Origin of the sequence: Pedobacter petrophilus, assembly GCF_009674725.1 — a bacterium.
Classification (GTDB): domain Bacteria; phylum Bacteroidota; class Bacteroidia; order Sphingobacteriales; family Sphingobacteriaceae; genus Pedobacter; species Pedobacter petrophilus.
In genome coordinates this window covers 1-53,455 of sequence record NZ_WKKH01000033.1, presented here as the reverse complement: position 1 = coordinate 53,455, position 53,455 = coordinate 1, and the positions used below count along the sequence as shown (strand labels likewise).

43 protein-coding genes are annotated in these 53,455 nt (G+C 40.3%); 16 read left to right on the top strand and 27 right to left on the bottom strand.

The features are described from left to right. Positions 1 to 170: 170 nt before the first annotated feature. Positions 171 to 803, top strand: coding sequence for a class I SAM-dependent methyltransferase (locus tag GJU39_RS17515; protein ID WP_154282297.1), 633 nt, complete (start codon positions 171 to 173; stop codon positions 801 to 803). 261 nt (positions 804 to 1,064) lie between these two features. Here the strand turns inward: GJU39_RS17515 and GJU39_RS23640 are convergent, their stop codons facing one another. The 3 genes from GJU39_RS23640 to GJU39_RS17505 all read right to left on the bottom strand — a co-directional run bounded on the left by GJU39_RS23640 (position 1,065) and on the right by GJU39_RS17505 (position 2,662). After that, positions 1,065 to 1,331, bottom strand: a complete 267-nt coding sequence (locus GJU39_RS23640) for a nuclear transport factor 2 family protein (RefSeq protein WP_342448223.1) — start codon at positions 1,329 to 1,331, stop codon at positions 1,065 to 1,067. Between the two features lie 6 nt (positions 1,332 to 1,337). Continuing rightward, positions 1,338 to 1,505: a nuclear transport factor 2 family protein gene (locus GJU39_RS23635; RefSeq protein WP_209437678.1), complete on the bottom strand. Its 168-nt coding sequence runs from the start codon at positions 1,503 to 1,505 to the stop codon at positions 1,338 to 1,340. Between the two features lie 101 nt (positions 1,506 to 1,606). Further along, positions 1,607 to 2,662 (bottom strand): NADP-dependent oxidoreductase, encoded by a 1,056-nt coding sequence (locus tag GJU39_RS17505; RefSeq protein WP_209437677.1) that lies wholly within the window; start codon positions 2,660 to 2,662, stop codon positions 1,607 to 1,609. 132 nt (positions 2,663 to 2,794) lie between these two features. On the opposite strand from GJU39_RS17505, the gene GJU39_RS17500 reads away from it, so the two are divergent. Beyond that, a complete protein-coding gene (locus GJU39_RS17500) occupies positions 2,795 to 3,151 on the top strand; it encodes a winged helix-turn-helix transcriptional regulator (RefSeq protein WP_154282296.1) in 357 nt (118 codons plus the stop codon). 1,181 nt (positions 3,152 to 4,332) lie between these two features. Further along, on the top strand, positions 4,333 to 5,436 hold the full coding sequence (locus tag GJU39_RS17495) for a lipase family protein (RefSeq protein ID WP_167515715.1): 1,104 nt from the start codon (positions 4,333 to 4,335) through the stop codon (positions 5,434 to 5,436). 559 nt (positions 5,437 to 5,995) lie between these two features. Here the strand turns inward: GJU39_RS17495 and GJU39_RS17490 are convergent. The 4 genes from GJU39_RS17490 to GJU39_RS17475 all read right to left on the bottom strand — a co-directional run bounded on the left by GJU39_RS17490 (position 5,996) and on the right by GJU39_RS17475 (position 8,990). Next, complete coding sequence (locus GJU39_RS17490; RefSeq protein ID WP_154282294.1) at positions 5,996 to 6,388, bottom strand: hypothetical protein; 393 nt, start codon at positions 6,386 to 6,388, stop codon at positions 5,996 to 5,998. Between the two features lie 878 nt (positions 6,389 to 7,266). Then, positions 7,267 to 7,704, bottom strand: coding sequence for a BLUF domain-containing protein (locus GJU39_RS17485; RefSeq protein ID WP_154282293.1), 438 nt, complete (start codon positions 7,702 to 7,704; stop codon positions 7,267 to 7,269). A gap of 412 nt (positions 7,705 to 8,116) precedes the next feature. Continuing rightward, on the bottom strand, positions 8,117 to 8,830 hold the full coding sequence (locus tag GJU39_RS17480) for a type 1 glutamine amidotransferase domain-containing protein (RefSeq protein ID WP_154282292.1): 714 nt from the start codon (positions 8,828 to 8,830) through the stop codon (positions 8,117 to 8,119). Between the two features lie 7 nt (positions 8,831 to 8,837). Further along, complete coding sequence (locus GJU39_RS17475) at positions 8,838 to 8,990, bottom strand: hypothetical protein (RefSeq protein WP_154282291.1); 153 nt, start codon at positions 8,988 to 8,990, stop codon at positions 8,838 to 8,840. Positions 8,991 to 9,535: 545 nt separating this feature from the next. Here GJU39_RS17475 and GJU39_RS17470 point away from each other — a divergent pair. The 9 genes from GJU39_RS17470 to GJU39_RS17430 all read left to right on the top strand — a co-directional run bounded on the left by GJU39_RS17470 (position 9,536) and on the right by GJU39_RS17430 (position 18,401). Then, on the top strand, positions 9,536 to 9,688 hold the full coding sequence (locus GJU39_RS17470) for a hypothetical protein (protein WP_154282290.1): 153 nt from the start codon (positions 9,536 to 9,538) through the stop codon (positions 9,686 to 9,688). A 24-nt stretch (positions 9,689 to 9,712) separates the two neighbouring features. Then, positions 9,713 to 9,892: a hypothetical protein gene (locus GJU39_RS17465; RefSeq protein WP_154282289.1), complete on the top strand. Its 180-nt coding sequence runs from the start codon at positions 9,713 to 9,715 to the stop codon at positions 9,890 to 9,892. A 123-nt stretch (positions 9,893 to 10,015) separates the two neighbouring features. Continuing rightward, positions 10,016 to 10,192 (top strand): class I lanthipeptide, encoded by a 177-nt coding sequence (locus tag GJU39_RS17460; RefSeq protein WP_154282288.1) that lies wholly within the window; start codon positions 10,016 to 10,018, stop codon positions 10,190 to 10,192. Between the two features lie 124 nt (positions 10,193 to 10,316). Continuing rightward, a complete protein-coding gene (locus GJU39_RS17455) occupies positions 10,317 to 10,484 on the top strand; it encodes a class I lanthipeptide (protein ID WP_154282287.1) in 168 nt (55 codons plus the stop codon). Between the two features lie 51 nt (positions 10,485 to 10,535). Beyond that, positions 10,536 to 12,953: a TonB-dependent receptor domain-containing protein gene (locus tag GJU39_RS17450; protein ID WP_154282286.1), complete on the top strand. Its 2,418-nt coding sequence runs from the start codon at positions 10,536 to 10,538 to the stop codon at positions 12,951 to 12,953. A gap of 2 nt (positions 12,954 to 12,955) precedes the next feature. Further along, positions 12,956 to 14,164 carry a lanthionine synthetase LanC family protein gene (locus tag GJU39_RS17445; RefSeq protein WP_154282285.1) on the top strand — a complete coding sequence of 403 codons (1,209 nt, stop codon included), beginning with the start codon at positions 12,956 to 12,958 and terminating at the stop codon, positions 14,162 to 14,164. A 1-nt stretch (position 14,165) separates the two neighbouring features. Further along, complete coding sequence (locus GJU39_RS17440) at positions 14,166 to 14,534, top strand: LytR/AlgR family response regulator transcription factor (RefSeq protein WP_154282284.1); 369 nt, start codon at positions 14,166 to 14,168, stop codon at positions 14,532 to 14,534. Positions 14,535 to 14,544: 10 nt separating this feature from the next. Further along, positions 14,545 to 17,706: a lantibiotic dehydratase gene (locus tag GJU39_RS17435; protein WP_154282283.1), complete on the top strand. Its 3,162-nt coding sequence runs from the start codon at positions 14,545 to 14,547 to the stop codon at positions 17,704 to 17,706. A 2-nt stretch (positions 17,707 to 17,708) separates the two neighbouring features. Then, positions 17,709 to 18,401 (top strand): hypothetical protein, encoded by a 693-nt coding sequence (locus GJU39_RS17430; RefSeq protein ID WP_154282282.1) that lies wholly within the window; start codon positions 17,709 to 17,711, stop codon positions 18,399 to 18,401. On the opposite strand, the gene GJU39_RS17425 is transcribed toward GJU39_RS17430, so the two are convergent. Together GJU39_RS17425 and GJU39_RS17420 are read right to left on the bottom strand one after the other, a co-directional pair. Then, on the bottom strand, positions 18,398 to 19,108 hold the full coding sequence (locus GJU39_RS17425; RefSeq protein ID WP_154282281.1) for a LytR/AlgR family response regulator transcription factor: 711 nt from the start codon (positions 19,106 to 19,108) through the stop codon (positions 18,398 to 18,400). The two genes, GJU39_RS17430 and GJU39_RS17425, sit on opposite strands and share 4 nt — an antisense overlap. Before the next feature lie 31 nt (positions 19,109 to 19,139). Further along, positions 19,140 to 20,255, bottom strand: a complete 1,116-nt coding sequence (locus tag GJU39_RS17420; protein ID WP_167515713.1) for a sensor histidine kinase — start codon at positions 20,253 to 20,255, stop codon at positions 19,140 to 19,142. 114 nt (positions 20,256 to 20,369) lie between these two features. Here GJU39_RS17420 and GJU39_RS17415 point away from each other — a divergent pair, with 114 nt between their 5' ends. Both GJU39_RS17415 and GJU39_RS17410 read left to right on the top strand, forming a co-directional pair. Next, positions 20,370 to 22,574 (top strand): peptidase domain-containing ABC transporter, encoded by a 2,205-nt coding sequence (locus GJU39_RS17415; RefSeq protein ID WP_154282279.1) that lies wholly within the window; start codon positions 20,370 to 20,372, stop codon positions 22,572 to 22,574. Positions 22,575 to 22,585: 11 nt separating this feature from the next. Beyond that, a complete protein-coding gene (locus GJU39_RS17410; RefSeq protein ID WP_154282278.1) occupies positions 22,586 to 23,566 on the top strand; it encodes a hypothetical protein in 981 nt (326 codons plus the stop codon). A gap of 165 nt (positions 23,567 to 23,731) precedes the next feature. Here GJU39_RS17410 and GJU39_RS17405 read toward each other — a convergent pair whose 3' ends face one another. Continuing rightward, positions 23,732 to 25,495: a flavin monoamine oxidase family protein gene (locus tag GJU39_RS17405; protein ID WP_154282277.1), complete on the bottom strand. Its 1,764-nt coding sequence runs from the start codon at positions 25,493 to 25,495 to the stop codon at positions 23,732 to 23,734. A gap of 13 nt (positions 25,496 to 25,508) precedes the next feature. Continuing rightward, positions 25,509 to 26,696 carry an FAD-dependent oxidoreductase gene (locus GJU39_RS17400; protein ID WP_154282276.1) on the bottom strand — a complete coding sequence of 396 codons (1,188 nt, stop codon included), beginning with the start codon at positions 26,694 to 26,696 and terminating at the stop codon, positions 25,509 to 25,511. 774 nt (positions 26,697 to 27,470) lie between these two features. Here GJU39_RS17400 and GJU39_RS17395 point away from each other — a divergent pair. Further along, positions 27,471 to 28,082, top strand: a complete 612-nt coding sequence (locus tag GJU39_RS17395; protein WP_154282275.1) for a GIN domain-containing protein — start codon at positions 27,471 to 27,473, stop codon at positions 28,080 to 28,082. A gap of 96 nt (positions 28,083 to 28,178) precedes the next feature. Here the strand turns inward: GJU39_RS17395 and GJU39_RS17390 are convergent, their stop codons facing one another. From GJU39_RS17390 to GJU39_RS17365, 6 genes are all read right to left on the bottom strand, one after another. Continuing rightward, positions 28,179 to 28,781, bottom strand: coding sequence for a cupin domain-containing protein (locus GJU39_RS17390; RefSeq protein WP_154282274.1), 603 nt, complete (start codon positions 28,779 to 28,781; stop codon positions 28,179 to 28,181). A gap of 4 nt (positions 28,782 to 28,785) precedes the next feature. Further along, positions 28,786 to 29,211: a hypothetical protein gene (locus GJU39_RS17385; protein ID WP_154282273.1), complete on the bottom strand. Its 426-nt coding sequence runs from the start codon at positions 29,209 to 29,211 to the stop codon at positions 28,786 to 28,788. Between the two features lie 690 nt (positions 29,212 to 29,901). Further along, positions 29,902 to 31,122, bottom strand: coding sequence for an AGE family epimerase/isomerase (locus GJU39_RS17380; protein ID WP_154282272.1), 1,221 nt, complete (start codon positions 31,120 to 31,122; stop codon positions 29,902 to 29,904). A 15-nt stretch (positions 31,123 to 31,137) separates the two neighbouring features. Beyond that, on the bottom strand, positions 31,138 to 32,301 hold the full coding sequence (locus GJU39_RS17375) for a glycoside hydrolase family 130 protein (RefSeq protein ID WP_154282271.1): 1,164 nt from the start codon (positions 32,299 to 32,301) through the stop codon (positions 31,138 to 31,140). Positions 32,302 to 32,323: 22 nt separating this feature from the next. Continuing rightward, the gene (locus tag GJU39_RS17370) at positions 32,324 to 34,150 is read right to left on the bottom strand and encodes a sodium:solute symporter family protein (protein ID WP_154282270.1); all 1,827 of its coding nucleotides are present in this window, start codon (positions 34,148 to 34,150) and stop codon (positions 32,324 to 32,326) included. Positions 34,151 to 34,173: 23 nt separating this feature from the next. Beyond that, entirely contained in the window at positions 34,174 to 35,286 is a 1,113-nt protein-coding gene (locus GJU39_RS17365; RefSeq protein WP_154282269.1) for a glycoside hydrolase family 26 protein, read from the bottom strand. Positions 35,287 to 35,503: 217 nt separating this feature from the next. On the opposite strand from GJU39_RS17365, the gene GJU39_RS17360 reads away from it, so the two are divergent. After that, positions 35,504 to 36,379 carry an AraC family transcriptional regulator gene (locus GJU39_RS17360; protein WP_154282268.1) on the top strand — a complete coding sequence of 292 codons (876 nt, stop codon included), beginning with the start codon at positions 35,504 to 35,506 and terminating at the stop codon, positions 36,377 to 36,379. On the opposite strand, the gene GJU39_RS17355 is transcribed toward GJU39_RS17360, so the two are convergent. The 10 genes from GJU39_RS17355 to GJU39_RS17315 form a co-directional block, all read right to left on the bottom strand. Beyond that, positions 36,372 to 37,610, bottom strand: coding sequence for a glycoside hydrolase family 27 protein (locus GJU39_RS17355; protein WP_154282267.1), 1,239 nt, complete (start codon positions 37,608 to 37,610; stop codon positions 36,372 to 36,374). The genes GJU39_RS17360 and GJU39_RS17355 overlap by 8 nt on opposite strands. Before the next feature lie 12 nt (positions 37,611 to 37,622). Beyond that, the gene (locus tag GJU39_RS17350; protein WP_154282266.1) at positions 37,623 to 38,600 is read right to left on the bottom strand and encodes a glycoside hydrolase family 5 protein; all 978 of its coding nucleotides are present in this window, start codon (positions 38,598 to 38,600) and stop codon (positions 37,623 to 37,625) included. A gap of 103 nt (positions 38,601 to 38,703) precedes the next feature. Further along, positions 38,704 to 39,384 (bottom strand): glycoside hydrolase 5 family protein, encoded by a 681-nt coding sequence (locus tag GJU39_RS23960; RefSeq protein ID WP_342448222.1) that lies wholly within the window; start codon positions 39,382 to 39,384, stop codon positions 38,704 to 38,706. 183 nt (positions 39,385 to 39,567) lie between these two features. Next, positions 39,568 to 39,990, bottom strand: coding sequence for a glycoside hydrolase 5 family protein (locus GJU39_RS23955; protein WP_245227987.1), 423 nt, complete (start codon positions 39,988 to 39,990; stop codon positions 39,568 to 39,570). A gap of 96 nt (positions 39,991 to 40,086) precedes the next feature. Beyond that, positions 40,087 to 41,226 (bottom strand): IPT/TIG domain-containing protein, encoded by a 1,140-nt coding sequence (locus tag GJU39_RS17340; RefSeq protein ID WP_167515712.1) that lies wholly within the window; start codon positions 41,224 to 41,226, stop codon positions 40,087 to 40,089. 7 nt (positions 41,227 to 41,233) lie between these two features. After that, positions 41,234 to 42,886 (bottom strand): RagB/SusD family nutrient uptake outer membrane protein, encoded by a 1,653-nt coding sequence (locus tag GJU39_RS17335; protein WP_154282264.1) that lies wholly within the window; start codon positions 42,884 to 42,886, stop codon positions 41,234 to 41,236. A gap of 11 nt (positions 42,887 to 42,897) precedes the next feature. After that, positions 42,898 to 46,056 carry a SusC/RagA family TonB-linked outer membrane protein gene (locus GJU39_RS17330; protein WP_154282263.1) on the bottom strand — a complete coding sequence of 1,053 codons (3,159 nt, stop codon included), beginning with the start codon at positions 46,054 to 46,056 and terminating at the stop codon, positions 42,898 to 42,900. Between the two features lie 464 nt (positions 46,057 to 46,520). Continuing rightward, the gene (galA, locus tag GJU39_RS17325) at positions 46,521 to 49,361 is read right to left on the bottom strand and encodes a beta-galactosidase GalA (protein ID WP_154282262.1); all 2,841 of its coding nucleotides are present in this window, start codon (positions 49,359 to 49,361) and stop codon (positions 46,521 to 46,523) included. Between the two features lie 25 nt (positions 49,362 to 49,386). Continuing rightward, positions 49,387 to 51,039, bottom strand: coding sequence for an alpha-L-arabinofuranosidase (locus GJU39_RS17320; RefSeq protein WP_154282261.1), 1,653 nt, complete (start codon positions 51,037 to 51,039; stop codon positions 49,387 to 49,389). Positions 51,040 to 51,041: 2 nt separating this feature from the next. Beyond that, a complete protein-coding gene (locus GJU39_RS17315) occupies positions 51,042 to 53,378 on the bottom strand; it encodes a TIM-barrel domain-containing protein (protein ID WP_245227985.1) in 2,337 nt (778 codons plus the stop codon). Positions 53,379 to 53,455 lie beyond the last annotated feature (77 nt).

Genomic DNA, 53,455 nt, shown 5'->3' with positions numbered 1-53,455 from the left:
TTCTGCTTTTTTCAAGCAACAACTCTGGGGGTCAATTTAAAATTGGCGAAAGGGGGTCAAATTTATTGGTATATGCAGATATCAGCTAAATTTTCCATTTCCTGATTATAAAATTAACGTAGATTTACGTATTGCAACTTAATTGCATAGATATACTTAGCATCATTATTATGACAGAATTTTGGGAGGCAAGTTTTAAAGATAAACAAGAGATGTGGGGATGGGAACCCGCTGATTCCGCCGTATTAACCTTAGAATTATTTAACAAGCAGAAATCAAAAAAAGTTCTGATTCCGGGATTTGGCTATGGGAGAAATGCCAAAATTTTTATAGACAATGGATTCCAGGTAACTGGCATCGAGATATCTGAAAGTGCAATTAATTTAGCAAAAAGGCAATTTGCTGAAAGTATAAAAATATATTCTGGTTCGGTTTACTCCATGCCATTTGACAGTGAATTATATGATGGAATATTTTGTTATGCTCTACTTCACTTATTAAGCGCTCAGGAACGGGTAAAATTTATTAACGATTGTTATAATCAGCTTAGACCCAATGGATACATGGTTTTTGTGTCTATTTCTAAACTAGATTTTAGATTCGGACAAGGCAAAGAATTAAGTACGGATACATTTGAAACTTGGCCTGGACTTAATTTGTTTTTTTACGATGAAGATTCTATTAAATTAGAATTTGGCAATTATGATTTAATAAATGCTGAAATTTTAAATGAACCACTTAAGGATTTAGGTGATAAGCCCGCTCAAAGATTTTGGTATATAACATGCCATAAAAAACATTAATCAGTTTAACATTTCTCAGCTGTTTAATGCCCGGCAAAAGGAGGATATACTGTCTCAAAAAACGAATGTTTAGCAAAATAATTATGATCAAAAACCCATTATCAAAAACAGCAAAACCGCTTAGATTAATGAAATGGGTTTTTGATAATGCTACAAAGAGAAAGAGATTGATCAGGCTGGTTTAAAGAAAGTTTGATATTATACAATACACATTTCAGAGCTAACATAAATTATTAACTAAGGAGGGAATATTAGTATTGTTCATCGACTAAGCTCAGTTTTTTCTTGCCAGTCGAAATCTCCTATTCGCCTGGCGATGAGCCATCGGTTGTTCTCCAGGATGTAATCATCATGGTAAATAGCCCCAATGGTGGTCTTCATTTTTTTCCCGTCCTCGGTAGAGATCAAAGTAACCAAACAATAACACGTTCCGGTAGCGTTGTCACCATCAAGGTTTACTACCTGCTGCCCGTTAAAATGGTAAACGGTTTCAAAGGCTTTAAGAAAATTGCCAAAGGCTTTCGCTATTTCCTTTCACCCTTGCAGTTTTAAGATGGCTATGCCTCCGGCAAAAGTATCTGACACCGCATTTTCAGAAAACAACTGTACCTGGGCATAGAAATCTTTTTTATCCCCCAAAATAGAAACGCTGTCAACAAGCTCTTTGAGGGATAATCTATCTTCTAACGCTTTAATATTCATAATTGTGTTATTGCATCGATTTAAAGTAACGTTGTAAATCATTTAATAATCAGAAACTGTGTCTCTTACACTATCATCATTTTATGCTTACGGAATGCTCATTAGGCTACAGTGAGGACAATTTTACCCTGGATGTTTCCTTGAGCAGCACGTTCATGTGCTTTGCCGGCGTCCGCAAGGGGAAACGTACTGTCGATAGCTACGCGAATTTTTCCATCGTTGAGCAAGCGGGCAAGTTCCGCAAGTTGCGCACCATTCGAACGAACCTGGGTTGCTGAGACCGTTACACCTAGTTTTTCCGCCTCTTCAGCACCCGAAAAGCCCAATGGAAAAATCGGGAACAAGGCACCCCCACGTTTTAGCGTGCGTAGGAACCGACGAGTTGTGGGACCGCCAACTCCGTCTACAACGAGATCAGCATCATGAATAACGTCCTCCGGAACAATCCTGGTATAGTCAATAAATTCATCTACCCCGAGATCGCGCAAGAACGCTTCATGCTTGCCAGATGCCACGGCGATGACATGCGCACCCTTCCATTTTGCCAGTTGAACAGCGAAGTGCCCCACGCCTCCGCCTGCACCGTTGATAAGCACCTTTTTGCCTTCCAGCGGAACAGGTATGTGTTTGTAAGACTGCAGGGGATTCGGTTCGTCGTGTCCCAGTTCAATCATAAATTGCCAAGCGGTTAGCAACGACATGGGAGCCCCGGCGGCATGCACGTGATCTATACCAGTTGGCTTGAGTGCAACTTCTAATGCTGGCACACTTACATATTCAGCATAACCTTTGCTTTCTCCCATCATCCCGGTAGGAAAGCGAACCATCGAATACACCTCGTCTCCAACAGCGAAATCTGTAATGTCGTCAGCGACTGCATCGATAACACCCGAAACATCTGTTCCCAGGATGATGGGGAAATTCACTTTTGGCTGCCATTCTGGAGGAAGTGCCTTATAGCCGTCGCGTAAATACCAGTCGGGGGGATTGAGGCCCACCGCATGGACGCGAATACGCACTTCACCAGGGTTTATCTCTGGTGCCGGCGCATCTTCATATACCAGTACCTCGGGGCCACCGAATTCGTGCTGGCGAACCGCTTTCATTATTATTGGCGCGCTTTCTATCTTATCTAATTTATTTTCAATTCGTTCCATGTCTGTACTTATTAGCGTAATAAGCTGCAAACTTAGACTGTTTTATTACCTTTGGCAAGTATGTACTTATTTGTATGTTACATACTAAAAAGTATCTATATCTGATTATCAGTTATTTAAGCCTAAATAAAAATGAAAATAAAGTCAGAAATTCCAGAATGTATAAAAAAATGCGGAGTTGAATATGCTTTTAAGCGAATTGGAGGAAAGTATAAAGGCCGAATCCTGTGGCATCTGAGCTTAAAGACAGTATTGCGTTATGGGGAATTAAGCAGGACATTGCCAGATATTACTACTAAAATGCTCACTCAAACATTACGTGAACTGGAAGATGATAAACTGATCATCCGAAAGATGTATCACGAAGTGCCACCTAAAGTAGAATATTCATTGAGTGACACCGGTCTGGAATTAATCCCATTTATAAACTATTTACACAATTGGGGCCAAAAACAATTAGAAAACGAATTATTGCCCAACGAACACTAATAAGTAATATTCAACTGACATAGTGTTATTGATGACAGTTATGACGATGGGATTGGTCGTATCAAAAATCGGTGGAATAATGGAGGATACAAGGACAGAGCATAAGCCAGGATTGTTTCAAAAGCGAAGATTTCTCTTTTTGCCGTAAAGCTGGTAAAGGCTAATTGATGAGTACCATCTTAAAAATGGAAGGATTTTCTTTTTATATAGAAACAGCAGTACTAATACCTGTGAAAGCAAAAAGCAAAGTGACACCCAAACAGTTGTGCCAGCCCCTCCCCATCTATCGTATCATCATTAATATTCCAAACTTTCTCTTTCATCAAATCTTTCCATAACCTAGTTGAAGTTTGTTTGTCAGCAATCTTAACCTGGAATAAAGTATTGATAGATGGTGCCTGATCAATGGCCAGGTAATTAACATGAGCTATGGCTTACCCTCGTACTGGGCTTTGGTATATACGGAATGGCATAGGCATACTGATAATGGCGGTAATACCCAGCGCTTTCATTTTCAGTAACCCCACCCGATTATACTGGCTGCCTAAAAACAGATCCGCCGTGATCTGGCAGCGTTTGAGCTGCGGCATTCGGTAAATAACCCGGTAGATATTGTCATAATTATATTGAAGGAAAAGTCCTGTTAGCTTTAGCGAGCTTTTAATTTTAGTTAGCACCATCGGTTATTTGGTTTGGGCAGGTACCAGCATCCGGATAGAACCCGGAACCATCTCCAGCTTAAGTTTTTTAGCAAAATGCTAAGTCATTGATAATGAACGAGAAATGACTGCTTGTATAAAAAGCGGGGGCCTCTGAGCTTACAATTAATCATAGCCTATGTCAACCTATATTCCCAATAATTTGCTAGCAGGAAACGAAACATTATATGATGAAAAATGGAACCAGAGGTAATAGTGGGTCCTGTCCTTAGATTCACTAGCTGATAAAACCACTGTGCATTTCTAATAATTCGAATTCCCGTAAATAGCAGCATGTTCATTATGATAGCTCGTTTCATTTTTTTTATTTGTTTTGTAATAATAATTGATTATGTCTGCTAACTGCTTATATTTGAGGATAAACGTTCTTGTACAAGGAAATCGATTTAAAGAATCCGGTACTCCCGTTTAGAACTTAGATTGATAGTATAAAATTCTGATAAGGCATAAAACTAAATGATTATGAGGTTTAAGCTCATATTGGCGCTTTTCTTCTTTCCCTCGCTTTCTTTCGCACAGAAGAAACAAACTTTCCATAAAGGATTTGACGCATGGGAGAGCAATAATCTGCTACAACTTAGCCTTGCATATCTCGACACAACTGCAGGAAATAGATTTATTGATTACCTGCCTTCTTACAGATTTCTTTACCGTTCAAAAAGCATAGGTCTTGACAATGCGTATGATCTATGGGTGCGCACAGATAGTACGATTGTCATTACGCTGCGGGGAACTACAGCCGATAGCCGGTCTCTGCTTGCTGATTTTTACTGCGCAATGGTTCCTGCCAAAGGCAAACTAGTTCTTGGTAAAAACGACACTTTTGAGTACAATCTTGCCAAAGACGACCGTGCAGCAGTTCACGCCGGATTTCTATTAGGGTTTGGTTTTCTTTCCAGGGATATCGGGCCTAAAATCGATTCGCTTTACCAGCGCGGTTTTCATAACTACCTTGTTGCCGGCCATAGCCAGGGAGGTGCTCTATGTTATTATGTAAGTGCATGGATGATGCACCTGAAAGACATAGGAAAATATCCGCTGTTGGCGATAAAGACCTATTCCAGCGCATCGCCTAAAATGGCCAATACCTATTTTGTTTATGATTATGACAGTCGCACACGTTCTGAATGGACCTATAGTATAATAAATACCGCAGATGTAGTGCCGGAGATGCCGCCTACAACGCAGCAAATCGAGCAGGATATGAATACCCCCAATCCACTCATGGCGCTATACCAAAGGATGGATGGTTTGCCATTTTTAAAAAGGATCCTACTAAAAAGGGCGTTTAATAAAATGCGGAAGGGCTCACAAAAAGCCTCACTTGCCTACCAGAAATACCTGGGTGGCTATACCGAAAAAATCATACAAAAGGCAATGCCCGAGATTGATCTCCCGTCAACTGTTAATACAACCTATTTTCAGCGCCCCGGGGTGCCTGTTACACTACAGACAAATCCGGAATATGATCAGCATTTTAAAATCAATGATGGACCATATTTTCATCATGGTCTAAATGCTTATCAATTCCTGCTGGAATATTATTACCCCGAAGCATTTCAGTAAATGAACCATGCTTAAGGTGTTTTAGCACCCGATTCGAAGCTTTCGGTAATCAGATATGGCGTGTTTACCCCCGATAGCTGGTTTTTCCGGATCATCAATAAGGGGTTCCTTTTTTACTACAGCCAGAAATGGCCAGGATAACGAATAATCCCGAACTGAATAATAGATTTTTAATTTTCATGTTTTATTAAAATTTGTTGTTTTTACTAAGGCTACGCTCCTTTTTGAACGTGAATGAAATATTTCTTTGTCTGTGACGATAGAAAAAGCGATGGAATCGCAATGATATACTATAACGTTATAAACGAAGACAGCTTTAATTCCGCAGAAACTATGTCTGTAGGAGCCGCAGATTATCAGAAATATTTTGATAGGCACACTTGTTAAGCGTCATGAATGCAGGCAACAAGGCCCACGCTTGTTCCCGAACGCACAGGAAATATATACTTTATCTATGATGATGGCAGCAGGATAGGATCGCAATGATATAAAGCAACGTTATAGCGTGCAAGATAGTATTCAATAAAAAACCTGGCTTACGCGATAAACTTGATTTTTTTTAGAAAATTAATTTGCGTTTATCCCTCGGTTTCCGAGACCGTAACACGAGTACACAGCCCAGGGTGAAAGGTAAAAAAAGCCAGGCATAATCATCTATTGGCAAACAGGTTATCGGCACGTTAGCCGTTGCAAGAAACAGGTAAGCGGTACTGGTACCACCAACCTGGCAGGCTGTTGTACTTACCGAAATACTTGTGAATGTTGTACAACTAATTGCTGCGCCGGAAGTTGCATAAGGAGATGCGCTATAATTGTTACCGGATATTCTCTGGTAATAGAATCTTCCTAATCCTCCTCCTGAAGGTTGGCTATAACAGCCAGTAATTTGAGCCGATGCCAGCACAGGCAATGTAAATAGGGAAACGAAAAGCAAAAACCGTAAACAACGCATAAACGAATAGTTATAATCACATTAGTAAAGTAAAGTGAGGCAAAAATTTCCCGGGTAATGGAAATTACTGAACTGCCATACCAACAAAAATGAAGTGAACTGAATTGACAACTGGAATGCCACAAAGCTAAGGCATCTGTTTAAAAATATGAGGTCACATTTTAAATACCGATTAAAAAATTACATTGTCACAAATACACGACCGTAATATAAACCGCTATAAACACAAGTTAAAAAGATACATTGAAAGTAAGATTTGGGCTCAGGCTCACATTCGTTTCCGAACGTGTGTGGAACACCCCATCGTTTATGCAGATGGAGAGCGTGATAACATCGCAACGATATACTGCATTCGTTATAAACGAGCGGAAGCTAGCACCTCTTCCATTTACATTAATGAGCCTGGACATGCAGTAGTGTCTGGCAGTTGAATTTTGGATAGTGCTGGAGATTTGTTTATAAGGGCTGTTCTGCATTTACCACCCATTTACGGACCTATTGCCCAACAAATACATAAACGGCTGTTTTAATTGATCAGCAGGATCATCGGAATTTATATATTATTGAAATGCATAGCGCTTTAAATCGTCTGAATAACCATGTAAGGTCTTCCAATAGGGCGTGATTGAACCAGGCTCCCGCGCATTTCAGCGCCCGCGTGAACTATACTTTTCTCTGTAATGATTACAAACACAATAGCATCGCGACAGTTTTACACCCGGTTTTTGAATGCACATTGGTTCGCTCCCCATTGGGGTTCTATTGGAGTCCTGGTGCATGATGGTTGCATTTTATGGCATGTTAAAGGTTTGCCGTTTCAATATGTGCCCGGTTTATATCGAATGAAGGGGAAAATCAAAATAAGGCATAGAGAGCTATTAAAGATAATCATAAAAAGACCTCATAAAATCCATCATCATATTATTGTTGATGGTTCCATGTATAGCAATTAATTGAGGGTCTAGCTTAAAAAAATCTTGCAGAATAGGGTTGTTTTCCAGCTGCATTTTTTCAAAACCCATCTCCCAGGAGTCGAAATGGCGCTTTTCTATCTTACCCTGTTTAATCAGCGTAACGGAATGATGTCTGGAATCTTTTTGAATGTTTTTAAAAAGAGCTATAACTTCGTTTTCTGGCCCTTCCAGTACCTGAATGAATTTGCAATGATGCGTATCGCCCAGCATCCCTTCAATATAAGCCAGGCAACCGGTAAGGTGATGGTCTTTGTTCCAGCTCCTGGAGTACCTTAAAATTTCTTTAAGTGCAGTGGGTTGCATTACTTCTGTGGCAGTACTGGTATACAATAAGCTATACATAATTCCTTGTTCAAATGATTTAATAAACCAGATCCGTTAGATTAGCATTTAAAGTGGTTTCAACTTCAAATGCGATAGGTAATTTAATTAAAATTTCCCTGCGTGCTACATAAAGTTTTTATGAAGGTAGATAAATGAATCGCTGATGCACCTGGTTACTGATCGCCTACCATTAAAATAGTGGATTAACCATAATTCAGGGCAGGTTTACTTAAAAGAACAGGAGAAACCGGTGGTAGATTGTTGGGGTAATACTGCAATAAATTGGTTTAATACCAACATGCAGCATAAAAAGGTGGTAATAAGGGCTTTTAATTTAAAAACACATCTATAAACAAACTGATCAATTTGCGCATGCAATGGCCAAATTGATCAGTTAAATACAGCATGATAAATCTTAATTTTAGGGCAACTATGCTTCAACAGCTGGCGTGATTTTTTCTGGCTCTTCCAATAGCGCAATTAAAGCTTTTGCCGTTGGCCCTGCAGAAAGCGGGTTTTGCCCGGTAATGAGCAGGCCATCTCTTTCTACATGAGAAAGGAAAGGAATTAAAGCCGTTTTTACTTCGGCGCCCAGTTCTTCGAGCCTGGTTTGAAGCAGGTAAGGAACATTCCCGCTGCGGCCCACCAGTGTTTCTTCTGCATTGCTAAAAGCCGAAATGGTTTTACCTGTTAAAAAGCCAGGTCTCAGCCGGCTTGCGCTAATTAGTGCTGCGGGGCCATGGCATACCGCGGCCACCGGTTTGCCGGCATCCAGGAAATCGAGAATCAGTATGCCGCTATTGTTATCAACCGCCAGATCCCAGATTGGGCCATGTCCGCCCGGATAAAATACGGCATCAAAGTCGATTGCATTTACCTGGTTTAATACCGTAGTATGGGAAAAGGCTGCTTTTGCCACTTCATCATCCTGAAACCTGCGGTTAGCACCGGTGATATTTTCCGTTAATTCGCTCATGGGGTCTACCGGTGGCCTGCCGCCTTTGGGGCTGCTTAGCGTAACCTGGTAACCGGCATCAATAAATTCATAATATGGATCTGTAAATTCGCCCAGCCAAACACCCGTTTTACCCTCGGTGTTTTCCATTTCGCTGTGCGAAGTAAGTGCCATTAAGATCTTTTTCATGTGGAGATTATTTTATATCGTCAGGAGCTAATTCATTTCCTTCTTCATCTACGCGCTGGTGTTCATCCCAGTTGGTACCTTCAGTAGGTTTTGTTTCGGGGTTTACATGCCCCTCATTTTGATCTGGTACCTGTTCGTCTTTTTCTTTAGGATCTATCATGATTTTCTGTTTTTATTTTTATAAAGAACAAAATGCTTAAAGAATGGTTCAGAGAATTTGTAAGCAGTTATAGTGATGTTAATAACCATCCTTAAAAAGAGGTAAAAACGAAAGCAGCACGGGCATAGTTCCTGGCTGACCCTCAACTTATGAAGTAAAATTATAGCGATTTTTTGATAGAATTATCAAACATTCTTCTGTTCATATCCTGATCAGACAAGCCAATCTACAGGTTAAAGATAGCAACCCAGAATATCTATTTGGTTGAATGGTAAGCCAATTTTGGATTGAAGTTTAATTTTTTGACTTGTTGTATATGCTTTCTATTACCCAAATATTTATGATTTAAGATCAATTAAATGTTTATGTAAACATAATTTTTATCAATTGAAGATCTCGTCTGATCATAAAGTCAGCTATAGCTAATTTTTAATGTGTGATATATCCATGCTTTTGTCATGAAAACCCATCATTTGGTCGAATATATTCTAAGAAATAAACTGAAAATAGAATGTTTGTATCATAAACAACAAACAAAAACGAATATGAAGCGCAACTCAAACAACATTGAAGAATTAGAACTGAAAAGAGAAATCATCACATGTGAAAATACTAATGGTGGTATCGCTAACAAAGACTATACGGTACTAGGCGAAACGCTTACGATGACCAGTACTATGACAGGTTTCGTTATTTAAATTACTAAAACAAAATTATCCATTATGAAAAAGTATGAATTTAACCCAGAAAGTAATGAAGAAGATTTTCGCCCCTTTATGGATGATGAATTAGGAATGATCTTGGGTGGCGGGGGCGAAGAACAATTTCTTTATTATTTAAAAGAAGAACACCGTAATCAGTTCGATCAGAATGACGGGAGTTTCCAAAAGTTTAATCACTAATTACGTAGGCCACGTAGTTTAGCATTAATAAACTCATTTAAATAGGCACACCGGTTAGCATTATTTGAATGAGAACATAATTAATCAAATCAATCAATCAAACCATTTTAAAAATTAAACATCATGAAAAAAGTTAATTTATCAGAAAAAGTACAATTAGACAAAGAAATCATCTCAAAATTGAGTGAAGAACAATTAAAAGAAATTGAAGGTGGAAACGCTGCAGAATTATCTTGCTGGTCAGATTCTTGTAAAAACAATACCAAAGCTTCTTTAGAAGAAGATAGTTTCGGAAACTAAAACCTTTAAAAGAGTGTGCCGTCTAGACCTCGGCGCACTCTTTATTAATCAAAATCAATCCGCAGGCTTAAAGTTAAGATAGCCAAAGCGATGAGCCATTCAGTCATATTAAATAAAAGTTAACATGAAAAAGGTAAAGTTATCAAATAAGGTTCAATTGGAGAAAGAAATTATTTCAGAATTAAGCGAAGAGCAGTTAAAGGAAGTTCAGGGGGGTAATGCTACCGAATTTTCCTGTTGGTTAGACTCCTGTAAGGGGCCGATGAAAGAACAAGATGCTATTGACGATTAACCAACCCTCCATACTTCCTATTACCTACACTACCCGAAGAATATCAGTATTATGAAAAACAGAAACCACCACCCTCTCTTATACTTAGCCCTGCTATCCTTTTTTATGTTTTTATCGGGCCTAAATATGGTTTATGCACAGGGGAAAATAAAGGGAAAAGTAGTAGACGATAAAAAAATTGGTATTCCTTATTCTAGCGTTGCTTTGTGGAATGCAGATGGAAATATGCTGATAAAAGGCTCGATAACAAACCTCGAAGGGTTGTTTGCGGTAGAAACAAAGGCAGGAGAATATACATTGATTATCAGTAATATGGGTTTTTTAAAAGTAACAAGAAAGATTGTGCTTTCTAGCGATAAAGACTTAGAGGTTGGTGAAATTACGCTCAACTCAGATATCCAAAACCTCCAGGAAGTTAAAATTGTAGGGAGTAAACCCTTTGTTCTGCAAAAAACCGATAGGATTATACTAAATGTAGGCGAAAGCGTACTTGCAGCGGGCAATGATGCGTATAGCATTATTGGAATGGCACCTTCTGTACAAATGACAAACGGGAATATTTCAATGGAAGGAAAATCAAATGTATTGATTATTTTAGATGGGAAAAAAATACCTAATGCCACGCTATCAAACATTTTAAGTGCCATCCCCGGAGATCAGATAGACCGCATAGAACTTATAACCAATCCATCATCAAAATATGATGCCAGTGCCAGTGGTGGCGTAATCGAAATTTACACTAAAAGAAGCAAAAAACTAGGTTGGACAGCCAATACAGGTGGTAACCTCACCCAGGGTTACAGATTTGGTGGCGGCGCAAACGCTGGTTTAAGAATCGGAGCCCCCAAATTAGATTTCACCTTAAACGGCAGTTATACTAAACGTGGGCACATTGAAAAAGGCTATGATAACAGGGTGCTGTTTCAAGGCAGAAACCGCGTTGGTGATTTTAATCAAACTGTCGACATCTCTGATGGTGCAGCAGCGGATGGAAGCATTAATGCGAGCTTAAATTATTATATTAATAAGAAAAATACAATTGGTGCTGATTATACCTTTGTAAAAGTTCATATGTATGGAAAGGGAAATGTCGATGCATTGATTACTCAGCCCAACAACTTTAGTAAAGTAAATACCTTTAATAATTTAGACCTGAAAGTAGATTTTGCTAATTATGATGTTTTTTACAAACTGGATCTCGATACTTTAGGATCAAACCTGTTATTAACCACCAATTATACCAATTATATCAGTAACCAGAATCAGCAATTTAATCAAGATAAGTTTAATAATGGTGCTGTTTCGCCAGAGGTTTCGCTGTTTAGAAACAAAGCATCATCCAACTACGATATTTATACTGCTTCATTGGATTATACGCAGCAATTAAATCCAAAATTAAAACTAGAAAGCGGATTAAAGTATACATACACCCATAATAACAGTCTTCAGCATCCGGCTAATTTTGTAAATAACCAATGGCAGGAAACCGGCGGCAACTTTAGCAGCCTCGGTTACAAGGAACAAATTCCGGCAGCTTACCTAAACTTTAATTATGAAACCGGAAAGTTTAATGTACAGGCAGGTTTGAGGGGCGAATTTACGCAATACGCAGTGGTAATGGGATTAGATTCCAATTACTTTAACCTTTTCCCAAATGTTAGGGCAGATTATAAAGTAACTAAAAATTATACTACTTCTTTGGCTTATGCAAAAAGCATCAACCGGCCTTCATACGATGACCTGATTCCGTATGAGCTTTACATTGATAATTATACCCTTACCAGGGGTAATGCTTTGTTAAGGCCAGAGTATCAGCATTCCTTTACATGGTCTAATCTTTATAAAAAATACAGTTTTCGGTTCGGGTATACCCAAACAGAGGATGCCATTATGAGCACCATCTTATATGATCAGAACAGTTTGAGGTTTATAAAAACTAAAGCGAATTTCTTAAAAAATCATTTGGTAAGTGCCAGTTTGGGTTTTCCAATCAAATTTGCTGATTGGTGGAATTCAAATAACCGGTTATCAGGTTATTATCAGAACATTCGCTTTCCTGATCCGTTAGAAAATACAAGTATTATGATCAGAAAAAAATATTATTTTACAGTATTTTCTAACCATACTTTTAAAATTTCGTCAACAGTTTCCGGTGAGTTATCTGCTTCTTACGAATCGCCTGTTATTTCGGGGATTTATGATTACAATGAATACGTTAACGTAACGGCCGGGATCAGAAAAAAAATATTTAAGAACCTGGGGTTCATTAAGCTTGATGTAAGTGATATTTTTTACAAGAACAACCAGCTCCTGTCTACCAATATAGTTCCACTCATTACAGAGAGCATACATCGGGTTGATACCCGGAGGGTACGCATTGCGTTTGGTTACAATTTTGGGAAAATAGATAAAGACCGGCGTGTACAGACCAATGGTAATGGTGATGAATTGGGTAGATTAAAATTGTAATTATGGAAAGCGTAACAACATATTTGGAAAAAATTAATACCGAAGTGCTCCTGCCAGAAATTATTGAACTGGTAAACAGTGAGGCCTTGAATACATTGCCTAATTTTGGTGTAGGCCATGGTAAAGGTGGCGCCATTTTGTTAAACTGCCTGTATGCAAGTTATACAAATAATGAAATTTATTATACCGCGGCAGAGCGGTTTTTAGAAGCCGCATTTGATAGTCTGAATCCCGCAAAATATAAATCAGCGCTCACTTCTAATTATTATTTAGAAATTGCTGAGTTTGGCAGTTTATTAATTTATTTAGCGCGCGAAGGGCATATAGAGGAAGATTATACGCCCTTTAAACGTCAGGTTGATGACCTGCTGGCTGAAAGAGTAAAAGAGAATATGGGAGAAAAAAACCTAGGCATGTCTAAAGGTGCAATTGGTATTGGCTTTTACCTGATCGAAAGATCATCATCCTCAAATATTGCAAAGAACGCTGTTAAGCTAATAATCGATATGATCGAAAGATTAAAAGAAGGTGATCAGGAAAAGGGTTATTTCTGGACTACTCATTATTTTAAAGAACCCAGGGTTTACACCGGGCTGGCTCATGGAAGTGCAATGGTTATTAATTTTTTGTCTTCAGCTTTTAATGCGGGTATCCAGCCAGAAAAATGTGCAGAAATGATGCGTTTTGGCTTAAAGTTCTTATTGCAAAACCGTATGAACAGGAGTTTATATACCTCGGTATTTCCGTTATGGATTAAAGCACATGAAAAAACCATTAATCATTGCCTTGTTTATGGTGATATTGGAACCAGCTATGCCATTATAAGGGCAGCTAAAATTTTAAATCATCAGGCATATTTATCAGAGGGAATTCAGATTGCATTAGATACCTTAAGTAGAAAAACAATAGACGAAACTTTTTTAAATGATGCTTCTGTTAAATATGGTGTATGTTCACCCTGTTTAATTTACAATAGAATTTATCAGCTTACCGGCATTGAAGATTTTAAACAGGGTTCTGCTTATTGGCTCGATCAAATCACATCATATGCAAACGGGGAGAATAAATATTTAGGTTTTAAATCTTTTTTCTTTGGCGAGCATGATAATGCTCAGCTGGATTTAAACTTTGGCCTGATCGGCATTGCGCTAACCATTATGCAATCCGTATCAGATAAGTATTCAATCAACCAATTTACCTGGCTCCATTAAGATGAAACTAAGCTGCATAATTTTAGATGATGAGCCGCTTGCCCAGGAGCAGGTGGAAGCCTACATTTCGGAATGTGAAGAGCTTGTTTTAATTGGTAAGGCAAGCAGTATGCAGGCTTTAGAGCGACTGTTGAAAGTACATCAGGCCGATATCTTATTTTTAGATATAAAATTTAGAGGAGGAGATATCAGCCAGATTGGAAGACTCAATATAAAAGACTATATTATAATCGTTATTACGGCGTACTCTCATAAACATTTAACCGGGTATAATTTAAATTTTGCCCGGGATATATTATTTAAACCATTTTCTCTTGAGCGTTTTAAAGAAAGCCTTAATAAAGTAATTTCACTTAAAGCTGTAAAATAAAAACTCAACAATGGGAAACAACATCAGGCCTTTCGATTTTTACTTAATGCGCCTTCCTGCCAGAAGTATGCAATCTATTTCATTGTTAAATAATATAGAAAACCGCAGTACTTTCATTACGGAAATATACCATAGATACCAGTCTGCAGAACTTCAGGATGCCATTTACCTTGCCAGCCCTGAACTTTATGCAGAGGTGATAAAATGGCTCAATGGCCCGGCAGATGAAATAGAAGAAAAACTACTGCTTACCTTATATAAATATTTGTTGAGGATGAGTACGCGTGCTACGCCTTACGGTTTGTTTTCGGGTTACAACACAGGTAAAATTACCGGTGATATTAGTAAATTGATTCTGAAACAGCCAGAATACCGGTTAACCAAATATACCCGTTTAGATATGAATTATGTGTCAGAACTGGTACGTTCGTTACTCAATGATGAAGAGATTAAGGCCAAGCTTATTTTTAAAGTAAACAATAGCCTGTATAAAATCGGGGGGATTTACAGGTATTTTGAATATAAGTTTATTAATAAAAAACGCCATTATTATGTAGTGGCCATTAAGCATTCTAAGTACATTCAGTGCGTGATTGAAAAAACAGAAATGGGGGCAAGTTATCAAGCTGTTCTTAAGGAATTGATGCTGCTTAACCTAAATCTTGATGATGCTAAAAATTATCTGGATCGTGTTATTGATGCACAGATATTGGTGTCTGAACTTGAGCCAACAGTTACCGGTGACGAATTTTACAAGAGACTTATTGATACCATTAAAACGAATAATCCGGAGCATAAATGTATTGCTGCACTGCTGGAAATTGAAGACCGTTTGCAAGAACCGGCAGATTTTGTTAAAACCTGTACCGCGATTCATCACATCATAAAAGAAAATTTCCCGTTATCTCATACCAAAGATCTTGTTCAAACCGACCTTCATATCGGAATGGATGATAATGAAATTAACGTTGGGGTTATGAATATACTGGCTTTGGAGATACAGGCCCTTTCTGTTTTAAATGAAAACAAAATACCACTAAGGATCAAGAATTTTATTAAAAAATTTACGGAACGTTATGAAGATCAGGAAATAGAACTATTAGAAGCACTTGATAATGATGCTGGTGTAGGTTATGATAAGGCCGGTGCCAGCAACAATAACCATGCACCATTGGTAGATGATTTAATTATAAATAAAACTGCTCCGGCCAGAAGCATTAGCTGGACGAATTACAGGGAACTGGTTTTTAACAAATTTCTTGAAAGTTCTAAAAATCATGGTAGCCCTGTGCTTTTAACGGATGATGATTTAAATGCAATTGGCAAAAAAGAAGAAAACACAATCCCCTCAACTTTTTATGCAATAGGAAATTTTATAACCAAAAACACAGAGCGCCTGGATAAAGGCGATTTTAAATTTAATCTATCGGCTTGTTGCGGTCCGTCTGCACAGCCGTTACTGGCCCGGTTCGCTCAAAATGATCCAGTTCTATCGCAAAAACTCAAAGATTGTTCAAAGGTTGAAGAAGAGAATATAGACGGTGCCATTATTGCCGAGATTGTTCATCTGCCAGATTCGAGGGTTGGAAATATTTTACAACGGCCACAGTTAAGGGAATATGAAATTCCGTTTTTAGGTAATTCTTCTCTTCCAGCCGAAAGGCAGATTCCCGTTTCAGATTTAATGATCTCTGTAAGCAATAACAAAATTAAACTGCGCGCTAAGCACCTTAATAAAATCGTTATCCCCAGGTTATCTTCGGCCCATAACTATAACGGGGGTATTGCAGTATATAAATTTTTATGCGATTTGCAGAATCAACATGGCGCTTACAACATCAGTTGGGATTGGGGTACTTTAAAAGATCAGCCCTACCTACCGAGAATAGTGTATAAACATTTGGTTTTGGCACGTGCACGATGGAAAATGACACCTGATATGTACGAAGAAACAAAGGCATTAACTACACCACAGCAGCTCGATCTTTTCCTTGCCAAGTACAAACTTCCCAATAAAGTGGTTTCAATAGAGGGTGATAGAGAACTGTTGATTGATTTTAAAAGTGTTTTAGGCCTCACGTTACTCACTCAAAGCCTTAAAAAAAGTACCGTTATACTATACGAATTTCTCTATGATGACGATTCTGCCTTGATTCTTGATCAGGCCGGAGAGGCTTTTATGAACGAAGTAATCATTCCCTTTCGTACAGAAGAAATGGTTGAAAAAAAGTTTAAGAATGTGCAGGGTGATGCCCATAATTTACCGCGTAAATTTAACCTTGGTTCGGAGTGGACTTATGTTAAAATTTATTGCGGCTCTAAATGGGGAGAGAAAATTTTAACGGATTATATATTGCCGCTGGTAGACAGTCTAAGCAAAGAGGGCCTGATTGAGAAATGGTTTTTCTTAAGGTATCATGATCCAGAGGGGCACCTGAGGATCCGCTTTCTGCACCCTAACCAGCCAGAAACAATGGCTAATATCGTTAACCGGATTAATGCAAGTTTGAAAAAACTGGCAGAAGAACGAATTATATATAAAATACAGTATGATACCTATAAGCAGGAGATAGAACGTTACGGAATACATACAATGGCCTTTAGTGAAGCTATATTTTATTACGATAGCAAAGCTGTAATCAATTTTCTTAATATGATTGAAGGAGATGAGGGTGAACATTACCGTTGGTTATTTGCAGCCCGTAATATTGATTTTTTATTGAGCGATTTTGAAATGACGGATCAGCAGAAGCTAAATTTAATAACAGAAATGCAGCAGTCTTTCCATTATGAGTTTGGTGGTACTTCTGGCCTTACTTTGCAGCTTAACAATAAGTACAGAGCCATTAGTAAAGCTTTAAATGGATTTTTAAGTGGTGATGAAGATGCTGAAGAAGTTGCCGCAGCAGTTGAACTTTTTAAAGCAAGATCAGTAGAAAACCGTGCCGCCTACAAAAAATTAAAGGCACAATATATGGTTGAGCACCCAGATAAAAATGTTGATTCAGTGCTTGCCGGTATTCTTCCAAGTTATATACACATGTCGCTAAATCGGATTTTTGTAACCAAACAGCGTCTGCATGAACTTGTTATTTACCATTACCTTACCAAGTACTATCAAGGGATTATTGCCAGAAAAAAACAGAAAACATTAACCGCCAAAACCTATTAATTATGGATAAGAAAGCACATATTTATAGCGCAGAAATAAAAGAAATTGTAGGAGAGCCTCCAAAATGGCTCCTTAAATCTGGCGGGGGAAGCCTGCTTTTATTGCTGTTCATGCTTGGCGGATTATCTGCCTTTACACGTTATCCGGAAAAAGAAATAATCCCGGTTCACATTTATCGCGGGCAAAATGCTTTTATCATTTCAAAAAAATATTGTGTAAAGAAATTTTTAAAGGCATCAGGTACGCAGGTTAAAAAAGGCGAAGCCATTGCGCAGGCCGATAGTAAGGCACTAAACCAAACAATAACGGCTCCTTTTGCCGGCAAATTATTTTACGACGAAGACGCATTGACTAACCCATCTAAACCTGATACCCTTGCATTATTAGTCTCCTCAGAAGGGCCATTTAAGTTTAAGGGCAAAATCGGCACCGAATATGCCCACTTATTAACAACTGCTAAAGCTACCTCTTTTAAGATAGCAATAAATAATCAGGTAGTTAAAGATTTAGCGTTATATGGCAAACTCAACGGTTTCGGGCCATTAAAATCTGGTAATACACTAGCATTTACGGGTACTATTGAGCCTGCATCGGGAAAAATAATTGATGATAATTATCTGGCTATTCAGAATTTGGAAGGTAAACTGACGTTAATCCTCGATAATAAAACCATACTCTCCAGAATACTAAACTAATCGTTCTTTAATCCAAAGCGTTCAAAAATGAGGTCTTTGTATTGCTTGCCAATGGGAAGTTTATCACTCACATCATGCAGTTCGGCCATATTGCCACTAATATATTTTAGGCTATTGATGTTAATGATGTACGATTTTTGTATTCTGATAAATTGTTCTTGAGGAAGTTGATCTTCTACCCTTTTCATCGTGAGGTGCGTAATAATGCTACGGTCTTTCAGCACTACTTTAATGTAATCTTTCATGGCCTCTATGTAACAAATTTCATCGAACAGTACACGGTGAAGTTTATGTCCGTCTTTCACAAAAAGATATTTAGACTGATCGTTTGCAGGTTTGTTATTTCTCTGCTGGCTCATTGTTAAACACTTGTTTACAGCCTTAAAAAAACGTTCAAACGAGAAAGGCTTAATAATGTAGTCTACTGCATCAAGTTCGAAACCTTCAACAGCGTAATTGGGATAGGCTGTGATGAAAATTACATATGGACGATATTGTAACATTTTAATCAGTTCTATGCCATTTACTTCAGGCATATGGATATCTGAAAAGAGTACATCAATCTGTTCTCTTTGCAAAATTTCTATGGCTTCAAATACATGTTTGCAGCTGCCAACCAGCGAAAGAAAAGGCGTTTTGGATATATATTCTTCCAGGGTTTCGCGGGCAAGTGGTTCGTCATCAATAATTAAACATTTAAGAGCCATAAAAATTTGTTTAGATTAGATATTGGTTTGGTTATTTAAGCTGGAGCTTTAGTGTTACTGTATATTGGTTTGGTTCGTTGTTAATGATAAGTTCGTGCGCGTTAGGGTAATGAATCAATAGTCTCTTTTGAATGTTAGCAATGCCAAGCCCGCCAAATTTTGTTTTTGGAAGGGAGTGGGTGCAGCTATTTGCTACCTCAAAAAACAGCTGATTGCCTAAAACTTTAATCTTAATCTTAATCCATGCCGATTCTATGCTGGCATCAGGGCCATGTTTAAAGGCATTCTCTATAAACGGGAATATAATCAGGGGTACAATAAATAATGGGTTTTCTGGCTTATCAATATCTAAATCAATCTGTACCTCATCACCATATCTAATGCTTTCAAGTTCGAGATAATCTCTTATAAACTCAATTTCTCTTGATAGCAGAACTTCCGGGTCGTTAGATTCGTAAAGGGTATAGCGCATCAAGCCTGCCAGGTGTAGTACCATTGGGCCGGTTTGTTCATCCTGCTTATTTACCATCCGATAAATATTGTTTAAGGTATTAAACAGGAAATGCGGGTTTATCTGTGCTTTTAAAAAGTTAATCTCCAGGTTTAGGTTATCACGTTCTAGGGCTATACGTTTATTGCTTTGTGCCACAGTAGATTTCATCAATTTTATACTCAGCGGAGGAAACAGCAGGTACAGGAAATCAAGAAAATAAAATAAAAACATCTTGATTGAAAATATTCCTGTAAACTCACTTTTTACCACCACATTGGCATAAAGCAGAAGTTTAGAATCGGCAGCAAGGTTGGCTTTTAGATATAAGCAAACAAAATAAGTTAGCGCAGCCCACCATAAATAACTTAATACCATAAATAAAATAGTAATAAAGAATTTTCCTTTGAATAAATAGCGGTCCAATATAAAATAGGAGCCTATATAGAAAATACTGGTAACAGCAACCAGATCTTTTCCTACCAGAAGCCAGCCCATGGTTTTATCAAATTTGCTGTAACTACGGTAATACATGTAGCCCAGCAAGATCCATAAAATTAAATGTAAAGCAATTCTGATGGTAGTGGTGTATTTTATATCCAATCCCAACTCTTGCACCCGCTTAAAATTTCCCTTAGCAGTATGTCTGATATTCAATTTTGTAGTGTTTATATGTGATTTCGTCGAAAAAAAGTTGAGAGATAAATATATATTTTTTCTTTTGATAAATAAGAAGATTTTAGATTTTCCTGTAATTAAATATTTACAATAATGAAGATACAGCTCGCAAATTTTCCGCATTATAAACAACATGATGTTATGGACTGTGGCCCTACCTGCCTGCAGATCATAACTAAGTTTTATGGTAAATTTTTTTCTATCCAAAAAATCCGTACACTGAGCCAGATCGGTAAAACGGGCGTATCACTTTTAGGCATTAGTAAGGCCGCAGAAGAAATCGGAATCCAGTCTGTTGGTGGTAATATCACCTTCGAAAAGCTGGAGAAAAGAGGGCAGCTTCCCTGTATTATCCACTGGCGCAGAAATCATTTTGTGGTGGTCTATAAAATCACTAAAAAGAAAGTATATATCTCTGATCCAGCCAGTGGCCTCCATGCTTACACGCATGACGAATTTTTAAATAACTGGGCTTATACCCATATTAACCAAAAAGCAGCTGGGATAGCGTTATTATTAAGCCCAACCCCCGATTTTTACCTCACTAAAGAAGATCTTGTAGAAAAACGTGGCAGTATGGGGGTACTGCTCAAACATGTGTTTCATTATAAAAAGTTGCTTAAACAACTTGCTGCAGGTTTGTTTGCGGGCGCTGTAATACAACTGATTTTCCCTTTCTTTACCAAGGCCCTGGTTGATGTAGGGGTAAAAGGAGATGATGTGCACTTCATTTACATTATCCTTTTTGGCCAGTTGTTAATGACATTAGGGCAAACCTCTGTAGAACTTTTACGGGGTTGGATCCTCTTGCATATCACGGCAAGGGTTAACCTGGCCATTTTATCTAATTTTTTAAATAAGTTATTAAGCCTGCCCCTATCTTTTTTTGATACTAAACTCAATAGCGATATTCTCCAGCGTATAGAAGACCACAAACGGATCGAGAACCTGTTAACAGGCAGCACGCTTAATACACTCTTCATGATGATTGCCTTTTTGGTTTTCAGTGTGGTATTATTCATTTATAGCCCAACTATTTGTGTCGTTTTTATTGTTGGCAGTGTTATATATTTTGCATGGATTTATATTTTCATGGAGAAGAGGAAAAAGCTGGATTTTAAACGGTTTGAACTGCAGGCTCAGAACAGGGCAAAAACACTGCAACTTGTAAATGGCATTCATGAAATAAAAATAAATGATTGCGGCACTAAAAAGATCTGGGAATGGGAAAGCATCCAGGCTAAACTATTTCGGTTAAATGTAAGCACTTTATCACTTAGTCAATACCAGCAGGTAGGTGCTACGTTTATCAACCAGGCAAAAAATATCATCATCTTGTTTTTGGCTACCCGGTTAGTTATTGATAAACAGGTAAGCCTTGGCGATATGATGGCTATACAGTTTATCATTGGTCAGATGAACGCACCGATTGTGCAACTGGCTTCTTTCTTACAATCTTATCAGGATGCACAAATCAGTATGGATCGTTTAGAACAGATACAGCATTTGGAAGATGAGGAATCGCCAGCTAAAAATTACACTTATAAAATGCCACCCGGCCGAAGTATTCAAATTAAAAACATGAGCTTTATTTATCCGGGTGCAGGTAACAAATCTGTTTTAAATAATCTGGATTTTACCATCCCGGGAGGAAAAACCACCGCTATTGTTGGAAGCAGCGGAAGCGGCAAAACCACCATTTTAAAACTATTGCAAAGAATCAGCGAGCCAACATCCGGTGAAATCTATGTAGATAATCTGCCCTTTAGTATGATTAGTCCGAGGTTTTGGCGCCAGCATTGCGGCGTGGTGATGCAGGAAGGATTTGTTTTCTCTGATACGATTGCCAATAATATTGCGCTTAACGAAGAATTTACAGATCCAGCCCAGATGGATCGTGCTATCCATATTGCCAATATAGACCAATACATTAAAAGCCAGCCATTAGGAATTTACACCAAAATAGGTGAGGATGGCAAAGGTTTGAGTGGCGGGCAGCGCCAAAGGGTATTAATTGCACGCATGGTTTATAAAAACCCTGAATACATTTTTCTGGATGAAGCCACCAGTTCTCTCGATTCATCTAATGAAAAAGTAATTATGGAACGTTTGTATTCTTTTTTTGAAGGCAAAACCGTGCTCATTGTAGCACATCGTTTAAGTACGGTAAAAAATGCCGATAACATCCTGGTGCTTGATAATGGCGCTGTTGTAGAGCAGGGAGACCATACCGAATTGGTGGCCAGGCGAGGCTATTATTACGAACTGATTAAAAATCAACTTGAGTTAGGAAATTAATGATTAAAGCGATGAAAACAGCTACTATATTATTTATCGAAACGTTGCAAAAGCGCGAACAGCTAATAGTTTCTGATAAGTTTACAAAACCAAATCGGGGCGTGTTCAGCACGTTGCTAAATGCCGAAGCCGAAAAAAAAATGGGTAAAGAAGTAAATCATCAGATTTCTGAACTCACTGATGTTTATTTTAAAGCCGTGGTATTGTGCCGAAAAAACCGGAAAAATGAAGCGCTGGCCATTTTGCTAGAAGCAGATAATGCCTTTGAACATTTTGATTTAAAACCTAAACGCATACTTAGTCTCTTTAAGATATCTGCGTGGGCAAACTATCATTATAAGTTAGATGAATATACGAAAGGGATTAATTTATTGGTTGCAGGTTTATCACAAAGTGCCATGCTTGAAGCAGAAGGTTACGATGTACTGCAATACAGACGTATAGAGCAATTACAGAATATTTGCAGAATCCTGTTCAGCAGTAAAAGATATCTTGAGGGTTTCAGTGTAATGCGTTCGGTTTTAAGGTTTATCCTAACCGGAAATTTCGAGGGGCTCTATGTTCAGGAGTGGGATTATAGAAAATTCAAACAGATTAGACAGATGATGGAAAATACACTTGACTCGGTTTTTATACAACTTGCCATTTTGAACAATACCGCCTGCGATACTCTTTTCGGAAATATTTTTTATTATGATTTCTTTTTTAAAGAATTACTGGAAATAATGGAAACTGATACCTACAACCGCAGTATTTTGTACAATTGGATGTATGTAAAGGCTTCATACTTTAAAGAGGGAAAAGAAGCTTTTTTAAATAATGTAAGCACGTTTTTAAAAGATGAAGAAATTTCACCTGACTATAATAAACTAAAAGAAAACCTATTGCTTAATAGCATCGAGGTATTAAAGGAACACGAATCTAGAGATTTAAAATTGGTAAAAGAAAGTGTTTCTCAGTACATCAGTAATCTGCAGCCTCTTGCGGTTTAAAACCTTCACACCATAATAAGTTAAACCAATTGCTTCTTGATTTAACTCCACGTCTCACCTTTCATCAGCCTTAGAAAACCTGATAGCGCATACCCGCTATCAAGTTTCTATAAATATTGCGTAGCATCAGGAAGAAATTACTAAATCATTTCCAGCGGTGGACACCTACCAGCCCAGGTAGTAACCATCGCTTAACCAGAAGGGACGGTTGAGTTCAAAATAATCCTGCAGCATTTTTTCTGCAACACAGAAAGCACCTTCAACCCAGCCTTGCTGATCGGAATAAGCCTCCCCGATGATATGGATTTGCTCATCCGCTACCGGCTTTCTCATGTATGGCATCACGTTTTTTACTGAAAAACCAGCTTTCCAGGCATGGTATCCTGCGCCAAAAGGTTCATCCGTCCAATCTCTAAAGTAAGTAACGTAAGGCTCCGGGATGGTTACCTCCGGTCCGTGTAGTTCACGCAGCTGGGTCATGAGTTCATCGACCATTAACTTCGTTGCCTGAACGCTATCCAGCTGATGCAGCTCTTTCAGGGAGGCTGATTTGGCAGGTTTTACTTCAAAAAGCAATTCATCATCCGTTAGCGCTTTCCAAAAGGTTTCGGTTTCCATATCGCCATAACTGCCCAGTAACATCGAATTATTGGTTTGAGGATCTTCACCGAAATAATAGCATTGGCGCATCGGTAAATCGGTGATGGAGTGCCCGGAGCTAATTCCTAAATTTTCCCACCATGGATATTTAAAGCCCATTAATATTTTAAAGGCAGGCTCCATAATTACCGAACGGATATTGTTATTTAAAGCCGAATTCTCGTTAACGTTAAAAAAGAAATTCTCCTGATCCAAAAGTTCTAAAGCTTTTCTCGGCATGGCCAGCACTAAGGTCTTCGCGTATACGTTCCATTTGGTGTTGGTTTTTAGGTTTAAAAAGGTAAGCTGGTACCGGTAGGTGTTTTGTAAAGCATGCTGTTTGGTAAAAGTAAGCAGTTTATTTTCAGACCAGATGCAGGCACCATCATGCTCCATATAAGAATTGGCAAGTGCATAGGCAATACTATCATAGCCTTCATCAATGGTTTTGTACATGGTTCCGGCAGTGAAATCGCCCACCATGTACGGGAATGCTTCGGCCGAGTTCCAGTTGATGGTATTGGAATAATAGCCGCCGGCATTGGCTAAGAACTGATACCCTTCTTGCGAAACCTGATCTTTGATTAAATTCCAGAAGCCTAAATCGTTTACTTTACGCTTATCATAAGGGGAGTTAGGAAAATTATATACCAATTTTGGTTTAATGTTATCCCAATCCCAGCTGGTTAACTCAAAGGAATAATCGTAAACAGATGGTCCCTGGATAATTTTATGGCCATAGGTTTGAGCCACCCAGGCATCTGCCATTAAAACATCGTAAATAATTTTGTTGAATAACTGATCAGAGCTGAAGCCGAAATCATCATCGTTAAGGTAAAACCGGGTAGCCAGTTTTTTGCCCTCGCGCTGGGCAACCGTCCATGCATCTTGTTTAAAGTGCTCTTTTCTAAGGTACATGATCAGTTTCGAAGGATCGCCCATGGGGAATGGCACTGGTGTCATTTTATCTTTAAGAACAGGCGTACGTTTAGCAAGATCTTTCTCGGTAAGCGGATAGCCCTCAATTAATGTTGTAACAATTTCTTGCGAGGTGAGGTAACGCATGCCGCCTAATTCTCCCCAGAAATTCATTCCAGGCAGTATAACCGATTCAAGCCTGCCGCCCAGTTTATCATTCATATCAAAGATTTGCACCTGGCTGGCGGTAAATCGCTGATCTGTTACCAGGCGATAAGCGGAGTACAATCCCGAAGTTCCGGCACCAATAATGGCTACCTCTATTTTTAAATCGGGATGCATCCCTGAATTTAATGGTGTGTTCTTGTTCATAAAGAGCTGATTTTTATAGTGCTTTAAAAAATCTGTGACCTAGTTGGAAAGGCGTGATATCAAAATCTGTATGTCCGTCCAAAACCAGGTCTGCCATGATTTTGCCTAAGAAAGGGGTAAACTTCGCTGCCCATCCGGTGGCATAGAGCACAATGTTTTGATGGTTAGGGATATAGTTGGGTGCAAAATCGATCAACAGTTCCTTATTCTGTATTTTACTGAGGGCGATGAGGCAGGTTGATGTATATTCGGGCTCGGTGCTTAATCCCGTCATGTGTTCTTTTACCCAGTTGGAAGTATAGCGGAGTTCCTGTTGGTTAGGAATCAATGTTCTGTCACTCGGTTCTGCTAATGGTGCGATTACGAAATCTGGCGCCACGCGGATATATTCGGGATGATCCCAGTCAACAGCCGGGAAGCCATAAAACTGATTGCCGTTTTCCCCTATCGGATTTTGGAATACAAACCAGGTTGGGTACTGAATGGAAAGGTCTGTTTTTTTGAAATAAGCAGACGACATGTTCCAGTAGGTAGCTTCAATCTTAAAATGAAGCAGGTTGATTACACTGTTAATGTAGGGGCCAGGAATGATTGCCAGTTTTTTGGTAATATAAATGCCGTTTGGAGTGATAATTTCAAAGCGCTCGCCGATCTGATTAATTTTAAGCACGGGTGAATTTTCTTCCAGTGTTACCGTTTCCTCTTTTTGGCAAAGGCTTAAAAGCGTTTCAATTGTTGCTTTGAAATTAATGCTGGCGCCATCTGGCTGAAACAGGCCGGTATAGGTTTCCGGTAAATTTCTGAAATGGTATTTTTCTTCGATCTCTTTAGCTGTAAGCGTTTGATAAGGAACTTTTAAAGCTTTTAAGGCTTGTTCTGCTTCGGCAATGTTCCCTTCGGTAGAATGTACTGCCGGATCGCCGAACCACAGTGTACCCACCTGATCAAGCAATGTTTCGCTGGTCTCTTTTTCGAGTTCATCCCAATAGGGTTGCGCATCTAAAGCCATTTGTACCATATACTGGTCTGGGTATGGAATCCGGAACTGGCGCGATACCCCTGCGGAACTCCCGAGCTGGTTTACAAAAGTAAATTGTTCGAGCACTAAAGTTTTGGCCTTTCGCTTGCCAAGGTGGTAGGCCGAAGCTAAGCCTATGGCGCCTCCGCCGATAACAATAACATCGTAGTTTTCTGTCTTCATTTGTGGTGTGCTGTGTTTATAGTGGTTGGTTGGGTAGAGAGGGAATTATAATGGTTAGCGTAGTTCACCAGATTGCATACGGCCATTGAGCAGTTGCCATACGGCACTTTTCTATGTATCATTAATCCTTTACGGATGTAACTTGTTGCCCCGCTAATTTAAAGGAGATAATTTGCCTGGTGAAAATGGTGCTTACCTGGAGCAGGAGAAATCTGACCGGAATGTATTTACGATTTGAAAGCGGTTGATGAGGGTGGAGCTGATACATTTGAGATTAATTTAGCGTATAGGCGTTTAAATTGCCCTTTGGTTGTTTGGATGAACTCAAATTTAAACAATAGCACCTGAGTTTCTTATACTCACTTTTAAGTATTTTGAAGGATCTTTTACCCTAATTACCTATAACCGGTGAGCTATGCTGGTTTTATAAGTACAATTAAAGCTTACTTTTCCTGTTGATAAATCAGCTGTCGAATAGCTGTAGTTCAGAAGAGAAATAAATTTCAATGAGTAATGCAGCCGGCTTTTTCAACGCGATAAGATGTTTTTTGTGGATGCGGAGCTTTTCCTTGATTATCGGATTGATATTGTTGAATGTTTAAGGGTAAGAATCTGCTAAACTTCAGTTTCAGGCATCCCGTTCGTCGAGAAATTACAGGCGTTGGTCTACAAGTACCTGATGCTGGTATAATACAGGGAATTTCGCTGCAACGTTTTCGGTTTGATGGCGTCTCATCAATATAAAAACAATAAAAAATACTAAAACATAAAGTCATGAAAACTCTAGCAAAAACATTATTCGCAGCAGCATTAACAGCAGTGGTATTCACTTCATCAGTAATGGCAACTTTTGCCGCTGAACCGGTACCTGCAGCAGCAACTGCTTCAACAACAAAACACATTAACCGCATCTGGGTAAGCGGTAACGTAAAAATTGTACTTACACAAGGTGAAAAAGAAAGTATAATTGGTGCTGTAAATTACGATTCAACAAAAACTTCGGTGAGGAGCAACGGACAAACGTTATACATCAACTCTATGGAAACCGGGCAGGTTACCCTTAACATTACCGTAAAAGATTTACAAAGAATAGAAGCATACGGACAATCGGTGGTGATGACCAGTAACAACTTCGATGTAAAAAATCTTCAATTGTTCTTACACCAAAGTGCCACTGCGAAGATCAAAACAACAGCAACAAGTTTGTATACTGTAGTTAACGATGATGCCGTATTGAAATTAAATGGCACGGCAGCGGAGAGTACAATGATAGCTGCTAATGCAAAAAATTTAAAACTATCAGATTTTGTGAGTGCAAGATCAGTATCCTATAGTTCTGAGGCAATTATGACCGCAGATAAAACAGCGATGACCTTAGCAAAATAAATTAAATTTCGCTAAATAAATGTAGCTGCCCGAAAGGCAGCTTTTTTTGTTTTAAAACGATTGGATAGCTAAATTATTCAGGATCAGGATTCCAAATCAAACGGTGCAGGCCACATGCTGCAATATTGCAATAACCGATTTCGAGGCAACGGCAATGGTATGCGGCTGGTTAAGGGGAATTTGCATAAAAGAACCAGGACCCATTGTAATGGTTTCGTTCCCAATGGTGCAAATACAGGTTCCTTTCAGGATTAGAAAGCTTTCATGCAGGTTTTCGTGCACTTCTTCGTCTACACCTTCTGGCGTAATTACTAAGGCCTGCATTACCTGATCATCATTTCTCAGCAGCTTTTCAAACCGGCCGCCCAACTCGCCCTGCGGCAATAAAGGCGAGATCATTTCGAACCAGGCATCTGCATCAGAGAAACTGGTGATTAATGGCGTATCAGATAACTGCATGGCCTGTTCAATCTCCAGATTTAAAAACAGCGATTCCATTTTATCATCAAACTTAGGATCAGGCTTTACCGCATGTTGCAGGGCTTCCCTTTCAAAGAAAGCCTCCAGCGACGCCAATTCGGCCACTACTTCAGGATGGGTCGCCCGCATTTGATGAACAAGCAATACCTCTTCCTGATCTAATTTGCCCATTAGATAAAGCTCAAGTAAGCCACTATTTAAAAATGCTGATAAATCCATTTGATCAATGCTGCTGCTTTAATTCTTTTCTAAATCTGATAATTGCATCCGGCACACTAATACCCAGTATCCCTGCGGCTTCCCGGGTACTAAACCCTTCTGAAAGTACAAGTTGCCTGATGCATCGCTGATCACTGCTTTTTTTAACAGAATAATCCAGTAAATATTCCCTTGATATCTTTCTGGAGATTTTCATCAGCCAGAGGAGAAGCCTGCCTTCTACAGGAATATTGTTTTCTACTTCTATTCTTGCCATTTCAAATGCCTTAACGGTCAGCTCCCGGGCCTTGTCGCGCTCCCTGCAAAACAAAGAAAACTGTCCAAAAACCTCCGGACAATAGGTTTCATAAAGCACTTGCTGAATATTGCTGTCTTTTAATAGCAGGTATTTTCTGATATCTTCTTCAGCATGGATGCGATAGCGAGGCATTTGTTTTTTTTGTTAAATATAAGAAAATTAGGCAGTTTGAAAAATAGCATCAATGGTGAAGCGGCTATAGCATAAATTATTCAGCACGAACTTTAAGCAAATGACTTCAAATAAATGAAATCCCCTTCAAAATTGATCAAGCCGGACGTCTCTTCGTTAGGAATAGCAAAATTGAATGAATAATCTTGATAAGATCTGGCTGATAATTTACATCATCAGTACTCAGGCTTCAAATTAATTGCGCAACACAGCATTTAGATTTGACGTTTGTTTTTAATTAGATTTCTGATCAGAAAAAGAAACGGAATAAGAAGCAATAAGATGCCTATAATCCAAAGGAAAGTATATAATAAAAATCTATAATAAGAAATGTGGTTACTGATAATGTAAGACGTAATTGGCCTTAATCTTATAACGGCATTAAGAGGATGTGCACCACTATCGGTAAAAAATTCATGGCTCTTGTTGATGTTACTATACCATACTCTTCCGATGGAATGATTTGTAATCGTATCAGATAAAGTTATTTTTTGTTGTTGTTTTAAGGTCTTTAGATTAAGAGGGATTATCGGGGCAACAATGCCTTGCGCATCAGAAAATAAAGATTAAAATTGATTTAAGAGTTCTGGAGTATTTATGTGTTTCGACAGGCTCAACATGACAGGCTAAAAAGCGTCCTAGATTAAAGGTTTATCGGTTTTCACAGCCATTTGCTAACTCCAGGCCAATCCTCCTAATCAATTCGATACAAGCGCGGCTATTGTGATATGGGCATTTCCAGGGGCCAACCTTATCTTCACTGGCCATAATTTCACCGGTTTCTGTAATGCCCCAGAACCATTCTCCGTTTTGGTGATCAATAATTTTACTTTTTACAAAGTCCCAGTTGTAGAGGCTTGTGGTTAAAAAACTTTCATCACCAGAAATTTGCCAGGCATTGAAAAATCCTACCATGGCTTCGGCCTGAACCCACCAGTGTTTCTCTTTAATAAAGTGATTGTTGGAAGGGTTGGATTCATACCATAAACTCCCATCGGGATCAATTCCTTTTTGAGATACAACCGCCAGTTGCACCGCAAGAATCCTAATTTCCCCGGTTAATTTTTCTTCATGCACGGCCTCCGCAGCTTCCAGTAAAAGCCAGGCCGCTTCAATGTCATGGCCGTAAGAAATGATTGACGATTTTGGATTCCAGTCTTCATCTAAAAAAAGGATCAGATTACCCGTTTCCCTGTTGATCATCTTCGAAGTGAAATTGTTAATCAGGTTGATGATATTATTCTTCAAATTTTCATCAGGCCAAATGCGGTACAGTGTGGTAAAGGCTTCCAATACGTGGAGGTGGGTGTTCATGGTTTTCTTTTCGTTCGCATCTTTATCACTCAAACGCAAATCTTCCAATGCTTTCCAATCCCTGCTAAAAGCTTCAAAATAACCGCCTTTTTTCTGATCGTAGCTGTGCGACAGCAAATCGTTATACAAACTAATGGTAAGCACTTTGCTTTCTTCTATTTGGCTGGCGATGAAATATTCACTCAGTGCATAAATGGTGAAAGCTATGGCGTAAACCTGTTTTTTCGCATCAAGCGGATTGCCTTTTGCATCCAGCATCCAATATACGCCCCCAAATTCCGGATCTATAAAGTGATCTTTGATATATTGAAATGCACGATCTGCAATTGCCAGATAATCAGGGTCTTTTTTCAAACTATAGCTGGCAGAAAATGTCCAAAGGATGCGGGCATTTAATACGCTTCCTTTGGGTGCAGCTTCATCGATGTGATTGTTATGGTCGATTTTGCCTACAAAGCCACCATTTACCTCATCAAGGGTAAAATTCTTCCAGAAATTAAGAATGTTCTCCAGTTCCTGGTTTAATTCCTGTTGATATTTCGCTAAATCTGCCTTCAATGTTACCGGAGTTAATTATTTGTTGTTTTCAATGTTTTTCAAAATGGCCTGTACGGTCGTAGCAGAGCGGAATCCATCTGCAGGTGAATTCATTACGTAATCTACTAAAACATCCAGCGAGCTGGTGGCTACATGCATTCTGGTATCTGAAGAAGCATAGTAAATGAAAACCGTTCCATCATCGTCCAAAATCCAGCCATTACTGAATACTACGTTAGAAACATCGCCAATGCGTTCTTCGCCTTCGGGAGCTAAAAAATATCCTGCAGGCTTATAGATCACTTTGGTTAAATCGTTCAAATCCGTCATAAACATATAAAGTACATAGCGCAGGCCAGCAGCGGTATTTCGAACGCCGTGCGCTAAAAATAACCAGCCATGTTCCGTTTTAATTGGCTCGGGCCCCATACCATTCTTCGCTTCGTAAACCGTATGGTAGTTTTTGTTGTCTACAATAATTTCCTTTTCGATTACTGCATGCTCAATTGATTCGCTTAGGCCAAAACCAATGCCGCCTCCGGTTCCACTTTCAATAAAACCATCCTGCGGGCGGGTATAAAAAGCATATTTTCCATCTACAAACTCGGGGTGAAGTACCACGTTTCTTTGTTGTGGAGATGGGGTTTTTAAATCGGCCAAACGCTCCCAGGTTTTTAAATCTTTCGTGCGCACAATTCCAGATTGTGCCACAGCCATCGATTGATCGTGCGCAGGTGCATCGGGGTCTTTTCTTTCGGTACAAAACAGCCCATACATCCAGCCATCTTCATGGGCTACAATACGCATATCGTACACGTTGGTATCGGGTTCGTCAGTTTCAGGAAGTAAAACAGGCTCATCCCAGAACGAGAAATGATCGATGCCGTTATCGCTTTCCGCTATGGCAAAAAAAGATTTACGGTCTCTGCCTTCTACCCTTGCAATGAGTAAATACTTGTTGTTAAATTTAATTGCCCCTGCGTTAAAGGTTGCATTGATTCCGATCCGCTCCTGCAAAAACGGATTGCTTTCCGGGTTAAAATCATAGCGCCAGTTTAACGGGGCATGTGCTGCGGTGAGAATGGGGTTTTCATACCGGTCGAAAATCCCGTTTCCTAGAGCTGCTTTTTTATTTGTGACTGCAATCAGTTCCGCATGTGCTTCTTCCAGTTGCTGTTTTCTTTTTTCAAAATCTATCATAAAAAATATTATATCGTATTATCTAGTCTTCTAATTTATTCCACCAGGTTCTTTTTAAAATGATCACGATGACGGCCAAAACAGCAATCGTGGCGAAAAGCGGGGTGTGCATGCCCAAAATGAAATACATAGGCAAAATGGTTAAGCATAGCTGGGCAATAATTCCCAACACCACGTTAAACATATCTAGTTTAAACCTTTTATTGGCCTGAAAACCTGGATCATCCAGAACAACCAGTTCATGGATTGGCTTCCAGAATCCCCATGGGCGTACGGTGCTGTAGAAATGTTTTAAAGTTTTCTCTTCCGTTGGCGGCGCGGCGTAAGTGCCAATAATACAGCCGGCAAGCGAAAGCAGGAAAAGCAAGGGCCACCAATAAAGTGGCAAACCACTGGTTACATATGGCATCAGCAGGGCTGCGCCAATTCCCACGGCCATTCCCCAAAAAAATCCATTGGCATTAAAACGCCACCAATACCATTTTAAACAGTTTGCTGCCACATAGCCACCATAGAGGCCACCAACAATCCATTGCAAAATGTCATTTACATTGTTGGCGAAAAAGCCCAGTACCACGCCAATTGTGACTACCGCTACACCAACGATATAATTCATGTTGATGATCTTTTTGGTGCTGGCTGCAGGGTTGATGTATTTGAGGTAAATATCATTCACAATATAAGCCTGTGCTGCATTAAGCGTGCCGCTGAAAGTACCCATAAAGGCACCGAGCAGGCCGGTGAGTACAATGCCTAAAATCCCGACAGGTAAAAAGTTGTTGATGGTTGCCGGCAGAATCCTCTCGAAATCAGTAACACCATCCGGCCCTTTTAAATAAATCTGATTGTAATAAAGCAGCGCCAAAACAGTTAGTCCGATCACCATTGAATAGCGGATGGGCAATAAAATAATGCTTACAAAACCCGTCATTTTGCTGGCATCTTTAGGGCTCCGGGTACTCAATACCTTTTGCATATCATAATTGGGGGCCGGCCCGGCCAGCGATGCAAAAACGCCTTTCAGCAACATCATTCCAAAGAAAATCCCAAATAAACTAAAGCCATCATCGGCAATTTTTTTATTGGCATCAGCCGCAATTTTACTCCAGTCAAGATCAAGTTTCCAGCTAAAAAAGGGATCATCCCAGCCTTTTGGTACATTTAAAGTATGGCCTTGTAAGTGAGTCATCGCTATTACTGCAATCGCGATACAGCCAACCGTCATGAAAGCATACTTGATCATATCGCCCAAAACGATGCTGTGCATGCCCCCTAAAATGGAGTAAAACATTGCAAATAGTGTAAACAGAATGCCGTAAAAATGCGGTACATAATGGGCAGGAACTTCAAAAGGAACGTATGCTTTTACATATTCCCACGGGATAAAAATTTCCATGAATTTGCCAAGGCCGATGAAGCCGTAAGCCAGGAAACCAAAACAGCTGATCAGTGCGAAAGCGATAACCACCACATGTGAGCCTTTTACGCCTTTGCCAACCGAGCCAAAACGCGTTTGCAGCCATTCGGCGCCAGTATTTGCATTGCTCCGTCGCAGCCATTTGCTCAGGAACATCATCATAAACACCTGGTTAAACACGGGCCAAAGCCAGGGAATCCAAATGCTTTTTAAACCATAAACAAAGCAGAGGGCAACCATCCACATGGTTCCGCTAATGTCGAACATGTCTGAGGCATCACTTAAACCCAGTTTATACCAGGGGAGCGACTTCCCGCCCATCATGTAACTTTCTTTGTTTTGCTTCGCTTTTTTTCGATACCAGAATCCAATAAAAATCATGGTACCGAGGTACAGTGTAATGATCAGGACATCGATTAATTGTAACTTCATATTTGGTTATGGTGCGCTAGGTGCTATTTATAAATGGATTTTAAGCCTTTTTGGAGAAGGATTTTATCTTGCCTGATAAACTTAAGAAAATCTGCTGCCGAAACCTGCCCGGGGTATGGTGCATAATAATGGTTGTCTTTCTCCTGCTCCCGGTAACCGGCATTTCGCCACAAGAGCAGGTAAGAAGGCTTATTTTCTGCAATGGCCTTCGCCAGGATATTGGTCCACCAGTTGGCTACCGGAATTTCGACAAAACCGATTTCTGCAATGGCGCTGATTTTATTACTGCGTTTGGCAATTTGATGTTGAATGGCCAGGTTTCTCGCAATTTCTTTGGCAAAGGCTTCTCCTTTTTCTGCGCCATACTGGTAATGATCAAAGCTGAGCACATCTACAAAATGATCGCCGGGATAGCGCAATAAGTATTGTGCTTCTGTGGTAAAATCGCAGGGATTAAACACGTAAATCAGGTGGTGTAATTTCTTTTTATCTTTCAGGTAACTCACAGTAAACCGCCATAATGCCTTGTACTGTTCTGGTGTGCAGGATTTTGTTCCCCACCAAAACCAGGCGCCGCCATTTTCATGGAACGGCCTGAACAGGATTGGAATGGCTTTGCCGTCGCTCCCTTTTAAGGTGCTTGCAAAGGCTGCAAACTGATCCAGCCAGCTTCTGTACAGCAGGTGTTTAGCGCCACCCGGAAGGATAGATTTCACTGCAACCGAACTGGTATCCCATGCGGTTTTTCCGTTATGAGGATTATTCATGTGCCAGCTTAAGGTGCTGATGGCCCCCATATCATAGGCTTTTTTAATGTATTCCTTCATTTTTGCGAACGGAACACCATCAATATTCTCTTTTTTATTGCTTTCCAAACCTGCTACATCCCAACCGAAAACAGCCGGATATTCTCCAGTGAGGTCTTTAATGTCGCTTCTTCCTTCCTGATATTTCCAGCCCACGCCATAAGCAAGGTCATCCTGGTGGCCAATCAGCGTTGCTTTGCCATAAAGGCTGCTTAGGTTTTTGTATAAATTCCGGGTTGCTGTAGTTGCTTTCTGATCAATCAGCTGCGCAAAAGATACAATAGAAATGGCACATAAAAAGATTAAGAAAGGGATTGTTTTCTTTATCATACTGGTATCTTTTGGTTAGAGTTTAGGTCTGCTATAATTATTCTCTAAAGTAGGAAGGTAATCATTTCTATAATAATACTATTTTAACCAAAAGACATAGAATAACTATCATTTTTATGGTTATAAGTGCCTCCAAGTTTGATAGTAAACCTATTTTTTTATTAAATTGCATCAATGTTCTTTTATCTTAAAAAGATCTTTTTTGTACGCTAAGGTTATGAATAATATTATTAAGGAAATTACACCGCTCACTCAGAATGATTGTTTTACCATATTTTCGCGGGTGAAGAAGGAGTTTGATTTCCCGCTGCACTTTCACGAAGAGTTTGAATTAAATTTAATTTTAAACGCACCGGGCGCAAAGCGAATTGTTGGCGATAATATCGAAGAAATTACGGATATGGAACTGGTGCTGATTGGCCCTAACCTTTCTCATGTCTGGACCACTCATCAATGCAAAAGTGAAGAAATTACCGAGGTGACCATTCAGTGGCACAAAGATCTTTTCGATGATAAAATGCTCCGGAGAAATCAATTGAGTTTTATCCGGAAAATGTTTGAACGCTCTGTGCGCGGAATTCTCTTCCCCCGGGAAACCATTGAAAAAGTTTATAAACGCATTCTGGATATTGATCAGCTGCAGGGTTTTGATTCGGTACTGGAACTGATGAGTATTCTGCATGATCTGTCTTCTTCGAAAAGTATGCGGATTTTATCTGACGGTACATTTAATAATGACCAGATCATGAATTACAACAGCCGTCGGATTGATAAGGCTTTTGAGTTTATGAATGCCAATTTCTATAAGGCCATAACCTTAAAAGATTTATCTAAACTGGTGAGCATGACGGAAGTATCCTTTAGCCGTTTTATTAAAAAGCGAACCGGAAATACCTTTATTGACAGTTTAAATGAGATTCGTCTTGGCCACGCCACGCGGATGCTGATAGAAACTACGCATTCGGTTTCAGAGATTTCTTATAAATGTGGTTTCAATAATATCTCCAACTTTAACCGTTTATTTAAAAAGAAAAAACACTGTACGCCCAAAGAGTTCAGGGAGAATTTCTCCGGAACGAGGGTGTTTATTTAGGTTCTAAAATCAATGTCAGTACATCGTGTGCAGGTACTTCAGTTTTTAAGCTGCCTTTTGTTGTACCCAATTGTTTATTGGTCCAGGCATTTTTAATTTGATAAATGATGGTGTTGGCATTAAGCGTTTTGTTAAATACATCATCCTGAATTTTTTCCTGCTGCCAGTTGAAAGCTATCTTTTTACCTGTAGCCGAGCGATTCAAAAAAGATACGGCCCACTTTCCATGGCTCAGGGGTTTAAACCAGGTTTCAAAACCATTAGCTTTAGCATATCGAAAAGCCTGAATACCCAGGGAATCCTGATTGATGGAGATAATTTCTTTATTGGTCAAAACCGATTGCGTTTCCTTATCCATGTTGCGTAAATCGTTACCTGCAATAAGTGGTGCAGCCAGCATGGCCCACATCGAAAAATGTGCACGGTCTTCGCCTGGAGTTAACTTTCCGTTTCCAATTTCGAGCATATCAGGATCATTCCAATGGCCTGGCCCTGCATATTGGCGCAAACCATCCTGTTTATCTACAATCTGCATGACGCCGAAAGATTTCCAGGTGCCATGATCTTCCACGCAATCGAAACAGTTAAAAATATCGCCACTGGTTCTCCAGAGCTGACCCACTGCAGGTCCCCAAATCCAGGGTTTATCCGTTCCCCATTCGCAAATGCTTAATACCATTGGCCTGCCTGCTTTTTGCAAAGCTGCCATAATCGTTTTATAAGCACCTTCTGCTTTTAGTCCTTCGGTATTGCACCAGTCATATTTCAAATAATCTACCCCCCATTTGGCGTAGGTAAGTGCATCCTGAAATTCGTAACCACGGCTTCCGGGCCGGCCGCCACAAGTTTGTGAACCGGCATCTGAATACAATCCAAGTTTTAATCCCTTGCTGTGAATGTAATCAGCCAGGGCCTTCATTCCCGAAGGAAATCTTTTAGCATCCGGATGAATGAAACCCAAACTATCACGGTCGCCATGCCAGCAATCATCAATATTGATGTAAGTATACCCGGCTGCTTTCATGCCAGAGCTCACCATGGCATCGGCAGTTTCTTTGATCAGTTTTTCATCTACATTGCAGGAAAACTTGTTCCAGCTGTTCCATCCCATCGGCGGCGTAAGTGCCAAACCTTCAAATTTGGTATATTTCTGTGTATAATTATTTCCCTGTCCGAAAGCAACAGACATATTGATGATGGCAATTGCCAATAGCGTCAGTTTTAATTTCATTTCTTTTAATTTCTAGTGATTTAACTTTCTAAGCTGTGTGCGGATGTACTGCCCGGCGGGGGTAAGTGCTTCAGGTTTCCATTTTCCTTTTATGGAGGCACCAGGCTGGAGAATAGCGGTAGTTTCGTTTTTGTCGGTAATGTTCCAGTTTGCCCAGCTGAGTTGGTTCCGTTCCATCCAGGCCAGCCAGTTATTGGTCTTTTCCAGGTTGAATTCGCCATTTCCATTGGCTTCTCCAACGCCCCATTCGGTTACCATGATCGGGAGACCGGCGGCAATGGCTTCATCTGCTTTTTTCATCAGCACTTCCTGGTGATTGGGATCGGAGGCGTAAAAATGGAAGGAATAGGCAATGTTTTCATAACCTTTGATGGGATCTTTCGCTGCTACATCGATATCCTGATCCCAGGTAGGACTCCCAACAATGATGAGGTTTGTTGCATCATATTTTCTGATTGCTGCAATTACCTGGGTGGCATAATCTTTTACAGTTTGCCAGGCTATTTTTTCAGGTTCATTGAACACTTCATAGATGACATTCGGTTTGCCGGCATATCTTTTTGCCATTTTTGTAAAGAAGGCTTTTGATGGTGCCAGGTGCTGATCTGCATGATGATCGTGCCAGTCGATTAATACATATAATCCATTGGCAATAGCGGCATCGACGGTTTTAACCACGAGTTTCTCTTGTTCGGCAGGCTGCTGTAAATAGCCGCTATCCGGCTGCACTGCCATGGAAACACGCAACAAATTAATGTTAAAATCAGACTGCAGCCAACTTACCACTTGTGGGTTATAATACTTTCTTCCCTGCCAGATGCTCCATGATAAACTAATGCCACGCAATTGTGGCGGAACATTTTTGCTGTTTACAATTTTTCCGTCCTTCACTTTTAACCGGCCATTTTGGGCTACCCAGTCGGTATTTTGCGCGAAAGCAGGAATGGATAACAGGCCACTGAGGAAGAGCATTAGGAATATCTTTTTCATAAGATTGGCGTTTTAAGAGAAAACGAAGGTTATTTTATCAGGTAGTTATATTAAGTAATTTAGCGCAGATTAAATTAATTACTTCACGTTAAAATACGTTGAACTATTTTTTTACATATTGCTTAATTACTTTCCAGGTAGAACGATCTGAGTCGAAAACAGTATTCAAGCCTTGTTCTTCTTGTGGCGGGTCTCCGGAAAAGTCATCGCCATCTTTCCAGAATAACTGGCCTTTTATCGGGCGGGAAATTCCTCCAAAGGCCCAGAAGTTGCATCCGGCAATTGCGCCATTTGTTTTTTTGCTATTTTTCCAATGCGCAAAGATGCTTCCAAAGTATTCGTTACGAAGCTGGGTGCTTAACGCAGGATCAAATGAATGCCCATCTCTTGGCAAACCAAACTCTTCGATTACCAATGGTTTGTTTAAAGCCCGGGCAATATTTTGATGCTGCTGAATATATCCGGTTGTTTTTTGAATCACGACCGGAAGACTTTCCTTTGTTGGCGCATCTTTGAACCAGCCCCAGTTTTTTGGCCAGATGTGGATGGTTAAATAATCTACATTTTTATCGCTGTGAATTTCTTTAAACAAATCCCAGTTTTCTTCTGTACCCATAAAACCTTCCGTTCCGATGGTAAGCAGGTGGTTTTGATCGATTGATTTAATATAAGCCGCTGTTTCCGAAATCCATTTCTTATAGCTTTCAACGGCAGCTACACGCATGGGTCTGGGTTCATTAGCCAGTTCCCAGGCCATAATAGCCGTTTCATCGGTATACCTGATGCCTGTGTAAATGTTTTGGTGACTGATGATAAAGTCCAGTTGTTTTTTGTAATCCGTTTTACAAGGATCACAATCATAAAATTTGCTGGTATAATCACGTTGTTCATCCCAGGTGAGCTTCCGTTTCAGGGTTTCCTGATCGATTTTGCCATTCCAGTTGAGGTATTGTAAAAAGCCGCCGCTTCATTCCCAGTTGTTACTTAAATAGAGCACAGCATACATTTTACGTTTAGCCATTTCCATCAACAGGAAATCCAGGCTATTTAAAATCGCTGCATCAAATGCCTGGTGTTTCGGCTGTAAAGCTGGTTTCACCCGGTCTACACCGTTAATTTTTCCTTCACCTTCGGCACCTACCAACACCCTTAAATTATTAATCCCCCGTGATTTTAAAAAATCCAGTTCGCTGATTAACCGCTTTTTCCCTTTTGCCGGATCTTTTTCCAGCGCCAGAAGACCGCCATACCAATAGTTTGCACCAATAAAATAATATGGTTTTTTGGCAATGGTAAATTTTTGTGCGGTCTGTTTAACGAAGGCTTGTTGCGCATTCGCCATCAGTGCCAGGGCTAAACTTAAGACGAGGAGATTTATTTTTTTAACCATTGTTTATTTTTTTAAAAAAAAGGCTGTATTAATCATCGGATGAATATCTGGCACGCGGGCTATATTCATCTGATGACTAATCAGCCCCATTAGGATTTAGATGAATCCAATATCGTCTACATAAATCACACTTGGTACGGCATTGCCTAAACTCTGCAATACAAATTCGGTGATTACTGTTGGGCTTCCTAAATCTTTCAGTGGAATGGTATAATCAGTATACGTTCCGGGAGTAAGCGTAATGGGTACTGCATTTCCGTAGTTTCCGTTAATGACCAGTTGCACTTTGCTTCCGGCAACTATTCCGGCACCGCCATAAATAGAGAGTTTAATTGCAGTAAGGCCAGATCTGGCTACATCAATTGTTGAACCATTATAGCCAATTTGTAAGGCGCCGTAACCATCTGTAAAAGTATTTTCTATGGCAGATGTTCCGCGTTTTACGTGGAGGGTATTCGCCAGATCGCGGGTACTGTTGTAGCCGAAATAAGAACCCCATCCTGTTGGGAAGGCATCATCGTAAAGCAGGGATTTGAAACCAAAAGAACCTGCCGAGCGCGTGGTTCCACCTGGCGTAGTAACCAGAATGCGCGATTGTACTACACCTGCCGGTACTTTAACCTGGATTTGTGTTTTAGTGGGTGTACCAATAATTTCGGCTGGAACTAAATCAAAAGCAACTTTGGTTACGCCTTCAAAGATGGTTCCGGTAAGGGTAACGGTTTCGCCAGCTCCGGCAGCCACCGGGCTAAATGATGTAATTACCGGTGGTGGTTGTAAAATTGGGAAATCAAAACTTGCGGTACCAAACTTAGTTGTTACCACCAGTTTATTGCTCTGACTGGTTCCATACGGCGTTTGTTCGGGGATGGAAATGATAATGCTATGATCTGTTAGCAATGCGGGATTATAATTTACATTTAAGCCATTAAAGGAAACCGAAAGCGTGGTTAGCAGGTTCTCGCCCACAATTGCATATTGGTTATTTAATCTTCCGGCCACAATGGTAGAATCGAAAGTCACCTGTCTGGTTTCATCGTAGGTAAGGTTTGAATCCAACGTAATGCGGTGGACTACGTTTTTAAGCGTATCCGTTTTACTGATTAGCCTTACTCTGGTAATTACCGGCTGACCGCCAGCGCCTTCATCTGTTTTTTTACAGGAGGCATAACCCAATACCAGGGTGAACAATACCATGAACATGGCAAAGTTTGATTGTTTATTGATCTTTTTCATGTTCATTTTATTTAAAAACATAAGGAACTGGTGGTTGAATTAATTTAGGATTCGATGCAACCTCTGTTGCCGGGAAAGGGAACAGGAATTTACTATTCGTCATGGCGACATAGCCATTTCCATAACTGTTTGAAGGCACGCCATTGTCGCCGGAACCACGATCCTGTTGGTTAATAATGGTAATTGCATTGGGGTGGCTGGTTACATTAAATCCATCCAAACGGGCTAAATCGAACCAATAATCAAATTCAAACATAAGTTCGCGTCTGCGTTCTTCTAAAATATCATCACGGTAGTATTGTGCGGGAGCGTTTGTTGGTTTACCAGGCGCATTGTTTGGCGTAAAATAACCCCTTCTAATTTCGGTAAGGTTACCCAGGCCGGCACGGGTTCTGATCTTATTAATTGCGGCTAGGGCCTGAGGATCTGTACTATTTTTTGCAGTACCCATAATGGATTCGGCAAGAATGAGGTAAACTTCGGCATAGCGCATCATATAGGTATTGTTTGCCGATGATTGCGCCGAGCCAATGCCGCCATTATCTGCTGGGGTTCCCACTACATATTTTTTAACAAAAGCGCTGGTTCCTTGTCCTTGATTGGCCTGATGCGTATAGCCGCCGGCAGATTGATTAATTTCCGGATAGTTGGCGCCGGTAACCATAATAGTGGGTTTGAAACGTTTATCATCCTGTTGAAAAGCAAATAAAGCATCGAATGTTACCCCAAGCACCCCATAACCATCTCCCGTTCCGGTAATGGAAGTATTGGCTGCCCACGAAGCTTGTAAAGGGTTCCCCTTGCCATAACCACCTGCACCTGCCCATTGAAGCGCAATGACCGATTCTTCGTTGTTATTATTAGCAGTTAAGAATAAGTCTTTAAACTCTTTACCCGGAACATCAGCACCATATAATTTAAACTCGCCGCTAGCGATTACTTTTTCTGCCGCAGCACGTGCGTTCGTATAATCCTGCATGTAAAGGTAAACCTTGGATAATAATGCCGTTGCAGATCCGCTCGAAACGCGGCCTTGTGCAACAGAATTGCCACTTCTGATTTGTGGAATTAAATTGGCTTCAGCAAATTTTAAATCGTTCAGTATAAATTTGTAAACATCAGTTACCGGGTTCGTATTTACCTGAAAGTTGTCTACATAATCTAAGGTATTTTCAATAATGGGCACGTTGCCAAAAAGCCTTACCAGATGGAAATAAGAAAGCGCCCTGAATAAACGTGCTTCGCCTAAAGCCTGGTTAACCACTTTTTTATCTACCGTAGCCGGAACTTTCGCTGGTAAGTTGTTGATGATCGCATTGGATTGCGCAACCACAATCCATAAAGAATTGTAGGCATTTGCCAGTTCGCTGTTCCCGTCAGTTACTGAAAAGTTGCCAAAGTTAGCTACATCAGAAGAATAGGAACGGCCATTTCCGCCGGCCATTTCGGTAATCGCCCATCCACCTTTCGTTACCCAGCCAAACCAGGCTGCACTGTACAGAATGTTGGTGCTTGATGATACCTGATCTGCCGTTTTGTAAAAGTTATCTAATGTAATGGAGCTTTGCGGCGGACGATCGAAAAATTCTTTTTTACAACTGGTTACCGTAGTCATGGTAAGCACAGCAATTGCAAGGGAATATTTTATATATGTCTTCATGTTCTTTATCGTTAAAATTCTGCATTAAGTCCAAAAGTAAACGTGCGTGGAATCGGGTATCTGCCGCTATCCACATTGGTTAAAAACACGTTATAGTTCTGGTTACCAACCTCTGGATCCAGGCCTTTATATTTTGTAAACACATATAGGTTTTGCACGCTGGCGAAAACTTTTAATCTGTTTAATTTAGCCTTGCGGATAAATTCCTGAGGAATATTATAAGCCAGGTTTACATTTTGAACCCTTAGGAATGAACCAGATTCAACAAAACGATCTGAGCTTTTAAGGTTCGGATTATCTCCGCCTCTTGGAGCAGGAACGTTAGCACCCGGATTGCCTGGCGTCCAGAAATCAATAGCAGAAGCCAGCTGATTCTGGTATTGACCAGAAAGGCCCTGAAGCTGATAATTTAAGGCGTTATAGATTTTGGCACCATAAGAACCGTTTAAAAAGACAGATAAATCGAAAGATTTAAACGAGAAATTGTTGGTGATACCGTAGGTGAATTTTGGATTTGGATTACCCAATGAAGTTTGATCCAGCTCATCAATTTTACCATCTCCGTTAATGTCTTCATATTGGATATCGCCTAACCAGGTACCTGCGCTATTGTTTGAAATTGGTCTGGCAAACTGAACAGGTGCGTTTCTCAACTGCTGGTCGGTGCGGAAAATATCTTTCACTCTATAGCCATAAAACTCTCCTATAGATCCAACTACCTGTGTTCTGGTTACAGTCATCTGTAAGAAGCTTACGTTAATCTTTCCATCGATGAAAGGCACGCCATCTGCCAGAGACAATACTTTATTGGTGTATTTTGATAAGATCAGGGTAGTGTTCCATTTGAAATTACCCGTTAAGTTTTTTGTATTCAAGGTAAAATCGAAGCCTTTGTTGCTTACTTTACCACCGTTAATGTAAGGCGGGCTAATTACCCCTGTACCCGAATAGGCTGCCGTTTGCCCAACCAGATAAGCCGGAAGGGGTTTTTGGAAAAGGAAATCTTTAGATGTTTTATCGAAATAATCAAATGATGCATCAATTCTGCCTTTAGCTAAACTAAAATCGATCCCTGCATTGGTTTGTATTGCACTTTCCCAGGTTAAATTCGGGTTAGCTACTTTATCTACTCCAAAACCAGTACCCAAGCCGGTAACAACAGGTGTTAACGCAGATCCATATTGATAATTCGGAAGGTTTTGATTGCCAACTTCTCCATAACCCAACCTGAATTTGATGTTATCTGCAATATCTTTAAAACCAGCCATAAAAGACTCATCCGAAAGGCGCCATGAAACCGCAAATGCCGGGAAATAACCGGTTTGTTTACCTTCTACAAATTTAGAAGAACGATCTGACCGAATGGTTGCCGTTAAGCTGTATTTATTATTGTAAGTGTAAATGCCACGGGCAAAATATGATTCTAAAGCCTGGCTGTCTTTATACTCGCCAATAATAGCCGTTTTAAGATCTCCCAGACCTAATGTTTGTAAATCATTACTTAGAAACTTTTGAATGGAAGCATCTGTGCCACCCCATGCTGATTCATTTACTTCATAGCCCAGCAATGCCGTAAGGTTATGTTTGCCAAAAGTGTGTGCGTAAGTTAAATACTCTTTCCAGCCCCAATAAGTGGTGTTGGAATTGTACTCCTGTAATCTGGCCGTTTGGTTTCCGAAAATTCCGTATTGGTAAGTTGGCGTAAATACTCTGGCTGCAGAATAATTGAAATCGCCATTTACTTCTGACCTTAAGGTAAGGTCTTTAGAAAATTTAATCTCGCCATAAAATGCACCATTCAGGTTGCTTCTGTTTAATACATTGGTAATATCCAGCGATTGGGCAACCGGATTAATTTGACCGCCTTGCTGGTTTGAATTTGGAATCGGACCAGCGAAAGAGCCGTCAGGGTTTCTCACCGCCTGATCAGGAGCACTCAAAAGTGCATTGTAAACCACACCTGTATTATTAGATAAACCCTGGTTTTCGTTTGAGCGACTACCAAATACTGATAAACCCACTTTTAACCACGGTTTTACCTGGCTGTTGATATTGGAACGGAAAGTGTACCTTTTATAGTTGCTCCCTAGAATGGTACCATCTTGTTTAAGGTAACCACCCGAAATATAATAATCTAAACCATCTTTACCGCCTGAAATGCCTAACTGATGATTTTGCATGGCTGCATTGCGGAAAATTTCATCCTGCCAGTCTGTACCTTCTCCCAGTAAAGCAGGAGTGGCAAATTCTGCCCTCCGTTGAACGCCGGTTACATCTGCCAGTGCATTTTGCAATACAGCATATTGCTGAAGATTCATTACATCAAGGAACTTACCTTGTTGAGAAATGGCGCCATAGCCATCATAAGTAACTCTGGCAGAGCCATTTTTACCACGTTTGGTGGTGATGATGATTACCCCGTTTGATGCCCGGCTTCCGTAAATGGCGGTTGCAGATGCATCTTTTAATACGTCGATTGATTCGATATCACTTGGGTTGATGGCAGAAAGCGGACTCACAGCAGATTCACCATTGTTTGGCGATAAACCCACTGTTCTGCCACTTGTGGCCTGATTGGTCGCATCACCAGAAATCGGTACCCCGTCAATTACATATAAAGGCTCATTAGATAAACTGAGTGAAGTTACCCCGCGTACACGAACAGAAGTTGAACTTCCCGGCGCACCAGAGTTTTGGGTAATGGTTACCCCGGAAGCTTTACCCTGAAGCATCTGATCGATACTAACCTGAGGAACATTGGCAATATCTGCAGCTTTAACTGATGAAATGGCACCGTTAACATCGCCCCTTTTCTGGCTTCCGTATCCAATTACCACCACATCTGATAAGTCTGTTGTGGCCGATTTAAGTACAATGTTGATGGTGCTTCTATCTCCAACTACTACCTCTTGTTTGGTAAGGCCGATGAAGGAGAAAACCAGTGTGGTGGCTGAACCCGTCGGAACGGAAATAACATATTTCCCATCTGATGAAGTAGAAACTGCTGTTCTTGCGTCTTTAACTGAGACCACTGCTCCGGGCAGTGTAGTCCCCTTCTCATCTGAAACAGTTCCTGAAATTTGCCTGGTAGCAGTGTTCTGTGCAAGCGCCGGAAATAGCGAAGCCAGAAATACGACACACAGCATAGTTGCTCGTAACGTTTTATACATAATGTTTATATTTGGGTTAGTAGTTTATTTACTCAAAAATACCACGCTTAATAGAAACATTTGTAATAGTATTTTAACTTAACCTTGTTTAAAAAAGACTTATAGATTGGTAAAAAACCACTAAAGCCATCATTATCAGTATAAAACGATAAAAATCAATGTTATACTTTTTTGCTGAAAATACCACAGGTATTATCTCCGAACGAGCGCCAAATATCTCGTCGTCTGTGACGATGGAAGGTGCGATAGAATCGCAATGATATAATGCACTCGTTATAAACGAGCGCAAACTGGTTTATAAAAACTCGGCTCACGCTCGTTTCCGAACGGGTGCGGAATTTCTCTTCGTCTGTGACGATGTAAAGTGCGATAGCATCGCGCAATATTCTACACTCATTATAAACGATTGCAAACTGGCCTTGCTTCCGCATTAAAGCCATTTACACTTTCCTAAATACGATAAGCTAAAGCTTTATTTTAAAGAATGCCGGCTTTAATCCATCTCCGGTAGCCTTTATAGATACTTCGCCTTTGCCTGCCGTTTTCTGTACAATTACCTGCGCCAAACCACTGAAGAGTTTTCGCTTCCACTTTGCCGGGGGCGTGAGGAGTTGAAAAGCACCAGGATCTGCGTTAACCACATCCCAGCTGTTTACTTTTAATAACGGAGTGGCCAGAAAGGTAATGTTATTTTTACCGGCCTTAAGCACCGAACGATCGAGAACAAAACTATTTCCCTTTTCTGCAGCCGAAATTGCCGACGCAATCTTCTTCCCGTTGATGTAAATAGATTGTTCTTTCCCCAAACTCTTGTAGAAAAATGTAATTTTCGTTTGATCATTCCACTCGGCCAGATCAAAATCTCCCTGATAGGCGATTGCTTTTACTTTTTTTCCAAAATCCTGTGTACGGTCTTGCGAAAAAGCTGCCTGCCAGTCTTGTGTACTTTTAGTAATTTCATTAAGGTCATTTATTCCGGATATGGCCTTTTCTTGCAGGTTGTTAATTTTGATGACTGCAATTTCCTCTATAAACTGATCAGCTTCTAATGAGGTTGGATTACCATTTCCAACGGCTATAATTTTAGCCGGGCCATTAACTTCGAAGTTTATTTCGTTAACGGCATCAGGTATCCGGTTGCCCGAAGCATCTTTAACCGCTAAGCGGAGGATGGCGATATTTGGATTTTCTATTGCTATTTTTTCTTGTATTACCGAAACCTGTGTCGGTTTGCCGGTGGTTTTCACTGTATCGCTTTGAACTTTCTTTCCGTTCTTAAATCCAACAGCTTCCAAAACGCCGGGCGTATACTTAACCGTCCAGCTTAAATGCCCGTTTGTTTCCATACGCTTTTTACCCAGGCTGCGCTTATTCAGAAACAACTCAATTTCCTCACAATTGCTGTAAACCCAAACATCTTTAGCCTGGTTTTCTTCGCCGGGCCAGTTCCAGTGCGGCAAAATATGTACGGTAGGTTGCTCCGTCCACCAGGATTTTAAATACCAGGCACTATCTTTCGGAAAACCGCATAAATCTAACATGCCAAAATAAGAAAGTACCGATGGCCATCCAAAAGGCGTAGGTTCACCACGATAATCAAAGCCTGTCCAGATGAACATTCCCGCCAGGTACGGGCGGGCAGCATAATGTTTCCAGCCATCTTCCAGACTCAAAAAGTTATCATTCTGTTTAACATCATAAGCTGCGAGTTCATTTTTCGGTCTGTTGTCTACATACAAACCCCTGCTGGCCACTGTAGAACCTTCTTCTGTTCCCCAACTTAATTGTGCAGGGAATTTCTGATGCTGTTTATCTGTGTTTTTAGTGGCCACATAGTTATATCCTAAAAGATCTATCACAGTAGAAATGCCATTGCCAATTCCACCGCTAATTGCTGCGGTTACGGCCCTGCTGCTATCAATTGTTTTCACATAAGCCTGCATGGTGGTGGCAATTCTTGCTCCGGTAATGTTGCCTTCAATGTTCCATTCTTCGTTACAAATAGACCAGCTGATGATGCTGGGATGGTTCCGGTCGCGAATGATGAGCCTTTTCATATCGTTTAAATGTTGATCATTAATGCCCATCAATCGGTTTTCATCAATCACAAGCATACCCAAACGGTCGCAGGCTTCGAGCAGTTCTACTGTTGGCGGATTGTGCGAACAGCGATATGCATTGCTGCCCAGCTCTTTTAATTTACTGATTCTAAAATACTGAAGTTCATCTGGCAGGGCCACGCCAAGCCCGGCATGATCCTGATGGTTATTGGTGCCTTTAATCTGCACGCGTTTTCCATTTAAAAAGAAGCCTTTGTTTGCATCAAAATGGATGGTTCTGATGCCGAAAGACGTTTTATAAGTGTCTACAATTTGGCCTCGGGTGTTTATTTTGGTAATGAGTTGATAGAGGTATGGATGCTCCAGATCCCAAAGCTTGGGGTTGTTGAGGGTAATATTGGTAGAGAATTCCTGCTCCTGCAGGGCCTTCAAACTGAGGCGGTCTATCCCGGCTGAAGCAACAACTTTGCCCCCGGCATCTACAATTTCCTGTGTAATGTTGAATTCCCCAATGGTTAGCGCATCATTTTTTAAAGTAACACTTGCAGCGATCGATGCATTTTCGCCGTTTACCTTGCTTTGTACAAATGTTCCGTTTGGCACCACATGGAGTGGATTATTTTTGTTGAGCCATACATGGCGATAAATGCCGGCGCCTTCGTAAAACCAGCCTTCTTCCATCGTTACATCTACCCTTACAGCAATTACATTTTCGCCGCCATAATTCAGGTAATCGGTAATGTCATACTCAAAACCCAGGTAGCCACCTGGTTCGTTCCCCAGATAATGGCCGTTTACCCAAACTATCGAATTTCTGAAAACGCCATCGAAAGCAATACTCATTTTTCTGCCCAGATCCCCTTTCGGGATAAAAACTGATTTGCGGTACCAGCCCACGCTTGCATCGGGAAAATTGCGGCCAATGGCTTTAAAACCATGACTGAAACTGGCTTTTTCGTTAAAAGGTTGTTCAACTGCCCAATCGTGAGGGAGATTGAGCTTTCTCCAGCTGCGGTCGTCAAAACTGGCTGCTGCGGCGCCATCTCCATAGCCGGTTTTGGCCAGATAAGAAAAATAACCGGTTCCGTTTTGAAAGTCTTTCTGCGTATCAAACGGATGGCCCAGCGCAAAACGCCAGCCAGTATCAATCAACAGGTGTTCACGCCCTATCTCCGCTCCGGTTTGTGCCTGAACGAGATTTGAAAAGCAAACGATGATGAGTAAAAGGCGGAAAAATATTTTCATGATTGGGATGGTTTAATGGAATGAATTATTCAATTAAAAGATATTGAACAGAATATGGTGCAGATTCGAACTTGATTTTATTATTCGTGCTGCCAGAAAGGGCTTTTATTTTATCAGGATTAGTAGGTCCGCCGGCAGAATAACTGGTGGTTTTTCCATTAACAAATACTTTTTGAGAAAATGCGCCATTATCGTTCCCGCCTGTTAAAGTATATAAATAATAGGTTTTGTTTGCTTTGAAATGATCAATAGCGAGTTCGACGATTTGCACCTTATGACTTTTATTTACAATTATGGTTCCAACAGCATCACTTTCAAATTTCGAGGCATAACATAAAATGCCAGTTTGGCTTATCGGGTTGGTTTTTAGCAACTCATCTCCAAAAAAACGTTGAAAATAATACATGTAGTAGTAAACCGGCCGCGGGTTCCATAGTGGCACACCAGGTTCGTCGCCTTTGCTAAACATGCCGTGGTCATTTCCGTCTGAATAACCATTGGCCAGGTTCCAGCGACTGGCCATTCCAAACTTAAGCTTTGCCAGTTCTCCTAAAACGATTGTAGCGTGCATTCCATTGATAAAAGAACAGGATTGTTTGCTGCCAACGGCGAAAATATTCCATTCGGTTAAGGCAACCGGCTTTTCGGGCAACTGGTATTTGTTGGCAACTTCCTTCATGTAGTTAACCATTTTTGCAGATTCTTTTTCCGCTGAATTCAGAATGATTTCCGGAGTAGAATTTTGATCGTAAGGGGTGTAATAATTATGAAGCACCTGATAATCGATGTCAGCACCCGCAACTTTTAACAGCCCGTCATTCCAGTTTTTGATGATTCCGCCTTCCCATGATTTATTTTTGGCCGTTTCAATCATCACGGCTCCAATGAAAATCTCTGATTTAATTTCTTTGGCTGCAGCCTTCATCGAATCGGCAAAAATCTTGAAATGCTCACCATAAAGTTTGCCGGAGATTAATGCCGGCTGGTGGTCTTGATTGGTATTGGTATCTATTTTATAACCTGCCTGCCAGGTGCCATAATTTTCGTTGCCAATTTCCCAGAACCTGGTTCTTCCCCGATCAAAGCGCACCCAGTTGGCCGCCAGATGGGCTGCATTTTGTACCGGGTTTTCTCCCGTGCCATAACGGGCATAGCTATAGTTTACACAGATAATGCCTGTACTGTTTGTTTTTTCGAGCAGCTGATAATAGTTTTCCAGCGAAAGGCTATAGTCGTTATCAGTAATTCCATACCAGAGTTTTTCTGGTTTAGCGGGCCGCTCATCACCGTAAAGGATAACTTTAGGCACATCTGCCGGAGGTTTATTTTTTCCGGTGTTCCAGAAATAAACATTGCTCAGGTTCCCGCCAGGAAAGCGAATAATGTTCGGTGAAAGCTTTTTAAGGTGCGCCATCAATGCCGGTTGATCAATAATCCGGCTCATATAGGGGTTGGCATTATTGCCGTACAAATAGTTAGAAACCCGACCATCTGTAGACTGGTAATCGATATTGATGGAAACTGAAACCGGAAGATCTGGTAACTGATGTTTAGTAAAAGGTGGCCTTTCAACCTTTTTCCGGTTGCTTTTATTCAAGAAAAAGCCCTGCGGATTTTGCGCAAAAATAAAGTTAGGGCAAAGCAGCAATAACATCCAGGTAACAATTAGCCGCTGCATATTTAAAATTTAGCCATCATTTGTTTACCGTTATAACGAAGTGTTTTTTCTGGTGTCTGATTAAAATCCAACGGCTTTGCTTTGTTAGGGGTAATGCGGATAATGTTAAAAGTTCTGTTTTGCAACATGCCCTGAAAACTGCCCTTCCGATCTGCAATCGTCAGTGTTTTCCCGCTTTCACTGTGTTTTAAATCGATGGTTGTAAAGGCACCTTTTTCATAGCCATAACTTAAGCCATCATCCTCATAAAGGGTAAATGCCGCATCCTGGCCGGTATAAACGTAGAGCGTAATGGGATCGGCAGGTTTCTCTGCCGTATATAGAATTTCTGGTCCGTAAGGAATAATAGCACCCGCTTTTACGTAAACCGGCATCTGACTGTAAGGTGCTTTGGCAGTAATGGTTTGCCCACCTTTAAGGTAAGCGCCGCTATATAAATCGTACCAGCCATTTTGTCCAGGCAAATAAACTTTTCTACTGGTGGCGCCATACTGGTAAACCGGATTAATCATTAATGAAGGACCGAAAAGATATTGATCTCTGATATCATTCACCTTTGGATCTGACGCGAAATCCATGATCAGACCACGCATAATGGTGTGATCTTTTTGATAGGCATTTCCGGCAAGTGAATAAATGTAAGGCATTAAACGATAGCGCAGTTTATTGTAATATAACATGCTGCTATATGCGGGGTGCCCGGAAGGGGCAATATTGTACATTTCGCGGAAAGGGAACTGACCGTGTGATCGGAATAGGGGCACAAAAGCACCAAACTGGTACCAGCGGGTATTTAATTCACGCCATTCTGCAAGATTAGCGGCATTTGGTTTTTCGTAGCGGCGTTCTACCGAAAAGCCGCCAATGTCCATGGTCCAGTATGGTAAGCCTGATAAAGAAAAGTTAATGCCGGCAGCAATTTGCGCTTTCATATCTTCCCATCTGGAGGCAATATCTCCACTCCAGGTGGCAGCTGCATAACGTTGCAAACCTCCATAAGCCGACCGTGTTAAAATAAATACACGGTCGTTCGGGTTAGCTTCCCGCTGACCTTCATAAACCCCTTTAGAATTTTGTAAAGGGAAAGCATTAAAATATTTAGTCGCCGAACCTAAAAAAGTGGGGTTCATGAGTTGCTTGCGCTCCGTTACAGGCAAATTGGAATGAATATCTGGCTCTGTCGCATCCATCCACCATGCATCTACGCCTTTCGTATAAAGCGATTTATTCATCAGGCTCCAAAACATGCTTCTGGCTTTTGGGTTAAAGGCATCGTAGAACGTAGAAGGATAACCCAGCCAGTCTTTTCTGCCGTCGGCGATGTTGCGTTTGTATAAAAAACCGTTTTTATTCATTAACTCATAATTGGCATTGCCGCTATAAAATTTCGGCCAGACAGATACCATTAAACGTGTATGATAGGTATTGTGCAGGGTTTTGATCATGGCATCCGCATCAGGGAAACGAGTCTTATCAAACTCATGTGTTCCCCAGCTATCTGGTTTCCAATATTGCCAGTCTAACACAATATTATCCAGTGGAATTTTACGTGCCCTGTATTCCTTCACCACCTCCAAAAGTTCTGCCTGTGTTTTATACCTTTCCCGGCTTTGCCAAAAACCCATCGCCCACTTGGGCATTAACACTGCCTTGCCTGTTAGTGTTCTATAGCCGCTAATTACTTCATCCGCGTTAGCACCAGACACAAAATAATAATTGATTTCATCGCCAGCTTCAGAAGAAAAAGCATATTGATCTGTTGCTTCTTTGGCTACCGGAACCAGGCATTTCACTGCCAGGTAAGATTCGCTACCATCAGGAATCCACTCTATTTTAAAATCATATTTTTTATCTTTCTGCATTTCGGCTTCTACAACCGCCGAACCCGGATTCCAGGCTTGCCGCCATTTATCTACCAGCAACTTCCCGTTGATCCATACTTTAATGTAACCGGCATACTTTACGCTAAACTGGTGCAGGCCGGAAAAGCCTGAAGAAACTTTGCCTTCCCATTTTACCATTCCATCGGCCAGTTTAAAGCTATCCGGAAAATTCTTCATATCACTCAAAAAGGAATAATTGATAGTTGATTCTGCTCTTTGAATGGTTTTTGCCCTGTTTTTCTGATCAGTGTAAGTTGCCGTTAACCAACCCTGATCACCTTCTTTAGAAAATAAGGCGAGGCTGGAAAGCGGTTGAAAATCCCTTACATCGCCAACTTTTGTAATGGAGTAATTATCCCACAAAATGCCATAATTTTTGTTGCTGAGTAAAAAAGGAATTGCTACATCCGTATTGTATTGCTGTAGCATTACCTGTTTGCCTTTATAATTCATCATGTCATCGTAAGTTTGTATAAATAGGTTTTGAGAATTGCTGACAGGATATAATTTTGTTCAGCATAAAAGATCCAGCA

Bases quoted from the DNA above. Each gene is read 5' to 3' on its own strand.
- GJU39_RS17385 (WP_154282273.1), bottom strand. From the start codon at position 29,211: ATGCCTCGCTATCGCATCCATGCTGAAGAAGATATCAGAAAATACCTG.
- GJU39_RS17415 (WP_154282279.1), top strand. From the start codon at position 20,370: ATGAAGATACAGCTCGCAAATTTTCCGCATTATAAACAACATGATGTT.
- GJU39_RS17500 (WP_154282296.1), top strand. From the start codon at position 2,795: ATGAAAATAAAGTCAGAAATTCCAGAATGTATAAAAAAATGCGGAGTT.
- GJU39_RS17320 (WP_154282261.1), bottom strand. From the start codon at position 51,039: ATGCAGCGGCTAATTGTTACCTGGATGTTATTGCTGCTTTGCCCTAAC.
- GJU39_RS17430 (WP_154282282.1), top strand. From the start codon at position 17,709: ATGGATAAGAAAGCACATATTTATAGCGCAGAAATAAAAGAAATTGTA.
- GJU39_RS17360 (WP_154282268.1), top strand. From the start codon at position 35,504: ATGAATAATATTATTAAGGAAATTACACCGCTCACTCAGAATGATTGT.
- GJU39_RS17475 (WP_154282291.1), bottom strand. From the start codon at position 8,990: ATGATAGATCCTAAAGAAAAAGACGAACAGGTACCAGATCAAAATGAG.
- GJU39_RS17410 (WP_154282278.1), top strand. From the start codon at position 22,586: ATGAAAACAGCTACTATATTATTTATCGAAACGTTGCAAAAGCGCGAA.
- GJU39_RS17450 (WP_154282286.1), top strand. From the start codon at position 10,536: ATGAAAAACAGAAACCACCACCCTCTCTTATACTTAGCCCTGCTATCC.
- GJU39_RS17350 (WP_154282266.1), bottom strand. From the start codon at position 38,600: ATGAAAAAGATATTCCTAATGCTCTTCCTCAGTGGCCTGTTATCCATT.
- GJU39_RS17505 (WP_209437677.1), bottom strand. From the start codon at position 2,662: ATGGAACGAATTGAAAATAAATTAGATAAGATAGAAAGCGCGCCAATA.
- GJU39_RS17330 (WP_154282263.1), bottom strand. From the start codon at position 46,056: ATGTATAAAACGTTACGAGCAACTATGCTGTGTGTCGTATTTCTGGCT.
- GJU39_RS17455 (WP_154282287.1), top strand. From the start codon at position 10,317: ATGAAAAAGGTAAAGTTATCAAATAAGGTTCAATTGGAGAAAGAAATT.
- GJU39_RS23635 (WP_209437678.1), bottom strand. From the start codon at position 1,505: ATGAATATTAAAGCGTTAGAAGATAGATTATCCCTCAAAGAGCTTGTT.
- galA (WP_154282262.1), bottom strand. From the start codon at position 49,361: ATGAAAATATTTTTCCGCCTTTTACTCATCATCGTTTGCTTTTCAAAT.
- GJU39_RS17355 (WP_154282267.1), bottom strand. From the start codon at position 37,610: ATGAAATTAAAACTGACGCTATTGGCAATTGCCATCATCAATATGTCT.
- GJU39_RS17490 (WP_154282294.1), bottom strand. From the start codon at position 6,388: ATGCGTTGTTTACGGTTTTTGCTTTTCGTTTCCCTATTTACATTGCCT.
- GJU39_RS17390 (WP_154282274.1), bottom strand. From the start codon at position 28,781: ATGGATTTATCAGCATTTTTAAATAGTGGCTTACTTGAGCTTTATCTA.
- GJU39_RS17480 (WP_154282292.1), bottom strand. From the start codon at position 8,830: ATGAAAAAGATCTTAATGGCACTTACTTCGCACAGCGAAATGGAAAAC.
- GJU39_RS17445 (WP_154282285.1), top strand. From the start codon at position 12,956: ATGGAAAGCGTAACAACATATTTGGAAAAAATTAATACCGAAGTGCTC.
- GJU39_RS17315 (WP_245227985.1), bottom strand. From the start codon at position 53,378: ATGATGAATTATAAAGGCAAACAGGTAATGCTACAGCAATACAATACG.
- GJU39_RS17395 (WP_154282275.1), top strand. From the start codon at position 27,471: ATGAAAACTCTAGCAAAAACATTATTCGCAGCAGCATTAACAGCAGTG.
- GJU39_RS17335 (WP_154282264.1), bottom strand. From the start codon at position 42,886: ATGAAGACATATATAAAATATTCCCTTGCAATTGCTGTGCTTACCATG.
- GJU39_RS23955 (WP_245227987.1), bottom strand. From the start codon at position 39,990: ATGGTTAAAAAAATAAATCTCCTCGTCTTAAGTTTAGCCCTGGCACTG.
- GJU39_RS17485 (WP_154282293.1), bottom strand. From the start codon at position 7,704: ATGTATAGCTTATTGTATACCAGTACTGCCACAGAAGTAATGCAACCC.
- GJU39_RS17465 (WP_154282289.1), top strand. From the start codon at position 9,713: ATGAAAAAGTATGAATTTAACCCAGAAAGTAATGAAGAAGATTTTCGC.
- GJU39_RS17440 (WP_154282284.1), top strand. From the start codon at position 14,166: ATGAAACTAAGCTGCATAATTTTAGATGATGAGCCGCTTGCCCAGGAG.
- GJU39_RS17405 (WP_154282277.1), bottom strand. From the start codon at position 25,495: ATGAACAAGAACACACCATTAAATTCAGGGATGCATCCCGATTTAAAA.
- GJU39_RS17425 (WP_154282281.1), bottom strand. From the start codon at position 19,108: ATGGCTCTTAAATGTTTAATTATTGATGACGAACCACTTGCCCGCGAA.
- GJU39_RS17400 (WP_154282276.1), bottom strand. From the start codon at position 26,696: ATGAAGACAGAAAACTACGATGTTATTGTTATCGGCGGAGGCGCCATA.
- GJU39_RS17340 (WP_167515712.1), bottom strand. From the start codon at position 41,226: ATGAAAAAGATCAATAAACAATCAAACTTTGCCATGTTCATGGTATTG.
- GJU39_RS17370 (WP_154282270.1), bottom strand. From the start codon at position 34,150: ATGAAGTTACAATTAATCGATGTCCTGATCATTACACTGTACCTCGGT.
- GJU39_RS17365 (WP_154282269.1), bottom strand. From the start codon at position 35,286: ATGATAAAGAAAACAATCCCTTTCTTAATCTTTTTATGTGCCATTTCT.
- GJU39_RS17515 (WP_154282297.1), top strand. From the start codon at position 171: ATGACAGAATTTTGGGAGGCAAGTTTTAAAGATAAACAAGAGATGTGG.
- GJU39_RS17460 (WP_154282288.1), top strand. From the start codon at position 10,016: ATGAAAAAAGTTAATTTATCAGAAAAAGTACAATTAGACAAAGAAATC.
- GJU39_RS17495 (WP_167515715.1), top strand. From the start codon at position 4,333: ATGAGGTTTAAGCTCATATTGGCGCTTTTCTTCTTTCCCTCGCTTTCT.
- GJU39_RS17470 (WP_154282290.1), top strand. From the start codon at position 9,536: ATGAAGCGCAACTCAAACAACATTGAAGAATTAGAACTGAAAAGAGAA.
- GJU39_RS17375 (WP_154282271.1), bottom strand. From the start codon at position 32,301: ATGATAGATTTTGAAAAAAGAAAACAGCAACTGGAAGAAGCACATGCG.
- GJU39_RS17435 (WP_154282283.1), top strand. From the start codon at position 14,545: ATGGGAAACAACATCAGGCCTTTCGATTTTTACTTAATGCGCCTTCCT.